The sequence below is a fragment of the Micromonospora sp. NPDC049171 genome (assembly GCF_040648275.1).
GTDB lineage: Bacteria > Actinomycetota > Actinomycetes > Mycobacteriales > Micromonosporaceae > Micromonospora.
This window is the reverse complement of the sequence record NZ_JBEZDJ010000021.1, coordinates 115344-167763: the sequence shown is the minus strand read 5'-3', so window position 1 is coordinate 167763 and position 52420 is coordinate 115344. Positions and strand designations below refer to the sequence as shown.

Below are 52420 nucleotides of genomic sequence, written 5' to 3'. Positions count from 1 at the left end.
CTTGGCGATCATGGAGTTGTGGTGCCGACTTTGGGGGTTTTACGGGCGTTCTGTTACCCACCACAACTCCATGATCGGCGAGGCAGTGCTGGTTGACGAACAGCCGTTCCACCTAACGCAACGGCGTTGAAATCCACGATCTAGCGTGATCATGTCCCGGCGTCCCGGGTTTGCCTTGCCGGGCTTGGTGGCGGGCGTCGGCGGTCAGGTGGTGGGGAACAGGCGGGCGTGCAGGGCCGCCGGGTCGGTGACCTCGGGTAGGTCGCGGGCGGCGAGCCAGGCCGCGGCGGCGGCACCGTCGCCGGCGGTGCGCAGGGGCGCGTCCGGCCAGTGGCGGGCGACCTCGGCCCGGACGGCGGTGGCCAGCGGGGTGTCCGCGGTGAGGAGTCCGCCGCCGAGCACGAGGGGTGTCGCCGCGTCGGCGGGGCGGATTCGGCCCACGCTCTCGGCGAGGTGGGTCGCGGCCTCGCCGATCAGGGCGACGGCGACGGGTTCGCCCTGGCCGGCGGCGGTGACGACGAGTGGTGCGAGTTGGGCCAGCTCGATGGGTGCTCGCCGGGTGACGGTCTGGATGACGGCGTCCACGGTGTCTCGGGGGCGGGTGGCGATCTCGGCGCTGCCCAGCAGGTTGGTGAGCACCGCCGTGGCCAGTGCCCCGGGCGGGCGTCCGATGTCCAGGTCGGCGAGTAGTCGGCGTACCGCCTCGCGACCGAGCCAGAAGCCTGAGCCGGTGTCGCCGAGGAGCCAGCCGTGGCCGTCGGCGATCCGGTCGAGTCGCAGGTCGTGGACCTGTGCGGTGATCGCGCCGGTGCCGGCGATGAGCACGGTGCCGTCCGGTGCGGCGCTGCCGGAGGCGTACGCGACCAGGGCGTCGCCGTGCACCGCGTACGGGCAGCGTAGGCCGGCGTCGTGCCAGGCCCGGTCGAAGGCGGCGCGGCCGGCGGGGTCGGCGAGCAGTCGGCCGGCTCCGGCCAGCCCGATGGTGCCGGCGACGACGCGTGCCGGGTCGAGGTCGGCGAGCGTCTCGCGGAGCGCGGTCAACAGTTCGGCGGCGGCCCGTTCGGCGCCGTGGCTCGTGGGGTTGCCACCGCCGGCGCGGCCGCTGCCGACACGGTCCCCGGTGAGGGTCAGGGCGGTCGCCCGGGTGGACGTGCCGCCCACATCGAGACCGATCACGAGGGTGTCGGGCATCGGCACGGGGCCTCCTTGGTTGGTGTGGCGATCGGGCCTGTTCATGCTGGTGGGCGGCGTGTTGGAGGGCAAGTTTCGGCGGCTGCGGCGGGTTGTGCGCCAGGTAACAGTTTGAAAACTTCGCCCACAGTCTTGACACGGAGGGCCGTTCAGTAAGAACTTTTACCACTAACAGTTAACAAGCTTTTCGGAAAGGTGAGCCGACACATGGTTGATCACGAGGTGGACACCGCCGCGGGGACCGCGGTGGTCGACGCCGACGCGATCGATCGACGGATCTCCGCCTCCGACGGGGTGCTGGCCCGGGTCCGCAACGGGCTCGGCGAGTTGACCGGCGCCCTGCGGCGGGTCGCCGAGCACGTGCTGAGCGACCCGGAGGCCGCTGCCCGATCCACAATCGTCGAGCTGGCCGAGCGCAGCGGCACCTCACCGGCGACCATCACCCGCTTCTGTCGGGCGATGGGCTTCGAGGGGTACGCCGACCTGCGGCTGGGCATCGCCTCCGAGACCGGTCGGGCCCGCTCCGCCGGGTGGACCGTCGACATCGGACGCGAAATCCAGCCGAGCGACCCGCTCGCCCGGGTGCTCGACCAGATCATGGCCGCCGACACCCGGGCCATGCACGACACCGCAACCCTGCTCGACCTCGGCGAGGTGGAGCGCGCGGCCGTGGCGATCGCCGGGGCCAGCCGGGTGAACATCTTCGGCGCCAGCGGCAGCGCGCTCGTCGGCGAGGAGATGCAGTTCAGCCTGCACCGCATCGGCGTGGCCGCGTGGGCGTGGAACGACGTGCACGAGGGGCTGGCCAGCGCCGCGTTGCTGCGCGCCGGGGACGTGGCGCTCGGCATCTCGCACACCGGGCAGACCCGGGAGACGATCGAGATGCTCGCCGAGGCGGGCAGCCGGGGCGCGACCACGCTCGCGCTCACCGGTTTCCCGCGCTCGCCGCTGGCCGAGCTGGCCGACATCGTGCTGCTCACGGCCAGTCAGGCGACCACCTTCCGGCCGGACGCGCTCTCCGCCCGACACCCCCAGTTGGTGGTGCTCGACCTGCTCTACATCGCCGTCGCCCAACGTACGCACGACCGCGCCCACGCGGCCTTCCGGCGCACCGCGCAGGCCGTCGACGGGCACAAGGCCGCGAAGGGGGTCCTGTCATGATCAGTGCCCAGGGGTACGCGGACGCCGTCCGCCCGGTGCTCGACCGACTGCTCGACTCGGAGGCCGACGGGATCACCCGCGCCGCCGACCTGATCGCCGACAGCCTGCGCGACGGCGGCGTGCTCCAGGCGTTCGGCGCCGGGCACTCCGAGGCGTTCGCCGCCGAGCTGGTGGCCCGGGCCGGCGGGCTGGTCCCCACCAACCGGCTCTCGGTACGGGACCTGGTGCTGCACGGTGACGCCCCGCGTGACGTGCTCGCCGACCCGAAGCTGGAACGCGACCCCTCCATCGCCCACCAGATCTACGCGCTCGCGGCGCCCCAGCCGCGCGACGTGTTCGTGGTGGCGTCCCAGTCCGGCATCAACGGCTCGGTGGTCGAGCTGGCGGCGCTGGTCACCGAGCGCGGTCATCCGTTGATCGCGGTCACCTCGGTCGAGCACACGGCACGGGTCGTTCCTCGGCACCCGTCCGGTCAGCGGCTCGCCGACCTCGCCGACGTCGTGCTGGACAACGGCGCGCCGTACGGCGATGCACTGCTGCCGCTCGAGGGCGGCGGCGCGGTCTGTGCGGTCTCCTCGGTCACCACGGCGCTGCTGGCGCAGTTGCTGACCGCGGAGGTCGTACGACGGTTCCACCAGGCCGGAGAGGTGCCCCCTATCTACCTCTCCGCCAACGTCCCCGGCGGGGACGAGCACAACATCGCCCTCGAGTCGCGGTACGCCGGGCGTCTCCGGCGTACCGCCTGACCCGAATTTCCCAAGGAGAGACGACGATGTCGATTACCCCCGAACACCCGGCCGCACTCGACCGTCGCACGGTGCTGCGTCGCGCCGCCGCCGTGGGCGTGCTCGCCACTCCGGCCATCGGCCTGCTCAGCGCCTGCGCGACGAGCAGCGGCGACAAGGAGACCGAGCAGGTCGCCGGTGGCACCAAGAGCGAGAAGAACCCGCTCGGCGTCAAGGAGGACGCCGCGATCGAGGTGATCATCTTCAACGGTGGTTACGGCGAGAAGTACGCCACCGACGTGCACGAGCCGCTCTACAAGACCGCGTTCCCCAAGGCGGAGGTCAAGCACCAGGCCACGCAGGCCGTCTCCACCGTGCTCCAGCCGCGGTTCGCGTCCGGCAACCCGCCGGAGTTCGTGAACAACTCGGGCGAGAAGCTGATGGACTTCGGTGCGCTCGTCGCCGACGGCCAGCTCCAGGACCTCACCGAGTTGTGGGACGCCCCGTCGGTCGACGACCCGGCCAAGAGGGTCCGCGACACCGTCGTGCCGGGCACCATCGAGGCGGGCTCGTTCAACGGCAAGCCGTACGTCCTGTACTACGTCTCCACCGTCTTCGGCATCTGGTACTCGGGCAAGCTGTTCAAGGACAACGGCTGGGCGCCGGCGAAGACCTGGGACGAGTTCATCGCCCTGCTCACCAAGATCAAGGCCAAGGGCATCACCCCGTACGGCTACGCCGGGGCGAACGCGGCCTACTACCAGTGGAACGTCATCCTCACCCAGGCTGCCAAGATCGGCGGCACCGATGTGCTGAAGAACATCGACAACCTGGAGGACGGCGCCTGGAAGCAGGACGCGATCAAGCAGGCCGCCACGGCGTGGGCCGAGGTCGGGGCGAAGTTCAGCGACAAGAGCTTCGAGGGCCTCAAGCACACCGACGTGCAGCTGCGCCAGAACCAGAACAAGGTCGCCCTGTACCCCAGCGGTGACTGGCTGGAGGGCGAGCAGAAGCAGGACACCCCGGCCGGCTTCGAGTACCAGCTCATGCCGGTGCCGAGCCTGACCGCGTCGGACAAGCTGCCGGCCACCGCGCTGCGGGCCACCGCGGGTGAGGGCTACTTCGTCTCGGCGAAGAGCAAGAACCCCAAGGGCGGCCTGGAGTACATGCGTCAGATGCTGTCCAAGGCGGGCGCGAAGGGCTTCACCGAGGTGGTCAAGGCCCCGACCGTGGTCACCGCCGGCTCGGAGGGCTTCGCCTTCCCGCCCGGTGTGGCCAGCTCGCAGGCCGCGCTCAAGGCCGCCGGCCAGGACGTGTTCAACCTGTACTTCGACGGCTGGTACAAGGAGCTCGACACGGAGGCGCGGTCCGCCACCAACGAGCTGATGTTCGGCCGGATCAACGCGGACGCCTTCGTGGAGCGGATCCAGAAGCGCGCCGACGCCATCAAGAAGGATTCCTCCGTCACCAAGTTCAAGCGCTGATCGGAGCGTAGGGGTCATGCGGCACGGCAAGTATCCATTCGTGATCGGGTTCCTCTTCCTCCCGGTCACGCTGTACGTGACCTTCGTGATCTGGCCGTACGCGCAGGCGTTCCAGATCTCGATGACCAACTGGCGGGGGCTGTCGACCCCGCAGTGGGTGGGCTTCGACAACTACCGGAGGTTGCTCGACGACGGCACCTTCTGGAAGGCGGTCCAGCACCACGGCGTACTGCTGCTTGCCCTGCCGCTGATCACCATCGCGATCGCGCTGTTCTTCGCCTTCCTGCTCAACGTGGGCGGCAAGAGCAGTGGCGGCCAACGTCAGGGGGTCTGGGGGGCGAAGTTCTACCGGGTGGTGTTCTTCTTCCCCCAGGTCCTGGCGGTGGCCATCATCGCGGTGCTGTTCCAGATGGTGTACCGGCCGAACGAGTCCGGCCTGATCAACGGCGTGTTGATGAAGTTCGGCCTGGACCCGGTGTTCTTCCTGGTCAAGCCGAGCCTGGCCCTCTGGTCGATCATCGCGGTGCTGGTCTGGCAGGCGGTCGGCTTCTACGTGGTGCTGTTCTCGGCCGGGATGGCCTCCATCCCGGGTGAGATCTACGAGGCCGCCGAGATGGACGGGGCGAGCAGGGTGACGCTGTTCTTCCGGGTCACCCTGCCGCTGCTCTGGGACACCCTCCAGGTGGCCTGGGTGTACCTCGGTATCGCGGCGTTCGACGCGTTCGCCATCGTGGCGGTGCTCTCGGTGGACGGTGGCGGCCCGGACGGCGCCACCACCGTCCTGGCGATGGAGATCTACCGCAACGCGTTCGTCTACTCGAAGTACGGTTACGCCTCGGCGATGGGCGTGGCGCTGTTCTTCCTCACCCTCACGTTCGCGGCGCTGACGCTGCGGCTCACCAAGCGGGAAAGCGTGGAGTACTGATGAACCCGCAGTCGACGCTGCCGCCGACACCGGCGGCGCTACCGCCGAAGACCGGCGACCCGAAGACCACCGGTGGGCGAGGAGGCCGCAGCCCCCGCTCGGAGGTGCGGCTCTTCGCGGGCCTGGGGCACATCGCGCTCGCCGTGTGGGCGGTGATCGTCATCGTGCCGATCCTGTGGACCTTCCTCGCCGCGTTCAAGAACACCAGCGAGATCTTCAGCAGTCCGTGGACGCTCCCGGCGGAGCTGCGCTGGGAGAACTTCGGCCGGGCCTGGACCAAGGCGAACGTCGGCCGGTACTTCCTCAACAGCGTCATCGTGGTTGGGGGTGGCACGTTCCTCACCATGCTGCTCGGCTCGATGGCCGCGTACGTGCTGGCCCGCTACCGGTTCTGGGGCAACCGGGCGGTCTACTACCTGTTCGTCTCCGGGCTGGCCTTCCCGGTCTTCCTGGCCCTGGTGCCGCTCTTCTTCGTGGTGAAACAGCTGCACCTGTTGGACAGCCACCTCGGGGTGGTGCTGGTCTACACCGCGTACTCGTTGCCGTTCACGGTGTTCTTCCTGGCCGCGTTCTTCAAGACGCTGCCGACGTCGGTCGCCGAGGCGGGCATGATCGACGGCTGTGGGCACACCCGGCTGTTCTTCCAGGTGATGATGCCGATGGCGAAGCCGGGCCTGATCAGCGTGGCGATCTTCAACATCATCGGTCAGTGGGCGCAGTACCAGCTGCCCCTGGTGCTGCTCTCCAACAAGGACAAGTGGGTGCTCACCCAGGGCATCGCGGAGATCTCGGTGAACGCCGGCTATGAGGCGGACTGGTCCGGATTGTTCGCCGCGCTGACCCTCGCCATCCTCCCGATGATCATCGTGTACGCGGTCTTCCAACGCCAGATCCAGGCCGGCCTCACCTCCGGCGCCGTCAAGTAGCAGATCACCTCGGGCGCTCGTCGGCCTGGCTGTGCCACGAGTGCCAGAGCGCGGCGTACGCCCCGTCGGCGGCCACCAGGTCGTCGTGGCTGCCGATCTCGGTGATCCGGCCGTCGGCCAGCACGGCGACCCGGTCGGCGTCGTGCGCGGTGTTGAGCCGGTGCGCGATCGCGATGACCGTCCGCCCGACCAGCACGGCGGCCAGCGCCCGTTCGGTACGACGGGCGGTGCTCGGGTCGAGCGCGGCGGTCGCCTCGTCGAGGATCAGCGTGTGCGGGTCGGCGAGCACCAGCCGGGCCAGCGCGAGCTGCTGTGCCTCGGCCGCGCCGAGCTGCCGGGCCCCGTCGCCGAGCTGGGTGTCCAGACCGTCGGGCAGCCCCACATACCAGTCGGCGCCCACGGTGACCAGCGCGGCGTGCATCTGCTCGTCCGACGCGTCCGGCGCGGCGAAGGAGAGGTTGTCGCGCACCGAGCCGATGAAGACGTGGTGCTCCTGCGTGACCAGGGCGATCCGCCGCCGACGTTCCGCGGGGTCGAGGTCGGTGACTGGGCAGCCACCGATGCTGACCACGCCGTGGCGTGGCGCGTCGATCCCGGCCAGCAACCGGGCCAGGGTGGACTTGCCGGCACCCGACGGACCGACGACGGCCAGCCGCTCACCCGGCTGCACCTCCAGGTCGATGCCGTGCAGCACGTCCGGCCCTCCGGAGTAGGAGAACCGCGCCCCGCGGACGACGACCCGCTCGCCCCGCGAGGTGGCCGCCCGACCGGGCGCCTCCGGCGGGACCATGCCGACGCCGAGCACCCGGGCGTACGACGCGAAGCCGCGCTGCGCCTGCTCGGTCCACTGCAACAGCCGGTCCATCGGGTCGATCGCCTGTTGCAGGTAGAGCGCGGCGGCGACCACCGCGCCGAGCGAGACCACCTCCCGGGAGAGCAGGTAACCGCCGACGAGCAGGACCACGGCGATCGGCAGCGGATAGCTGGCCTCGACGACCGAGAAGTACACCGTACGCAGCGCCAGGGTCACCCGTCGGGCCTGCCACAGCCGCGCGATCCGGCTGGTGCCGTGCCGGACCCGGTCGTCGGTCAGCCGCAGCGCCTCCACCGTGCGGGCGCCCTCGGCGGTGGTGGTGAGCGTCTCGGTCAACTCGGCGGCCGCCGCGCCCTCGGTGAGGTACGCGGGGCTGGCCCGCCGCAGATACCACCTGGTGGTCGCCACGATCGACGGGAGCCCGGCCAGCGCCGCCAGGCCGAGCAGCGGATGCAGCAGGAAGATCGCCCCGAACAGCAACGTCAACTGCACGGACGCGATGACGATGGTGGGCACCACGTTGCGCACGGTGGTCCCGACCGTCGCCACGTCGACCGAGCTGCGGGTGGCCAGGTCGCCGGAGCCGGCGCGCTCGACGACCGACACCGGCAGGCCGAGGGTGCGGGAGACGAACTCCTCGCGCAGCTCGGCGACGGCCCGCTCACCGAAGCGGTGGCCGGCGTACTGGGCGTAGCGGGAGAGCAGCGCGCTGACCAGGACACAGCCGGTGATGGCCAGCGCCAGCCGGTCCACGGTGGCCACACCCGTGCCGGCGGTGACCCGGTCGACGATGGTGCCCAGCAGCCACGGCGGGGCGAGGCCGGCGACCGCGGCGGCGCAGTGCAGCGCCAGCACGACGCCGACCGCCCGGCGATGCCGACCGATCATGTCGCGCAGGGCGCGACGTACGGTGCGGCGGTCGGCCACCGGCAGCCGGTTCACCGGTAGACCTCGGTGTCGGTGGGCTGGTCGAGGTCGGCACTGCCCCGGGCCACCAGGTGCCGGTAGGCGGCGTCGGCGTCGAGCAGGTCGGCGTGGCTGCCGGTGGCGGTGATCCGGCCGGCGCTCAGGAACGCGACCACGTCGGCGCGGCCGAGCAGCAGCGGCGACGTGGCGATCACCACGGTCGTCCGCCCGGCCCGCGCGGCACGCAGCCGTTCGGCGATCCGCGCCTCGGTGTGCGCGTCCACCGCCGAGGTCGGGTCGACGAGGATCAGCACCTCCGGCTCGGCGAGGAGAGCCCGGGCCAGGCGGACCCGTTGGCGTTGACCGCCGGAGAGCGTCCGGGCGCGCGCGTCCAGCGGGGTGTCCAGCCCGGCGGGCAGGGCGTCGACGATGTCGTCCGCCGAGGCGGTCCGCAGAGCCGCCCGGATCCGGTCGTCGTCGGCCCCGGGGCGCAGCACGTCGCGCAGTGTCCCGGCGAAGAGGTACGAGTCGTGGTCGGCGACCACGATCCGGGAACGGACCTCGTCCAGGGCGACAGCGGTCAACGGCACACCGCCCCAGGTGGTGTCGCTGACGACGTACCGGCCGAGCCGGTCGGCCAGCGCCACGGCCACCGCCGGGTCGTCGGCGGCCACCCCGGTCAGCCGGCCGGCGGGCACGGTCAGGCCGCTCTGGGGGTCGTGCAGGTCGGCGGGGCCGGCCGGTGCGGCCAGGGCACCCGGCCGGCGTGCGTCGGGCACCGCGCCCGACCACCGGCGACCCGGGCCACCGACCTCGTCCGGGGCCACGTTGAGCAGGTCGGCGATCCGCCGGGCCGCGACCCGCCCCCGGATCAGCTGGTGACTGCCCTCCAGCAGGAACCACACCGGCACGATCAGGGTCGCCACGTAGCCGTAGACGGCCACCAACTCGCCGATCGTGACGGCACCGGTCACCGCCATCCGAGCCGTCAGCCACACCACCGCCGCCAGGAACAACCCGGGGATGGCGACAGTCGCCGCGTCGATCCAGCTGTAGACCGCGCCGACCCGGTAGCCCTCCGCGCGTAGCTCCTGGGACCTGGCCGCGTACCGCCGGGCGAACAGGTCCCGGCCGCCCACCCCGGCGAGCACCCGCAGCCCCGCCACGATGTCGCCGGAGCGGGCGGTGAGCGCGCCCTGCTGCCGGCGGTAGACCGACTCGACCCGCTCCAGGCGGCGCAGCAGCGGCCCGACGACCAGGCCGACCGCCGGCACTCCCACCAGCACGCAGAGCGCCAGCAGCGGGGAGATCGACCAGAGCACCACGGCGATGATCGCGTACGCGACGACCGCGCCGACGCCCGGCCCGGTCAGCGTCAGCACCTGCGCGGTCCAGTCGATGTCGGAGCCGCCGATGGTGGACACCTCACCCGCGCCGACCCGGCGGGGCAGCACCGCGCCGATGCGGGACAGGTGGCGCAGCAGCACCTCCGCCGAGCGGGCCTTGGCGTCCTCCCGGATGAAGGTCATCGTGCGGTGCCGCATGATGCCGAGGTAGGACAGGGCCACCCCCGCGACGACGATCGCCGCGACCCAGAACACCAGGGCGCGCGTGTCTCCCGGGCGCAGCCCGTCGTCGACGGCGCGGTAGATCAGGTAGGGCCGGGCGGAGAGCCCGACCATCCAGGCCGTGCCGATCAGGCTGCCGCGCAGCACCCGCCAGGGTTGGCAGCGGACCAGCCACCACAGGTATCGCATCGGACCCCGGGTGTCGGGAGTGCCGGGATCGGAATGCGGGATCTCTGGGGGCACCCGACCACGCTACCGACCGTCCCCGACACCGCAGGGACCCGACGCCGGTGAGGTCCGCCTCCGGTTCTGTCGCACGGGAGAGGCAGAATCACGTTCGTGCTGGTGGCGGTGGTGTCCGACGAGCGAGGTGGGGGAGTGCTCTGCCCACTGGACTCGGCCGGCCGGCCGCTCGGTCCGACCGAGCCCGTCGTCGACCTGGTCGCCGCGGTCGCCGCCCGCGAGGCCGCCGAGCATCCGCGTTGGGTCTGGTCCGCCGCCACCTCCGTCTACCCGCCGCTGCTGCGTGCCGGCGTCCGGGTCGACAGGTGCCACGACGTGGAGTTGACCGAGGCGTTGCTGCTCGGGCAGGCGGGCCGCTGGGGCGAGCCCCGCGCGCTGGCCGCGGCCTGGGCCCGCCTGACCGGTGCGCCGGTGCCGCCCGACCCACCACCGCGCGCCGCCGCGCCTCCCGGGCACGGCCAGGGCGCGCTCTTCGACACGCTGCCCGGCCCGTCGGGGCCGGGCATCGACGCACTGATCCAGGTGTACGCCGACCAGCTCGCCCGCGTCGCCGCGACCGAGCACCCGGGCCGGTTCCGGTTGCTGGTGGCCGCCGAGTCGGCTGGCGCGCTGATCGCGGTGGAGATGGGTGCCGCCGGGTTGCCGTGGCGTGCCGACGTGCACGACGAGATCCTGCACGAGCTGCTCGGCGAGGCGTCCCCGGTCGGTGGCCCACCACGCCGACTCGCCGAGCTGGCCGCACGGATGGCCGACGCGTTCGGCGTACGCCGCCTGCACGCCGACTCCCCGGCGGAGCTGCTGAAGGCGTTCGCCCGGGTCGGGGTGGAGCTGCCCAACACCCGGGCCTGGGTGCTGCGCGGGGTCGACCATCCGGCGGTGCCGCTGCTGTTGGAATACAAGGAGCTCTACCGGATCTGGACGGCGCACGGCTGGTCCTGGCTTGAGCAGTGGGTGCGCGACGGGCGGTTCCGACCGGAGTACGTGCCCGCCGGGGTCGTCTCCGGCCGCTGGGCGACCCGGGGCGGTGGCGCGTTGCAGATCCCGAAGGTGATCCGCCGGGCGGTGGTGGCCGATCCGGGCTGGCGGTTGGTGGTCGCCGACGCCGGCCAGTTGGAGCCACGGGTGCTGGCGGCGGTCTCCGGCGACGCCCGGCTGGCGGCGGCGGGCGGGGCCGGCGACCTCTACGCCGCGCTGGCCCGCGACTCGTTCGGCGGCGACCGGGCCAAGGCCAAGGTGGCGCTGCTCGGCGCGATGTACGGGCAGACCGGCGGCGCGGCGGTGCCCGCGTTGGCGGTGCTGAAGCGTAGTTACCCGACGGCGTTCGCCTTCGTCGAGGCGGCGGCGCGCACCGGCGAGGCGGGTGGGCTGGTGCGGTCCTGGCTGGGGCGGACGTGCCCGCCCGGCTCGGTGGGGTTCGGCGATCCGGACGACGCGCCCTCCGACCCGGACGCGGCGGCCGATCCGCAGGGTCCCCGGGCGCGGGCCGCGCGGTCGAGGGGTCGTTTCACACGTAACTTCGTCATCCAGGCCACCGCTGCCGAGTGGGCCTCCACGTTGCTTGCCACGCTGCGCACGGAGTTGGCCGACACCGACGCGGAGTTGGTCTTCTTCCAGCACGACGAGGTGGTCGTGCACGCGCCGGCCGCGCAGGCGGATGCGGTCGCCGCGGCCGTCACCCGGTGCGGCGAGCGGGCCTCCACGCTGCTCTTCGGTGCCACGCCGGTCCGGTTTCCGCTCGACCTGTCCATCGTGGACTGCTACGCCGACGCGGCCTGACCTGGGTGGCCCGCCCGGCGGCCGATCGGGTCAGGAGACGGCTGACCCCGGGTTCGCCGCGTCCCACGCCTGGCGGGATTCGGCAATCGCGTCCTTGTGCGCCAGTGACCAGTCGGTCAACTGCCGAACCAGGTGGGTAAGGCTTCGGCCGCGGTCGGTCAGCTCGTAGGTCACCGTCGCCGGGACGGTCGGGAAGACCGTCCGCAGCACCAGGCCGTCCCGTTCCAGGCGGCGCAGGGTGAGGGTGAGCATCCGCTGCGAGATGCCGTGGATGGCGCGTTGCAGCTCGCGGAAACGCCTGGTGCCGACGGACAGCTCGACGATCGCCAGCACCGACCACTTGTCGCCGATGCGGTCGAGCACGTCGCGGATCCCGCAGTCCGGGTGCTCGGGCAGCCCGCAGGGTTCGAGGGCGGCGGTTACCGCGGTGTGGCCTACTGACACGGAAGTGCCTCCTTGTGCCCGGTCCGGTGGTTCCCAACGATGAGGTTAGTTCCTGATCAGTACCACTGGAAGGATCGCCATGCTGCTGGTCACCGGTGCCTCCGGGCACCTGGGTTCACTCATCCACGCCGGGCTGTTCGCCCGGGGAATGTCGCCGTTGGCTGGCTCCCGGAGTCCCGCCCCGTACGGCGACTCTGGTCGCGCCATGGACTTCGACGACCCGGCGGGCCCGGACCTGGCGGGGGTTCGCGTGCTGGTGCTGGTCTCCGCCGGCTACGGCGAGGACGACGTCGTCATCGCCCGCCACGGCCGGGTCATCGCGGCCGCCGAGCGGTACGGGGTGGAACATGTCGTCTACACGAGCCTGGCCGGCGGTGGTGACCACCTGGCGTTCGCGCTGGCGCACCGGTGGACCGAGCGCCGCCTTCAGGAGAGCGCCCTGGGGTGGACCATCTTGCGCAACGGGATCTACGCCGAGTTGTTCGGTCAGTTGGCGGCGCCGGTCGGCGGTGTGGTGGCGGCTCCGTTCGGGACGGGAGGGTTGGCTGCGGTGACCCGGCAGGATCTCGCCGACGCCGCCGTGCGGGTGGCCCACGACCCGACCGTGCACCGTGGCCGGGTGTACGAGCTGACCGGCCCGGTCGCGCTGACGGCGGCCGCACTTGCCGGGGCGCTGGAGGTGCCCTATCGCCCGGTGTCGCTGGGTGCGCAGCGGCGCGCCCTGGACGATCTGAACCTGCTGCCCTTCCAGCCAGCCATGCTGATGTCGATCTACTCGGCGACGGCGGCCGGTTTCCTCGCTGGCGGGCACGCGGACCTCGCCGGGTTGCTGGGTCGGCCGCCGCGGGACGCGATGCCGGTCGCGCTCGCCGCCGCACGTTTGTCGTCCTGATCGTCGAATCAGCGGAGTGGTGTATAACGATTGCACTATTTCTCCTTTTCGCCCCGCTACTCTCGGCTGGCCGTCCTCGTTGCAGTGTCCGTAGGAGGGGCGGACCGGTCACGGTCGGTCCCACGCTGGAGGGGGCGCAGCTGAACGGGATCGCAGGAATGATCATCGCCGCGGGCGGGGGACGACGGATCGGTGGTCCCGAGGCGCTGCTGCACCAGGGCGAGAAGCCACTGGTCAACCAGATGATCGACACGATGACCGAGGCGGGCTGCGAACGCATCGTGGTCGTGCTGGGTGCCGCCGCCGAGCAGGTCCGGGAAACCGCCGACCTGGGCCGGGCCACAGTCGTCATCAACAAGGCGTGGGGCACCGGGGTCGGCTCGTCCATCCGGGCCGGTCTGGCCGCCCTGGACGACGAGGGGATCGAGGCGGTGGTGGTGGTCCCCGTCGACATGCCGGGGTTGACCGCCGTCGCGGTTCGCCGGGTGGCCGCACTGCCGTACCCCGATGTGTTGGTCTGCGCCACCTACGACGGGCTGCGCGGCTACCCGATGCTGTTCGGCCGCCGGCACTGGCCCGGCATCGCCACCCTGGCCAGCGCCGACGTGGGCGCCCGACCGTACCTGCTGGCGCACAAGGACCAGATCGTCGACATCGCCTGCGACTCGGTGGCCGACGGCAGCCGCGTCGACACCCCGGAGCTGATGGCGCTCTACGGCCTGACCGTCCCGCCGCAGCGGGTCGGGGTCTGAGGTGGCCTGAGTATCCGTGCTGATGTGCCGGGCCGCCCAGCGGCGATACTCGGTGCCATGCGTCGACTCGCCACCCCCCTGCTGTGCCTGGCCGCGCTCGTCAGCTGCGCCAGGCCGGGCGAAACGCCGGTGCGGGACGGCCCGACCGCAGACGCCGGTTGGGCCACCTACCAGGCTGACGTCACGGCCGTCCGGGTCGGCACGGACCTGCGCTCGCTCGTGCTGACCGTGGCGCTGCCGGGTGACGCGGACGGTTGCTCCCGGAACCCGCGAATCACCAACCTCGTCGAGGAGAACAACCGCGTCCACGCCGACGTGGTGCAGGAATCGCGCCTGTCCGCGGTGGTCGGGGCCTGCCCCACCCACACACCGGCCGAGGTGACGTTGACAGCGTCGGGGCCGATCGCCGGCCGGACCGTCGTGCTCAACCAGGAGCCGTGGAAGGTCGACGGCGCGGCGTACCACCGCTGCGACCCGACGTTCGGGTGCGGTCCGATGCCGAAGGACCACTGTGACCAGGCGTGGGTCGGCGTCGTGGTCCGCGGCATGGACGTGTCCCGGCACTCCACCGGATCGGTCGAGGGCTGCGACGGCATCTGGTTGGTGATGACGGTGCCGTTCGATCCGGTGCCGTGCGGTGTCGAGGCGCGGCCCGGCTGCGACTCGTCGGTCAACGTGCGTCGCTACTTCCTGCGGTGGGCCGGCCAGGGCGGCTGGAAGAGGATCGCCAGCTCGACGGAGGCCGGCTGCGGACGCGTCCGCGCCACCGAGCCGGCCTTCCCGAGCAAGCTCTGCGCCGACCTGCCCACCCCCTGATCGGGGCCAGCCCCTCTCCGGTGACTCCGGGCCGAGCCGTTGATGGGGTGGTTTGGGCGATGCATCACCTTTTGGGTGATTTCCTGGACCGGGCACCCCTTGCCGCGAGGGGGCTCGTTACCGGTTCGTGACCTTTGCTGAGACAGTGCAGATGAGAGCGACTACCAGGGTGGGCACTCGACGCCTGCTTCTGCCCCTGGTGGGCGGGGCGACCGCCGTCCTGCTGGCGATGCTGGCGACCACCTCCGAGGCCCAGCCCCGGCTAGCCGTCGATCCGGTGGCCGGCACGCAGGGCTTCCTGGTCATGACCGCCGGAGACGCGCGGCTGATCGGTGCCGAGAACGAGGGGACCATCGCGGTCGGGGGCAACCTCAGCTTCGGCAACTATCAGGTCGCCGGGAGCAGCGCCGGGTCTTTTGTGGTGCCGCCGGACAGTAATCCGACGGCCCTGCTGGTGGGCGGCCGGGTCGACTTCGCCGCCAGTGTCCCCGGGTCGCGGTTGCAGGTGTTGGGGAGCGGCTACGTGAAGGTCGGCGACCTGACCGGCACCTTCGTCCGCGACACCGACAACAACGGTGCCCTGGTCAACACCCGGGTCCTGCCGGTGGACGACTACGAGGCAGCACCCCGGGTCGAGCTCGTGACCCGGCAACCCGTGGCGAGTGTCGGCCCCTCCTCGCCGCTGGATTTCGGCAGCGCGTTCGAGGGTTTCCGCGCGACCGCCACCAGCCTGGCCACCTGTCAGCAGAACGTCGTGCTGACCACTCCGGAGGGTGCCCCGTTGCCCCGGCCCGTTCCGCCGGGCAGCAACGCGGTGGTCAACCTCGCCCCCGGTGTCACGAACGTGCTCAACCTGTCCGCCAGCGATCTTGCCAACATCTCGGTGCTCACCTTCGCCGACCAGCCCACCGCCGAAACGCCACTGCTGGTCAACGTGGACACCAGCGACGTCGGTGACGCGTTCGTCTGGCGGGTGCCGAACTTCGCCGGGATCGGTGGAGACCAGGCCAGATACATCCTGTTCAACCTCCCGACCGCCACCTCGATCACCCTCACCGACGACAGCGCGACGCTGGAGGGCACGATCTACGCGCCCAACGCCGCCCTGAATGCCGCGACGAACGGCAACATCGAGGGAAGCATCATCAGCCGGACGCTGACGCACGACGGCGGGGAGATCCACGACTTCCCGTTCTCGACGCTGCTGAACTGCTCCCAACCGACGCCGACGCCAACAGCGTCGACGCCGACCCCCACACCGACGACGCCGACCCCCACACCGACGACACCGACCCCCACACCGACGGGGCCGACGCCCACACCGACCGGGCCGACGCCCACACCGACCGGGCCGACACCCACACCGACGCTGCCCACGCCGACACCGACCGGGCCGACCTCCGCACCGACGACCCAGCCGCCGGTGAACCCGACGGGCTACCCGACCAAGCACCCGTTGCCGGTCACCGGCACCTCGACCTGGCCGATGCTGGGGATAGGGAGCGCCGGAGTCGGCCTCGGTGTGGCCCTGCTACTGCTGGCCCGACTGAGACTGCGACGTAACGAGAACTAAGACCGGTGATGGTGGGTCCAGGACAGGGTCCTGGACCCACCGACGCCAGGTCAGGCACCTGAGAGGCAGTGGCGCACGTCGTCAATCGCGAGCCGCGGGAGGCGTCGCGTCGCGCATCCCAGAACGTGTGATGCCGGTGAGTCATCAAGATGACTCACCGGCATCACGCTCGTCAGGGCATGGCCGCCCGACCGGTGGTGATCGGAGCGGGCGTGGCAGACCTCAGTCCTGCGCCGAGTCCAGCTCGCCGGTGGCGGCCAGCCGCTGGTACCAGTGCGCGCTGTCCTTCCAGGTGCGGACCTGCGTGTCGTAGTCGACGCGGATGATCCCGAAGCGGCGGTCGTAGCCGTAGCCCCACTCGAAGTTGTCCAGCAGCGACCAGACGAAGTAGCCACGGACGTCGGCACCCTGCGCGCGGGCGTCGGCCATCGCACCGATGTGCCGGCGCAGGTAGTCGATCCGCCGGTCGTCGTGGATCCGGCCGTCGGCCGACACCACGTCGTCGAACGCCGCGCCGTTCTCGGTGATCATCATCGGCTGGCTGGGGTATTCCCGGTGCAGGCGCAGCAGCAGCTCGGTCAGGGCCGGCGGGTCGATGTTCCACCCCATCGCCGTGTACGGGCCGGGCTGCGGCAGGAAGTCGACGTTGTCGGCGGCGACCCACGGCGTCGACGTCGACGCACCGTGCCCGTCGGCGTCGGAGCGGGCCGACACCCCGTCCCAGGCCCGGACCAGGGTGCTGGAGTAGTAGTTGACCCCCAGCACGTCCAACGGCACCGCGATCAGCTTCTCGTCGCCCGCACGGACGAACGACCAGTCGGTGACCGACGCCGTGTCGGCCAGCAGGTCGGCCGGGTATTCACCGTCCAGCATCGGCCCGAGGAACGCCCGGTTGGCCAGGGCGTCGATCCGCCGCACCGCGTCGGAGTCGGCTGCCGAGTCGGAGGCGCCCCGGATGACGTGCAGGTTGAGCGTCACCGACAACTCGGCGGCCGGCGCCAGCTCCCGGACCACCCGACCGGCCAGGCCGTGCGCGAGGTTGAGGTGGTGCACCGCGGCCAGCGCCGCCGCCGGCTCGGTCCGACCCGGGGCGTGCACGCCGGAGGCGTAGCCCAGGTACGCCGAGCACCACGGCTCGTTGAGCGTCGTCCAGGTGTGCACCCGGTCGCCCAGCGCACCGACGATGCCGGCCGCGTACTCCTGGAAGCGCAACGCGGTCTCCCGTGCCGCCCAGCCGCCGGCGTCCTCCAACTCCTGCGGCAGGTCCCAGTGGTACATGGTGGCCACCGGATGGATGCCCCGCTCCAGCAGACCGTCCACCAGCCGCGAGTAGAAGTCGACGCCGGCCTGGTTGAAGCGGCCCGAGCCGCCCGGCTGCACCCGCGGCCAGGCGATGGAGAACCGGTACGCGCTGAGCCCGAGATCGGCGATGTGCCCCAGGTCGTCGGCCCACCGGTGGTAGTGGTCAGCGGCCACGTCGCCGGTGTCGCCGTTGAGCGTCCGACCAGGCGTGTGGCTGTAGGTGTCCCAGATGGACGGTCCGCGGCCGTCCTCGGTGGCCGCACCCTCGATCTGGTACGAGGCTGTCGCCGACCCCCAGACGAAGCTCTCCGGGAAGTGGTGTCGCGTCATCGTTCCGTCCCCTGGATCTCGCAGCTGTAGCCCGTCGAGGCACCGGCGACCAGTTCCGCACTGGCCGTCCCGCCCTCGTAGCGCACGTCGAACTCGGCGCCCGGCCCGTCCCCGGGTGACGGTACCCGGACCCGGGTCCGCTGCCCCTCGGCCGGTGCGTACAGCCGCAGCCGCACATCGTCGGCCCACTCGTAGTCCGGTCGGTCGGTGCGGGAGCCGAACGGGATGACCGCGCCGGGCCGGGCCAGCACCGGCAGGCTGTCGAACGCGTGCTTCTCGGTGACCCACGCCGGGCCGGTGACCTGCGCGCCGCTGACCAGGTGCGTCCAGGTGCCGGCGGGCACGTAGTAGGTGACGTCGCCGTCGGCGCTGAACACCGGCGCGACAAGCACGTCCGGGCCGAGCATGTACTGGCGGTCCAGGTGCGCCGTGGCCGGGTCGTCCGGGAACTCCAGGAACATCGGGCGCATCACTGGCGTACCGTCGCGGTGCGCCTCCTGGGCGGCGGCCGCGAGGTACGGCATCAGGCCGAGCTTGAGCCGGGTGAAGTGCCGCAGCACGTCCACGGCCTCGTCGTCGAACGCCCACGGCACCCGGTACGAGCCGGAGCCGTGCAGCCGCGAGTGTGAGGAGAGCAGCCCGAACGCGACCCACCGCTTGAACACGGCCGGATCGGGGGTGCCCTCGAAGCCGCCGATGTCGTGGCTCCAGTAGCCGAAGCCGGACGCGGCCAGCGACAACCCGCCGCGCAGCGACTCGGCCATCGCGACGAACGTCGACTCGCAGTCGCCGCCCCAGTGCACCGGGAACTGCTGCCCCCCGGCGGTGGCCGAACGGGCGAACAGCACCGCCTCGCCCTTGCCGCGCTCGGTCTCCAACAGCTCGAAGACCGCCTTGTTGTAGAGGTAGGAGTAGTAGTTGTGCATCCGCTGCGGGTCCGAGCCGTCGTGCCACACCACGTCGGTCGGGATGCGCTCACCGAAGTCGGTCTTGAAGCAGTCGACGCCCATGTCCAGCAGGGCTTTGAGCTTGCCGGTGAACCAGCGCACCGCGTCCGGGTTGGTGAAGTCCACGAGCGCCATGCCGGCCTGCCACTTGTCCCACTGCCAGACCGACCCGTCCGGGTTGCGGACCAGGTAGCCGGCCTCGCGGCCCTCCTCGAACAGGTACGAGCGCTGCGCGATGTACGGGTTGATCCAGACGCACACCTTCAGGTCCCGCTCGTGCAGCCGGCGCAGCATCCCCTCCGGGTCGGGGAAGGTCGCCGGATCCCAGACGAAGTCGACCCAGTGGAACTGGCGCATCCAGAAGCAGTCGAAGTGGAACACCGACAGCGGCAGCCCGCGCTCGGCCATCCCGTCGACGAACTCGGTCACCGTCTTCTCGTCGTACGAGGTGGTGAACGAGGTGGACAGCCACAGCCCGTACGACCAGGCGGGGATGCGGGCCGGTCGGCCGGTGAGGGCGGTGTAGCGGCGCAGCACGTCCTTCGGGTCGGGCCCGTCGATGACGTGGTAGGTGAGCGACTGCCCCTCGACGCTGAACTGGTTCTGCGCGACGACCTCGGAGCCGACCTCGAACGACACGTGCTCCGGGTGGTCGACGAACACCCCGTAGCCGGCGCTGCTGAGGTAGAACGGCACGTTCTTGTACGCCTGCTCGCTGGCGGTGCCACCGTCGGCGTTCCAGATGTCGACGGTCTGCCCGTTCTTGACGAACGGGCCGAAGCGCTCGCCCAACCCGTACACCGTCTCGCCGACACCGAGCGCGAGCCGCTCGTGCACGTGCCGGCGGCCCTCGGCGTCGGTGACGACGCCGATGCTGCGCCCGGTGGACGCGGTGACCAGCCGGTCGCCGTGCCGGAACTCGACCCGCCACCCGTCGACGAGCGCGACCCGCGCGGTCAGCTCACCGGTGGTCAGCGTCGCGCTGATCCCGGTGACGTCGACGGTGACCGGGTGCGTCTCGTCGGTGCTCAGCCCGAAGTGCGGCTCGCGGGGCAGCCCGCCGGTGTGGTGGGCGATGGTCACCCCGATGACGCCGGGGGCGGGGGAGAAGAACCGGACGGTGACCAGGGCACGGTTCAGGGTGTCGCCGCGACCGGTGATCGGGGCCGTCGGCGCGAAGACGGTGAAGCCGCGCTCGTCCGGCTCGACCGACTCCACCACGCCGGGGCGTAGGACGCTGACACCGGGGCGTAGTTGCCAGTACCCGTCGGTGAACTTCACTTCTCGGCTCCTGCCGTGATGCCGCGCGCCAGGGTGCGCTGGAAGATGAGGAAGAAGAGGATCGCCGGCACCAGGCTGATCAGGGCGCCGGCGTTCGTGGTCGGAGCGTCCATCAGCCGGTCACCCTGCAGCGACGCGAGCGCGACCGGGATCGTCTGCGTCTGGTTGTCGATCAGCATGACCAGCGGGATGAGGAACTCGTTCCACGTCCAGATGAAGAAGAAGATGAGCAGCACCGAGAGGGTGGGCCGCAGGTTGGGGAAGACCACCCGCCACAGCACCGTCCACTTGCCGGCGCCGTCGAGCGCGGCGGCCTCCAGCAGCGAACGCGGGAACGTCCCCAGCACCGAGGCGAGCAGGTAGGTGCCGAACGCGCTCTGGATGACGGTGAAGATGATGATCACCGAAAGCTGGGTGTTGTAGAGGCCGATCTGCTTCGCCACGTAGTACAGCGGGTAGATCAGTGCCTCCTGCGGCAGCATGTTGGCCAGCAGGAACAGCCCGACGATCCAGAGCCGACCACGGACCCGGCCGATGCCCAGGGCGTACGCGTTGAGCAGTGACACGGCGACGCCGAGCACGGCCACGGAGCCGGCGATGAACGCCGAGTTCCAGAGCTTGAGCGGGAAGTTCACCTCGGTCCAGTACGTGCGCAGACCCTTGGTGTAGAACTCGCTCGGCCAGCTCAACGGGCCACTCGACGAGTAGTCACCTGGCGACTTGAACGCGTTGAGCAGCATGAACGCGAACGGCACGAGCATGACCAGCGCGCCGAGGACGACCAGGGCGAGCACGATCCAGCGGCTGACGCCGCGGTGGTGCCGATCGGGTACGGGGCCCCGGACGGGCAGCGGAGTGATGACGGCCATTTCAGTTCCCCCGGTCCCGGCGCTCGCTGCGCGCCTGCATCCAGATGAAGACCACGGCCACCAGAACGATGATCAGGGTAAGCACGGTGGAGATCGCGGAGCCGTAGCCGACCTGCAACTTCTTGAAGAACGTGTAGTACGCGAAGTAGCTCGGCACGTTCGTGGCGTTGTCCGGGCCGCCCCGGGTCAGGGCGAAGATCGGCCCGAACACCTTCAGCGCGGCGATGGTGCAGGTCAGGGCCACCACGAAGGTTTCCGGCCGGATCTGCGGGAGGGTGATCGCGCGGAACCGGTGGACCCAGTTCGCGCCGTCGACCTCGGCCGCCTCGTACAGCTCCGGATCGACCCGCTGCAGCGCCGCCATGAAGACGACCACGGGGTAGCCGATCTGCACCCAGATCATCACCGCCATCACGGCCGGCAGGGCGGTGCCCGGGTCGCCGAGCCAGTCGTGGCGCAGCGCGCCCAGACCGATCGCGTCGAGCAGGCTGTTGAACGCGCCGTCGGGGCGCAGGATCCAGCCCCAGACGATGCCCGCCACCACGACGGGCAGCACCTGCGGGAGGTAGAACGCGGCCCGCAGCGCGGCGGCGGTGCGAGGCTTGAACCGCCGGCCGATCACGTCGAAGAGCACCGCGGCGAGCAACAGCCCGAGCAGGGTGGGCACCACCACCATCGCGACGATCATCCAGACGGTGTTGCGGAACGACGCCCAGAACACGTCGTCCTGCATCAACTGCTGGTAGTTGTCCAGGCCGACCCACCTGGGGTCACCGATGCCGGACCACTTGGTCAACGACAGGTAGAGGGTGCCGACCAGGGGTGCGCCGATCACCAGGAGGAAGAGCACCGCTCCGGGGAGCAGGTAGAGCCAGTACGCCGCGTCGCGGCCGCGGCGTCTGCGGCTGGGCGCGGGCGGGGTGGGCGTCGCGGCTGATGGTGTGGCGGCGACGGTCTCGGAGACTGCCATGGAAGATCCTTCCCGGCGGGGCGGGCGGGCGCGCCGGTCGTACCGGTCGCGCCCGCCGCTCGCCGTGTCACTTGCCGGTGATCTCCTTGACGCCGTCGGCGTACGGCTTGGCGATCGCGTCGAGAACCTGGTCGGGGGACTTGGAGCCGTTGATCAGGCCCTGGAAGCCGGAGACCAGCACGTCGTAGTAGCCGGGGACCGGCCAGTCCGGGTAGAAGGCGAGCCCGTCGGACTTGCTGACCGTGTTGAAGTCCTCGATCAGCTTGCGGTCCTTCGGGTCGCTGATCTTCGACGCGTCGGCGGCGATCGGCACACCACCGTTGTTGCCGATCAGGTCCTGGATCTCCGGACGCAGGGTGATGTCGATGAAGTCGTACGCCAGGCTCTTGGCCTTGCTGTTCTCCGGGACGACCCAGAGGTTGCCGGAGGAGCCGGCCTGCAGGGTGTTGCCGGGGAAGAGGAAGGTGTCCCAGTTGGCCTTCATCTCGGTCTTGAACCGGCCGAACCACCAGCTACCCGAGACGATCATCGGAACCTTGCCACCGATGAAGGCGGTGCCCATGTCCTCGGCCTTGAGGCTTGCCGAGTTCTTGGCGACGTAGCCCTTGCGCACCCACTCGGCGAAGGTGTCCGCGCCGTACTTGAGGGGGTCGGCCTTGAAGTCGACCGGGTTCTTGTAGAGCTGGTAGTTGTCGACGAACTGCCGGTCACCCTTGGACAGGGCGAGCTGGTAGAAGAGCTGCCCGGCCGGGTACTCGGCGCCGGCCATGCCCAGTGGGGTGACGCCCTTGCCGACGAAGGTGTCCATCGCGGCGGTCATCTCGGCCATGCTGGTCGGCACCTTGACGCCGTTGCGCTGGAACAGGTCCTTGTTGTAGTAGACCGTGACGTACTCGCCGTAGTTCGGCACGCCGAACCACTTGCCCGAGCCCATCACACCCTTGTCGCTGTAGCGGGCGGTGGTCTGCAGGCTGGGGCTGAGCTTGCCGGCCCAGCCGCGCTTGTCGGCCTCGGCGCTCAGGTCGGAGAGCAGGCCCTGGGTGGAGAGCAGACCGGCGGTCGCGTTGCCCTTGTTGTACTCCATGATGTCCGGGCCCTCGGACGAGTTGATGATCATGCCGGCGTTCTGCTGGATCTGCTCGAACGCCTTGCGCTCGAAGCGCACCTCGACGCCCGGGTGCTCGGTCTTGAAGATCTCGATGGCCTTGTTCCAGCCGACCCCCATGGCGCTGTTCTCGCTCTCGTAGTGCCAGAGCTTGAGAACCTTGGCGTCGCTGTCGTCCCCGTTGTCGCCACCGCCGCAGGCGGCCACGGTGGTCGTCGCGGTCGCCGCCAGGGCGATCGCGGCGACGATCCGGCGGAGTCGCTGCATTACAATCCTCCTCGTTGAGTATCTAGCGGTACTGCACGGGGCCCGTCGTCGCGTTGCAGCGCGGCGGCGGGCCGTTCCTACTGGTCAGCCCCCATGAGGTGGCGGCTTCGTGGTGCGGCTGTCGATCCCCGGATCTCTAATGCGCAGGGCAGCAACTGCTGGTGGCGTTGATCGCCGGGGCCGTCCAGGTGGCGCACCAGCGCCTCGATCGCGATCCGACCCAGCGCCGACCCGGGTGACGTCATCGCGGTCAGCGCCGGGGTCGCCAACTCGGCCACCTGCGTCGAGGTGACCATCGAGACGACGGAGACGTCCTCGGGCACCGACAACCCGCGCCCGGTCAGCTCGCCGAGGATGCCGAAGATCGCGGTCTCGTTCATGGCCAGCACGGCGGTCAGCTCCGGGGCCTGCGCGAACGCGGCGGCCAGGGCCGCGCGACCGCCGGCGGCGCTGTCCTCGGCCGTGATCATCAGCGGGTCGAGGCCGTGCCCGGTCATCGCCGCGACAAAGGCGTCCCGGGTACGCAGCGCGGGCCCGTAACCGCTGGCCACCGTCGCGGCCGAGTGGTTGACGTAGACGATCCGCCGGTGCCCGAGACCGACCAGGTGCGCGACGGCCTCCCGGACGGTCTGGTCGAAGTCGATGTCGACGTAGGAGAGCGCGCTGGTGTCGCCGGTGCGGCCGATCAGGACCAGCGGTACGCCGGCCTCCTGGAGCACGGTGACCCGCTCGTCGGCGAGCTGGACCTCCATCAGCACGACACCGTCGAGCATCCGCTGGGTGGCCAGCCGACGCAGGTCGTCGAGGTCACCACCACCGACCGGCGAGAGCACCAGGTGGTAGCCGGCCGCGCTGGCCGCCGCCGCGGCGCCGGTGACGAAGGCGGTTTCGGTGGCACCGAGGCCGCGCTCGTCCATCGGCATCAGCAGGCCGAGGATCCGACTGCGGCGACTGGCCAGGCCACGGGCCATCGCGTTGGGCTGGTAGTCGAGCTCGGCCATCGCGGCGAGCACCTTGCCCCGGGTGGCCTGCGAGATCGGTCGGGCGCCGGTGAGCACGTACGAGACGGTGCTGACCGAGACGCCCGCGAGGCGGGCGACGTCGTGCATGGTGGCCACCGCGCACCTCCTCTGGCCAGGCGTGGGATCGCTCCCGCATGATCGTCGAAACGCTTCGACGAAGCGGTTCGACAGACGCTAGGCCACCTGTTACGGCGACGTCAATAGCCGATGTCGAAGAGAATTCGGAGCAGCGCGATCCCGTCCTGCCCGCCCGTCCTGCCCGCCCGTCCTGCCCGCCCGTCGTGCCCGCAGCGTGCCGAGCGCTTCCGCGTGCGTCCCGGAGGAGCCCTACTCAAGATCGCGCTCGATCCTGGTTGTCAACGCCGTTGCGTTAGGTGGAATGGCTGTTCGTCAACCAGCACTTGCCTCGCCGATCATGGAGTTGTGGTGGGTAACAGAACGCCCGTAAAACCCCCAAAGTCGGCACCACAACTCCATGATCGCCAAGCCGGGGCCAACCCGCTCCCCGATCGGGCACTTCCTGTCCCGGGTTGACCCGCCGGCTACAGCCCTAACGCAACGGTGTTGACAACGAGGATCGAGCACGATCTTGAGGGCTGGGCTGGGCTGGGCTGGGCTGGGCTGGGGCAGCAACATCCCTGTTGCGCGGATCTTGCGCGCTGGGCCCGCCACGCTGGGCTTGCGCTCGTCCTGCCGTGCGCGGGGGTGCGAGGGCGCGGCGGAGTGGGGCGGGATGCCCCGGTCAGGTCAGATCGAACAGCCTGGCGGCGTTGTCCCAGCAGACCGCGCGCAGCCAGTCGTCGCCGAGGTCCAGTCGGGCCAACCCGGTCAGTTGGTCGGCGTACGGGTGGGGGATGTTCGGGAAGTCGCTGCCGAGCAGCACTTTGCCGGCCAACCCCAACTCGCGCAGCCGGGGCAACTCGTCGCGGGGGAAGGGGACGAACTGGTCCAGGAACGGGGTGAACGCCATCGTGGTGTCCAGGCGGACCCGCTCGTACGCAACGGCGAGGTCCATGAACTCCCGATAGTCCGGTGCGCCGAGGTGCGCCACCACCGCGGGCAGGCGAGGGTGCCGGGCGAGCAGGGCGGCGAACGAGTCGGGGCCGGTGTGTGCCGTTCCCACCGGGGCGTGCCCGGCGTGTACGACCACCGGCACATCCGCGTCGGACAGCATCCCCCACACCTGGTCCAACGCCGGGTCGGTCGGCGCGAAACCACCGACCTGCACGTGCACCTTGAACACCCGGGCCCCGCCGGCCAGTGCCGCCGCGACGTATCCGGGGGCGTCCGGTTCGGGGAAGAACGTGGCCGAGGGCAGGCAACCCGGGGTGTCGCGGGCGAACTCCAGCGTCCAGCGGTTGAGGTCGGCCGCCATGCCCGGCCGGTGCGCGTACGCGAGGGCGCTGAACGCCCGCACCCCGAGGCGGCGCAGGTGCGCGACCCGGTCGGCATCGCTCCACCGGTACCGGATCGGCCACTCGGTGCCGACCAGCGGCCCGGGCGCGTCGAAGTACGCCCACACCCGGCGCATCAGCCGTGGTGGTAGGAAGTGCACGTGTACGTCGGCCAGGCCGGGCAGCCCCAGCGCGTGCCAGAACGCCGGCACCCGGTCGTCGGCCGTCGGCGGTGACCCGAGCGCCGGACCAGTCACATCTCGATGTCGAACCGGCTCAGCACCGAGGGCGCGATCAGGCCGACGGTGGCCAGCGCCGAGACGACGGTCAGCGCGATGCGCATGCCGACCACCTCGGCCTTGCTGCCGACCCGCAGGGCGATGCGGTTCGGCAGGCCGATCATCATCCACATGCGTCGTTTGATCGGGATCGGCCAGAGGATCGGCACACCGGCTCGGGTGATCATGTCGCCGAGGATGTGCACGAAGCAGCCCACCCCCAGGGCGGTGCCGATCAGCGGATAGCCGCGCCCACCCGGAAGGTTGGCGAAGGTGAACCAGGCGGCCCCGGCCGACGCCAGCGTGATGATCACCCAGCCGGCCCGCTCGGCCCACTCGTCGAACAGCCCGCGCAGGGCGAGGCCGAACATGAAGAACAGGATGGTGATCACCGCCCACTTGCCGTACGCGGCACAGAGCGCGGTGGTGCCCCAGCCGACCAGCACGGTGAACGGCAGGGTGTGGGTCAGTGTCCGGTGCCCGTTGTTGCGGCGCGGGTCCCTGCTGAGCTTCGTGGCGTAGTAGACCCCGAGTGAGATCTTCTCCATCACCTCGGCGGCGAAGAGCGAGAAGACGCCGAAGGTGCGGGCCACCGTGGCCCCACCCTGGTTCTTGGTCACCTTGCCCGACATGTCGAGGTCGGGAAAGAGGGCGCCGCCGGCGCACACCGCGGTGCCCACCGCCAACGCGAGCGGCGACTGGTGGTAGTCGGCGAACTGGTCCAGTGCCCAGGACCCGGCCAACCACGCCGCCGCGCCGGACAGCGCGTGTTGCGGTCCCATCATCTCGGCTCACCCTCCCCAGGGATCTTGAGCGCCAAAACTACGCCACTGTAGTCAGCGTCGGCGCCGCAGGGGCATCACCCGGAAGGTCCACATCGGACGGGATCACGCCGCGGGGCTGAAGCTCTGCCGGATCATCGGCAAGTATGCCGCGTTGACCTGCCAGTCGAACTCTTTTGTCAACCACGAGACGGTGTAGGAACGGTCGGCCGAGGTGTTGGCCAGCAACCGGAAGCTGTGCAGCTCGTCACCGGCGGCGTTCACCCAGCCGCACTCCCAGACCGCGCCGCCCTCGAAGATGTCCATCGCGGAGATGTCCACCCTGCGGTAGCCGGTCAGCAGCGCCTCGCCGGTGGTGAGCCGCGTCTCCTCGGCCTTCCAGTACGCCACCGGGTCGGCCCGCACGGGCCCCGCCTCGACACTGAGCACCCGGGCGCCGTCGTGCTCCCGGAAACAGGTCACCGCCCCCTCGGTCCAGCGTGTCCAGCCCACCGGCACGGCGATCCGGAACCCGGTCGGGTCGACGTGCCAGGTCCAGCCGTCGCGCAGCCGGTAGGGCGCGTCGGCCGGGCGCGACACCGAGGCCACCGGCGTGGCCGTCGACGGCGGTGGCGGTGGTGCCGCGCAGGAGAACGCGGCCGGCCGGGAGGTCGGCGTGCCGCCTCCGGAGCCGGACGGTGGTGTCCGCTCGACGTGGCGGCCGGCAAGTGTCAACGTCACACCCGCGGCGACGAGGAGGGCGGTTGTCGCTCCGCCCAGAACGATCAGACGACGCCGTCTGCCGGGCCGGTTGCCCGTCGGGCGAGCCGGCGTCGGCGGTTCGTCGGGCGGGGCCTGCGGCTCGACCGGGTCGGGCTGGACGGCTCGGCTCGCGCTGCGTACCGCGGCCACCGCCGAGGACCGCTCCGGCGCGACGGGCTGGTCGGGGTCCGCCGCGACAGCGCGTAACAGTGGCTCCACCTCGGTGGCGGTCAACCGCCGCCAGGGGTCGCGTTGCAGCAGGCCGGTGAGCGCGGGGCGCATCGGGCCGGCGCGGCGCATCGGGTCCGGTGGGTCGGTGGCCAGTGCGCTGAGCGTGGCCATGGCACTCGACCGGGCGTACGGGGACTGCCCCTCGACCGTCGCGTAGAGCGTCGCGCCCAGCGACCACAGGTCGGTACGCGGATCCGACACCCCTTCGCGGGCCCGCTCCGGCGCGACGAACTGCGGCGAACCGAGCACGGTGCCCGGGCCGGTCATCGCACCCTCACCACCGTCGAAGGTGGCCAGCCCGAAGTCGGTGAGCACCACCCGCCCGTCGTCGGCGACCAGCACGTTGTGCGGCTTCACGTCGCGGTGCAGCACCCCGGCGGCGTGCGCGGCCCGCAGCGCGGCGAGCACCGCCAGCCCGATCCGGGCGGTGCGCTGCGGGCTCAGCGGCCCGTCGGCACTGATGATCTGCTGCACCGACCGGGACGGCACGTACTCCATCACGATCCACGGGCTCTCCCGGTCGTGCACCACGTCGTAGATGCGGACCACATTGGGGTGATTGAGCCGGGCGGCGGTGCGTGCCTCGCGCAGGGTCCGCAGCCGCAACTCCTCGCGTTCGGCCTCGGCCAGCCAGGACGGCGGCACGACCTCCTTCACCGCGACGTCGCGGTGCAGCATCTCGTCGCGAGCAAGCCACACCCGACCCATCCCGCCGGTGCCGACCAGGTCGAGCAGCCGGTACCGACCCGCGATCAGCAACTGATGCACGGTCGCTCCCCCTTGGTCACCCCGGGTTACACGATAGCCACCGATCTCGGTGTTCTCATCCGCTGAGCGGCCTCGATCCACGCCGGACGGTGGTCCGGATCATGGCCGTACGGTGCAGGTCAGCGGGGTGGTCGGAAACTCTTTCGCACCACCGCCCAGTCGGCGTCGGCCGCCGCCCAGTCTTCCTCGGCGGTGATCCAACCCAGTGTCCAGGGTGCGGCGCCGACGACGAGTTGTCGGGCGTGCAGCAGTGGCCCGTCCGGTGCCCGCCAGCGGCACTCCCACTCCGCACCGCCGTCGCGCGCGGCGAGTCGGATCTCGTCGTACTCGGGTAGTGCCCCGGCTCCGGCCGCCGCGTCGCGGACCTGCCGCAGCCCGACCAGCGGATCGGTGGCGCCGCCCGCGGCGACGCTGAACGCCCGGCCGGTCGCCGGGTCCTGGAAACAGGCCGTCACCCCGTCGCGCGAGTAGTACCAGGTTGCCGGCACGGAGACCCGGAAGCCGGCGGTGTCGGCGTGCCAGATCCAGCCGGACGGCGGCCGGAACCGTTCGCCGGGGGCCGGCGCGCGGGCCGGCACCGGGGCACCGCCGATGTCCGGGCGGACGCAGTCGAACGGTGGCGGGGGCACGCCGGGCCCGCCCGGTGGCGGTCGGCGCCGCTCGGGGCCAGGGCCGGGGCCGTCCGGGCCGCCGCCGCCCGGCGGTGCGTACGGCGGTGGGTCGGAGGTCCGGGCAGTGTCGGCGGGTCGGTCGGCGGTCACGGCCAGGGTGGTGCCGACGCCGGCGGCCGCGGCCACGAGTAGTGACACGGCGACCAGCGCGGCCCGCCGTGTCGTGCGCCGCCCCTTCGGTTCGTCGGGCACCGGAACCGCATCGCCCGGTCCGTTGTCCTGACCGGGCGGGGGAAGCGGGATGGTCGGCTCCTGACCGGCCAGTTCGTCGGCCCCGGCGGGCGGGTCGCCCGGCGCCGGATCGAGCCGACCCGCCGACCCCGCCCCGGACGCCGACGCCGACGATGACCCGGACGCTGACGCTGGCCGCGAGGACGACCCCGGCGACGACCGGGACACTGACGCGGACCCGGACGCGGACGGTGACCCCGAGGACGAGCCGGGCGACGACCTCGGCGGCGACGCTGCCCCCGATGTCGGGGACGGGTCGGTGTGGCCGGCCGCGGCCCGGAGCAGCAACCGGCGGGCCGCGGCGTGGTCGAGGCGGTGGCGCGGGTCGCGGCGCAGCAGCCCGGCGAGCACCGGCGCGAGCGACCCGGCGTGCGGGGCCGGGTCCGGCGGGCCGGCGGCCAGTGCGCTCAGGGTGGCCATCGCGGTGCTGCGGGCGTACGGGGAACGGCCCTCCACGGCGGCGTGCAGGGTCGCCCCGAGGGACCACAGGTCGGCGGCGACAGTGGACGCCCCCTCGGCGGCCCGCTCCGGTGCCACGTACTGCGGGGAGCCGAGGACCATGCCGGGGCGGGTCGTCACCCCGTCGCCGCCGTCGAAGGTGGCCAGCCCGAAGTCGGTGAGCATCACCCGACCGTCGTGCGCCACGAGCACGTTCTGTGGCTTGATGTCGCGGTGCAGCACCCCGGCGGTGTGCGCGGCGTGCAGCGCGTCGAGGATGGCGAGGCCGATCCGGGCGGCGTGGGCCGGCTCAAGTGGCCCCTCGGCGTCCACCAGGTCCTGGAGTGTGCGGGACGGGACGTACTCCATCACGAGCCACGGGTTGTCGTCGACCGAGATGACGTCGTAGAGCCGGACCACGGCGGGGTGGTTGAGCCGGGCCGCGGCGCGGGCCTCCCGCAGGGTGCGCGAGCGTGCCTCGGCGCGCTCGTGGTCGGCCAGCCACGTCGGCGGCACGATCTCCTTGACGGCGACCTCGCGGTGCAGCATCTCGTCGCGGGCCAGCCACACCCGACCCATGCCCCCGCGACCCACCAGGTCGAGCAGCCGGTACCGACCGGCGATCAGCACCTGCGCACGCTCCTCCTCAGCCGCTGTCCGGGCTACACCCTAACCAGCGGATCGGGAGTCACCTATCGGTAGTCCGACTTGGCTCAGCACGCGGCGTGGTCCACGCGCGCCAGCAGATTTCCCTCCGGGATGGCGATCCGGGCACGTCCACCTGCCAGTCGGGCCGTGGCGCGGCGGGCCTGTAGCGGGCCGTGCTCCCGACGGGCCGCGGTGTAGCTGGCGGCGGTGCGGGCCGCGATCGTGGTCCACCCGTACTGTTCGCCGACCATGGTGCGGGCCCGGCGCGCCACCCTCCGGGCGAAGATCTCGTCGTCGAGCAGTTGACCGACCGCGCCGGCGAGCGCGTCCGGGTCGCTGTGGGGGAACGTCACTCCGGTCACGCCGGACTCCACGATCTCGGCGAGGCCGCCGGTGCGGGCCACGGCGAGCGGCGCCCCGGCGGCTGCCGCCTCCAACGCCACCATGCCGAACGGCTCGTAGAGGCTGGGCACCACTGTCGCGTCGGTGGCGCCGAGCATCGCCGGCAGCTGGGTGGCATCGAGGAAGCCGGTGAACCGGACGGTCGAGGACAGCGCCAGCCGGCGGGCCTGGGCCTCCAACTCGGCGCGGTACGGGCCGTCGCCAGCGATCACCACGCGCAGCCCCGGGTGCCGCTCGCGCAGTCGGGGCACCGCGTGCACCAGGTGCTGGACGCCCTTCTCGTAGACCAGCCGCCCGGCGTACCCCACCAACGGGCCGTCCCCGGCGAACCGTGCCCGGGCCGACGCGACCGCGCGTGGACGGGCCCGCCAGGCCCGGCCGTCGACCCCGTTGGGCACCACGTCGACCTGGGTGGCCGGGATGTCGAACAGGGCCTTCACCTGCTCACGCATGTAGCCGGAGCAGACGATCACCCGGCTGGACTCGCTGCTGAGCCACTGCTCGACGCCGTGGATGGTGCGGTTCATCTCCTCCGGCAGCCAGCCCTGGTGCCGCCCCGCCTCGGTGGCGTGCATGGTGGTGACCAGGGGCAGGTCCAGGTGGTCGCGCAACGTCATCGCGGTGTGGGCGACGAGCCAGTCGTGGGCGTGGATGACGTCGTAGGCGCCGGCCTGGGTGGCGCGTAGGGCGGTGCGGGTGAGGGTGTGGTTGAAGGCCATGGTCCAGGCCAGCAGGGAGTCGGTGGCGAGGGGGAAGGTGACCGGGTCTTCGGGGGCGCGCAGGATGCGGACGCCGTCTGCGTACTCCTCCATGGGTGCGCCGACGGTGTGGCGGGTGACGACGGTGACCTCGTGGCCGGCGGCGGCGAGGGCGACGGAGAGGGCGTGCACGTGGCGGCCGAGGCCGCCGACGAGCACCGGCGGGTACTCCCAGGACAGCATCAGGATGCGCAGCTGCCGGGCGGGGTGGATGTCGATCACGTGGGCGTCGGGTGACATGCGGCCCCCTTTGAGTTGTCCCCGGGCGCGCGCCGACCGACACCGGATTGATGTCGCCGTCGCGTCTGGATCGGGGCCAATCCTGCCGGGACCGAGATAACCGGCGGCGACACCACCGTTGCGGTCGTGTAAAGCGCTACTGGCCCTTCCGGCGCACCCGCAGCAGCTCGGCCACCGACCACGCCTGGAATGGGCAGCCGGTCGCGGCGTGCGGCGCGAGGCCGTCGGCCGTCTCGCTTACCGAGCCTAATCCATATTCGGTCAGATGAGACTCAATCCCAACGAATGTGTCATCGACTGACATCTTCCCCCGGCGGGCGGCGTCGATGTACGGGCCGAGCAGCCACGGCCACACCGTGCCCTGGTGGTAGCCCCCGTCCCGCTCGGCCGGGCCACCCCGGTGCCGGCCCACGAACTCGGGCGAATCCTCCGCGAGGCTGCGCGGCCCGAGCGGGGTGAGCAACCCGTCCGCGACGCGGCGCAGCGTCGCCTCGTCCGGCTCCAGCGGCGCGAACGGCAGAGACCAGGCCAGCAACTGGTTGGGACGCAGCGCGTCGTCGTCGTGCAGGGCGGCCCCACCCAGGGGGTACGCCGGAGCGGGCGCGTCCAGCACGTCGTGCAGCCAGCCGGTCGGTGCCGGGAACCGCTCCCGGAACGAGGCGGTCGCCTGCCCGTGCCGTCGCCACAGCTCGTCCGCGTCCTGCCCGGCCAACTCGGTCAACTCCGCGAGCCCGGCCAGCCCGTTGATCCACAACGCGTTGACCTCGACCGGCTTGCCGGTACGCGGGGTGACCGGCACCCCGTACACGCGGGCATCCATCCAGGTCAGCGCGGTGCCGGCGGCACCCTGGCCGAGCAGCCCGTCGGCCGGGTCGACGGCGATCCCGTAGCGGGTGCCGGCCACGTGGGCGTCGATCACCGCACGCAGCGCGGGCAGCAACTCGTCGCCGAGATCGGTGTCACCGGTGACCGTGACGTGCCGGCTCACCGCGTGCAGGAACCACAAGGTGCCGTCGACGGTGTTGTACTCCACCCGGCCGGTGTCGGCCGTGTTGGCCAGCATCCCCTCGGACAGCGTCGCCGCGTACGACCGCAGCAGCGCCCGGCCCAGGTCGGCCCGACCGGTGCAGAGGAACAACCCCTCGTACGAGATCATCGTGTCCCGGGACCAGGCCCCGAACCAGGGGTAACCGGCGACCACGTCCACCGCCGCGTCGCCGGTGCGCACCACGAACGCGTCGGCGGCCAGCGCCAGGGTGGCCTCCACGTCGTCGGCCGGCTTCGCCGTCGCCACCACCTGCCGGTTGCGCCGCCGGGCCGTCGCCACGATCTCCTCCGCCGACGGTGGCTCCAGGTCGAGCGGATCGGCCCAGGCCCGCACCGACACCGTGTCGCCGGGGCGGTCCAACTCGCCGACGAAACGCCCCGCGTACCAGAGATCCTCGTCCGGGTGCAGGCCCCGGTTGGCCTCCTCGCGGTGGTGCACGCCCAGCCACCACTGCCCCTCCGGCGTCCAGCCCGGCCCGGCCAGCCGGTACGCGCCCTCGACCACCGCACCGCCGGCCACCGACTCGACCTGCGGGGTCGGGCCGTCGGCCCGCCGCTCGCCGTGCGCGTCGCGCCACGTGCAGGCGGCGGACAACTCCAGCCGGACGGGACCGCCGGCGACCAGCCGGTGCACCACCGCCACACAGGAGCGGCCGGGCAGCATGGCCACCTCCCGTTCGATCACCACCGACCCGATCCGCCACCGCCACCGGGGCAGGCCGTCGACCAGGTCGAAGCGTTCCAACAGCTCGAAGCCGCGCGGATCCACGTCGCCGGAGGACCACTCGTGCGCGCCGAGCCGGACCCGCGCACCGGACGGCAGGGTGACCGCCGGATCGAGACTCACCAGTCCCACCTGGCGAGACGCCGGGGTTTCGCCGGGAACCACCAGCAGACCGTGGTAGCGGCGGGTCCGCAGCCCGGCGACGGTGCCCATCGCGTAGCCGCCGAGACCGTCCGGAACCAGCCACTCCCGGCTGGCCGCGCTGGTCAGATCGCCGCAGACCTGCGGGCCGAAGTGAATGTCAATCAACTTTCCTCCACCGGCGGCGGGGTGTAACACGCCACGACGAGAATGGCCGCTGTGGTCAAGTACCGCGGCGACGTCAAAGATATGCACGTGATCACTGACCGATCGTCCTCCGACGCCTCGCCACCCGACGCCGAGCGGCTCCGGCTCGCCCAGGCGGACTCGGGGGAGCAGGACTGGCGCGCATGGGGTCCCTATCTGTCCGAACGGGCGTGGGGGACGGTACGGGAGGACTACAGCGAGCACGGTACGGCCTGGGACTACTTCCCACATGACCACGCGCGGTCCAGAGCTTACCGGTGGAACGAAGACGGGATGGCGGGCGTCTGCGACGAACGACAGACCTTCGCGTTCGCCCTCGCACTGTGGAACGGCAAGGACCCGATCCTCAAGGAACGGATGTTCGGCCTCGGCGGCGACACCGGCAACCACGGCGAGGACGCGAAAGAGTACTGGTGGTATCTCGACTCGACTCCAACGCACTCCTGGATGCGCTGGCGCTACCACTACCCGCAGGCCGCCTTCCCGTACGACGAACTCGTCGCGGTGAACGCGTTGCGCGGCCGCGACGACACCGAGTACGAGCTTGTCGACACCGGCATCTTCGACGACGACAGGTACTGGGCGGTGACCGTCGACTACGCCAAGGCGTCCCCGACCGACCTGTGCATGGTCGTCACCGTGGCCAACCGGGGCGACCGGGCGGCGACCCTGCACGTGCTGCCCACCCTGTGGTTCCGCAACACGTGGGCGTGGGGCCTGCCCGGTGGTGACCGCATCCCGAAACTGACCGGCCAGGGCACCCGGCTCGTCGGCGAGCACCGGGTGCTCGGCCAACTGCTGCTGGAGGGTGACGGCGGCCCGGTGCCGCTGCTCTGCGACAACGACACCAACGCCGAACGGCTCTGGGGTCTGCCCGGCCGCTCGCCGTACCCCAAGGACGGCATCAACGACCACGTCGTCAACGGCGCGGCCACCGTCAACCCCGCGCGGGAGGGCACCAAGGGCGCGCTGCACTACGTGCTGGACGTGCCGGCCGGTGGGCAACGCCAGATCCGGCTGCGGCTGACCCGCACCGCGTCGCCGCCGGCCGCCGCGCCGCCACCCCCGGCCGACCTCAGCGAGGGCTTCGAGGCCGTGGTGTGGGCGCGGCGGGCCGAGGCGAACCGCTTCTTCGCCGGTGTCATCCCATCGGCCGCCACCGCCGACGAGGCGCTGGTGGCCCGGCAGGCCATCGCCGGGCTGATGTGGGGCAAGCAGTTCTACCACTTCGACGTCAAACGCTGGCTCGAGGGCGACCCGGGTTCGACACCGCCGGCCGGTCGTCGACACGGGCGCAACAGCGCCTGGTGGCACATGACCAGTTTCGACGTCATCTCCATGCCCGACCCGTGGGAATATCCCTGGTACGCGGCCTGGGACCTGGCCTTCCACTGCGTCAGCATCGCCCGGGTCGACCCGGGCTTCGCCAAGGAACAACTGCTGCTCCTGCTGCGCGAGTGGTACCTGCATCCCAACGGACAGATTCCGGCGTACGAGTGGGCGTTCGGCGACGTGAACCCGCCGGTGCACGCGTGGGCGGCGCTGAAGGTGTTCGAGATCGACGGGGGTCGGGACTACGAGTTCCTGGGCCGGGTGATGCACAAGCTGCTGCTCAACTTCACCTGGTGGGTCAACCGCAAGGACACCGGCGGCAACAACGTCTTCGAGGGCGGTTTCCTCGGGCTGGACAACGTCGGGCCGTTCGACAGGTCGGCGGCGCTGCCGGTGGCCGGTGTGCTGGAGCAGTCCGACGGCACCGGCTGGATGGCCATGTACGCGCTCAACCTGCTGGACATGGCCATCGTGCTCGCCGAGCATGACCGGACCTGGGTGGACACCGCCACCAAGTTCTTCGAGCACTTCCTCTACATCGCCGCCGCCGCGTACGAACAGGGGTTGTGGGACGACGAGGACGCGTTCTTCTACGACGTGCTGCGCCTCGTCGACGGCACGAAGGTGCCGTTGAAGGTCCGTTCCGTCGTCGGCCTGCTGCCGTTGGCCGCGACCACCCGGCTCACCGCGAAGACCCTGCACCGCCTACCGGAGTTGGGCGCGCGGTTGCGCTGGTTCCTCACCAACCGCCCGGAGTACGCGCAGGTGATCGGCACCCGCCGGCTGGGCCCGGACGGCCGGCAGCAGCGACTGCTGTCCATGGTCGGTCAGGAGCAGGTGGTCCGACTGCTCGCCCGGATGCTCGACCCCGACGAGTTTCTGTCCGACTTCGGCCTGCGTACGCTGTCTCGTGCGCACCTGGACAAGCCGTTCTCGGTCACCCTCGGCGGCCAGGAGTTCTCCGTCGGCTACGAGCCGGCCGAGTCGACGAGCGGCCTGTTCGGCGGCAACTCCAACTGGCGTGGTCCAATCTGGATGCCGACGAACTTCCTGCTGGTCAGCGCGCTGCGCGACTACGCGGCGTTCTTCGGCGACGACCTCCAGGTGGAGTACCCGACCCGCTCCGGGGTGAAGCGCTCGCTCGACGAGATCGCCGACGACCTCTCCGCCCGGCTGATCTCGCTCTTCACCCAGGACGACTGGGGTCGACGGCCGATCTACGGTGCCGCCCAAATGTTCCAGACCCACCCGGACTGGCGGGACCTGATCTCCTTCCCCGAGTACTTCCACGGTGACAACGGGGCCGGCCTGGGAGCCTGGCACCAGACCGGCTGGACAGCCCTGGTAGCCGACCTGATCCTCACCCTCCGCCGCTGACCACCATCCCCACGTCCGCCCGGCCCGCAAGATCTGCTCGCGCCGCGCACTCCCTTGGGGTGCGATCGGGGGAGAAATGTACCTAATGCCATAACTTGTCCTGTTTTTCATCGTTCAGTCGTTGACGGGTATCGACCGCCGAGCACGCCCGTCAGTCGATCTGAACGGGGGAAATTGGTGAGCTCTGTCCTGCGAAGAATCACTACCGCATCCACAGCGATGCTTGTCGTCGGCCTGGCGACCCTGGGGCTGGGGACGCCGGCCTGGGCGGCGCCGGGTGACGCGAGCGCGCGAGGCGTGGTCGTCGACCTGTCCGCGGTGGTGCTCGGCACGCCGGTGATCAGCGCCGACGCGACAGTAGGCACGGCCGCCGCCCCGCCCGCCGGTGGCACCGACACCGACAACCAGGCCATCTCGCTGCCCGGGTCGATCGGCGTGACCGCCAGCGGCAACGTCGAGGTGACCGCCACCCGGGCGGTGGCCTCCTCGTCGGCGTCCGCCCGCGTCACCGACTTCAACCTGGCCGCGCTCGGCGTCGAGGTGCTGGGCCTGACCGAGGCCACCGCTACCGCGACCTGCCCGCAGGTCGGTGCGACAGGCGCCGGCACCACGCTTGTCGGGCTGGAGCTCTTCGGCTCGGCGGTGACGCCGGAGCCGAACGGCCCTCCGGTCGTGGCAAGCGTGCCCGTGGTGGTGCCGGGGCTGGTGGGTGCGATCCTGAGCGCCTCGTTGACCCGGGTCGAGACGACGACCGCCGACGGTGCCGCCGCGGTCGCCGTGCGGGCCGCCCTCACCCTGTCGGGCCTGCTTCTCGGCGAACAGACGACCATCCCGATCGGGACCGTGATCGTGGCCGAGGCCACCTGCGCGCGTCCGCCGGCGGCGCCCACCGCCGCGACGATCACTCCGGACGAGGGCCCGCAGGCGGGCGGCCAGACCGTGACGATCACCGGTACGGGCTTCGTCCAGGGTGGCACCACCGTCACCATCGACGGCGTGCCGGCGACCGGCGTCACGGTCGCGCCGAACGGCACCTCCCTCACGGCGGTCACCCCGGCCGGCGCGATCGGCCCGGCATCGGTGGTGATCAGCACGGTGAACGGCACGGCACCGCCGCTGGGCTACACGTACCTGGCCGGTGGGGGTGTGGTCACCGGTCTCTCGCCCACCTCCGGGCCGACCATCGGTGGCACGACGGTGACGATCACCGGGACCGGCCTCACCGGCGCGACCGCCGTGACCTTCGGTGGCACACCGGGCACCAACCTCGTCGTCGGCCTGGGCGGCACGTCGCTGACCGTGGTCACACCGCCGGGGCCGGCCGGCCCGGTGGACGTCACAGTGCTCCTCCCGGGTGGGAACGCGGACGCGCCGGACGGCTTCACCTACGTGGCCGTCGCGCCGACCGCCGGGGCGATAGCGCCGAACCAGGGGCCGCAGGCGGGCGGCCAGACCGTGACGATCACCGGTACGGGCTTCGTCCCGGGGAGCACGACTGTCACGTTCGACGGTGCTCCGGCCACCGACGTCACTGTCGACCCGCAGGGCACGTCGTTGACGGCGGTCACGCCGCCCGGCGCCGTCGGCCCGGCGGTCGTGGTGGTGAGCACCGGCGGTGGTGCGTCCGCGCCGCTGGACTACTCGTACCTGGCCGCCGGCGGTAACCACACCGTGACGGGGCTGACCCCGACGACCGGGCCGACCGCGGGTGGCACCACGGTGACGATCACCGGGACCGGCCTCACCGGCGCAACGGGCGTGACCTTCGACGGGGTGCCCGGCACCGGGTTCACCGTCAACCCGGCCGGCACCACGATCACCGTGGTCACCCCGCCCGGCCTGCCCGGCCCGGTGGACGTGACAGTGCAGGTGCCCGGTGACGACGTCGTCAGGGCGGACGGCTTCACGTACCGGATCGCCCCACCGGTCGTCGACGCGCTGAGCCCGGCCGAGGGGCCGGCAGCCGGCGGTAGCACCGTGACGGTCCGTGGTTCCGGCTTCGTTCCCGGTCGGACCGTGGTCACCGTCTGCGGTCAGACCATCCCGGCGAGCGGGGTCACCGTGGCGTCGGGCGGGCGTTCGTTGACCTTCCGTACGCCGGCCTGCGCGGCCGGGAACACCACGGTCACGGTACGCACCGATGGTGGGGTCTCCAGTGGGCTCGTCTTCCGCTACCTGCCGCGGAGCCTGCCGGTGACCGGTGACGCGATCGCCGTACCGTTGGCGGTCGGCGCGCTGTTGGCTCTTGCCGGCATGGTCCTCGTGCTGGTGACCCGGCGCGGGCGGCCCGCCGACCGGATCGGCTGACCGGCGGTCCCGGTCGGGGCCCAGTTCGGGCCCCGACCGGGACGCGCAGCGCGAAGAGGCCGACCACCAGGTGTGCCGGCGGCGCGAGAGCGTGTGGATCGACGCGAATGTGTGTCTCGTTCACTATCGTGGACGTCCATGGGGGAGCCGATCGAGCCAGTAGGTGAGGTCCTTGTCCTCGGGCAGTCCCGGGCCTGGCCCACCATCGCGATTCCGGGTGCTTTCGTGGGCACCCTGGTCCTGGTCGGGGTGCTGTTCGATCGGGTCAGTTGGGCCGGGTTGTTGCTCGGCACCGCCTCGATCGTCCTCGCGTTCACCCGTTGGCGGAACGCCGTCCTCGCGGACGACATCGGGCTGCTGGTGCGCGGGCGCGCCGGCCTGCGGCGCTCGTACGCCTGGGCTGACATCGAGCGCATGGGCTGGGTGGACGCGGGGATGTGGAGGGGCATGTGGGGGAGCACGCTGACGGTCTATCCCCGAGGCGGTCCGTACGACGTGCCGGGGCCCAACTCGTCGGTCAACGTGGGAGGCATCTGGCGACCGGCGCACCGGCACCTCGCCGACCCGATGCCCGCGCTGCTCGAGACCCATGGCATCAAGACGCTGTCCGACGACTGAGGCTCTGGTCTCGCCCGGGTCAGCCGGTGAAGGGCTCGGGGCCGAGCCGGCCCCAGGCCACGAAGGCGGCCAGGGCGAGATAGGCAAGGTTCAGCACGACGAACCTCGCCTCGTCGTGCCGCAGGTGGGTGATGATCGCGCCGACCATCAGCAGGACCCAGCAGGCGGCGGTCACCGCCACCAGCACCGGTGCGATGTCGAGCACGGCGGGCAGGATCAGGCCGACCGCGGCCAGGAGTTCGAGGACCCCGAGGGTCTTGACGAAGCCTACGCTGGCATCGTCGGTCCACCCACCGCCGTTGGCGGCGGCCAACTTCTCCTTGGGTACGAATGTCTTGGTGCTGCCGGCGGTCAGGGCGACTGCGGCCAGCAGTCCGGCCGCGATCCACAGAGCCAGGTTCATGAGGTTCCTCCGTCCGTTGCGGGTCGAACAGGAGACACCACCGGCCGACGCGCTGTGACAGGTCGGCGGGTGATCCGGCACACAGACGCCAGGTGTCACAGGGGGCGGGGGACCGGTGTCTGGTGGGCGACGCGGTCGAGAACGAGAAGACTGGAGCTGAGCACAGTGCTGAGTGGGCATGGCACCGCCGTCGACGCGTTCGTCACCTACCGAAACCTGCTCTTCACCGTCGCCTACGAGTTGCTCGGCTCGGCCGCTGACGCCGAGGACGTACTCCAGGAGACCTGGCTGCGGTGGGCGGACGCGGATCTCGCGACGGTGCGGGATCCGCGGGCGTACCTGGTCCGGATCACCACCCGCCAGGCGCTCAACCGGCTGCGCGCGGTCGGCCGGCGCAGGGAGTCCTACGTGGGCTCCTGGTTGCCCGAGCCGCTGCTGACCGCACCGGACGTCGCCGACGACGTGGAGTTCGCCGAGAGCGTCTCGATGGCGATGCTGCTGGTGCTGGAGACGCTCGCGCCGACCGAGCGGGCGGTGTTCGTGCTGCGCGAGGTCTTCGCGCTGGACTACGACGAGATCGCCGGAGCCGTGGACAAGAGTCCGGCGGCGGTCCGCCAGATCGCGCACCGGGCACGAGCGCATGTCGCCGCGCGCCGACCCCGCGGGGCGATCTCCCCGGCCGACTCCCGACGTGCGCTCGACGCGTTCCGGCGGGCCGTCGAGACGGGCGACGTGCAGGGGTTGCTCGACGTCCTCGCACCGGACGTGGTGTTCCTCGGCGATGGCGGCGGAATCAGACAGGCGGTGCTGCGGCCCGTCGCGGGGGCCGACCGGGTGGCCCGCCTGCTGGCCAGCACACCGGCCAGGGCCGCGGCCATGTCGCTGCGACCGGCCCAGGTCAACGGGCACCCGGCGCTGCTCTTCCATCTCGACGGCGGGATCGACACGGTCATCGCGCTGCGCTTCGACGAGGGCCTGATCACCGCGATCTACGCCGTGCGTAACCCCGAGAAGTTGTCGCACATGCGGCGCGAGGCCGGCCTGCGTCGTTGAGCCGGCAGCGTCGAAGGGGGCAACATGCCTGGCCGGCGGGCATCGCTGCCCCGCAGGGGCACTACAGCGGCATCGATGCCCCGCGGTGGCACTACAGCGGCATCGCTGCCCCGCGGGGCACTACAGCGGAGGGGTGGGTGTCTCCGGTGGGCGCTGCCGTGAGCGGCGCGAGTCCGCGACCGCCACGCCGAGCAACACCACGGCGGTGACGGCCCCCGCGCTCAGCGGATCGAGTCGCAGCGTCACCGGCACCAGCAGGCCGAGGGCCAGCAGGCCAGCGATCCGGGATCGGGACACCCGGGCGAACACCTGGTATTCGAGCGTCGCCCGACCGACGAGGAAGAGCACCGGGCCGCCGAGGATGGCGATCAGCCACGCCGCCGGGAGATGCCCGCGGGGTTCGGTGATGAACAGTTCGAGGCCGACGCCGGTCAGGACGATTCCCGCGATCATGATGAGGTGGGCGGATGCCATGTCGGTGGTGAGCCGCGCGGCGTTGCGGGAGCGGCCGATGGCGGCGTCGAGCAGCCCTCCCGCGACGTGGAAGTAGATCCGCCAGAGCAGGACGGTGGTCGCCAGTGCCAGGACGAAGCCGGCCGTCTGGTCGGCGTGGAATTCGCTGCCGCTGAACGCCAGCCCGATGACGAAGATCGCCTCACCGATCGCGATGAGGAGGAACTGCTGGTATCGCTCGGCCAGGTGCCCGGCCGCGATTGCCTGGCCGCCGATCCGTTGCGCGCCGACGCGGGGGGTCGGCCAGCCGAGGAAGAGCCCGGTGTAGTCGATCAGCACGGCGGCGGTCCACAGTGGCCCACGGATCGTACCCTCGGCGGCCAGGCCACCGATGACCCAGAGCGGTGCGCTCAGACCGAACCAGAACAGGACCCGGAAGGTCTGCCGGGGATCGGGCCGGCCGTGCCCGGCGAGGTGGAAGTAGACCACCCGGCCGATCTGGAGGCTCACATAGGTGATGGCGAACAGGGAGGCACGCGCGCCGAAGCCGTCGGGCACCGCGACCGCCATCGTCATGGCGCCGACCGCCGTCAGCACGATGACGGTCTGGACGATCGACGCCTCCGGGTCCAGCCAACTTGTCGACCAGACCGTCAACGACCAGACCGCCCACAGTGCCAGGAACAGCAGCAGGGCCTGACCGAGGCCCGCGTACACGCCCCGCTGACCGTCGGTGAAGTCGCTGATCACCCGCGCCGAGATCCGGGTGAGGGCGAAGACGAAGACCAGGTCGAGGAAGAGTTCCAGAAACGTCGCCCGCTGCCGACTGGTCTCGCCACGCACCAGCCGTACGCCGCGCGGCTCGCTCATCCGTGCGCCACGGGTCGGTGCCGTCGAGCGACCACGTGCCCTCCCGTCGTGGTGATCCCCTCACCCAACGAGCGACGGTCCGCTCTGGCACCTGGGGGCGAGGGACCTGGTCCGCTGGCCTTACGGGTGTAAGCTTACGCGGTGACCACACCGAGAACGCGGGCTCGCAACAAGCGCGGCGAAGGCGCGCAGCTGCGCGAGGAGATCGTCAGCGCCGCCGGCAAGCTGCTCGACGGTGGTGATCCGCAGAGCGTGACGCTGCGGGCGGTGGCCCGGGAGGCCGGCATCTCGGCACCGTCGATCTACGCGCACTTCCCCGACCTGGACTCGATCCTGCTCGTGGTCTCCCAGCGCGCGTTCGCCGCCCTGGAGCAGGAGCTGACCCGGCCGGACGACGCGGATCCCGCCGCGCGTCTACGGGCGATCAGCGCGGCCTACCTGGCCTTCGCCGAGCGGCAGCCCCACCGGTACGCCCTGATGTTCGGGGCGGTCTGGGACGCCAGCCAGGCCCGCGATCGTGCCCCGGCGCTGGCGGACGACCTCGCCGTGCTCGGCATGGGAGCCTTCGACGTCTTCCACCGCACGCTCACCGAGTGCGTCGCGAAGGGACTCTCGACAAGTGCGGATCCCTTCGCCGACGCGACGGCCCTCTGGGTCGGTCTGCACGGGTACGCGCAGCTCCAGGTGGCGACGCCGCTGTTCCCCTGGCCGCCGCACCTGTGGGATTCCCTCGTCGACCGGTTGGCGTTGCTGGCCTGAGTCGGCCCGCACAGTCGCCAATCCGTCACCAGGCGACTACGACAGGTGTCCGCCCTTACGCTCGACTGCGTGCCCGGACCTGCCGAGAAGGCCACCGAACAGGACCGGCGTGACCTCATCGTCACGGTCGCGCGAGAGCTGGCCGAGGCGGAGGGCTGGGCGGGGGTGAGCACCCGACGGCTCGCCGAGCGGGCCGAGATCGACGTCGGTGACCTCTACCGGCACTTCGCAGATCTTGAGGCACTCCTCGCCGCCGTCGCCGTCTGCGCCTTCGCCGACCTGGCCGCCGATCTGGCGGAGGCGCACGCGGAGGCCGCCGGCAGCCCCGAAGGGGCCTGGCCGGCGGTCGCGAGTGCGTACCTCGACTTCGCGTACACCAATCCGGAGGTCTATGACGCGATGCTCGCGCTGACCCCCGACCTGGCCCTCGGCGTCGATGGTGTGCCGGCCGCGCCGCGGGCGGTCTTCGCCGAGTTGCGCGCGGCCCTGACCCCGTTGGCCGAGGGCCGCGACCCGGACACCCTCGCCGAGGTGGGTTGGAGCCTGCTGCACGGCGTGGTGATGCTCACCCGGGGCGGTCGGCTCCGACCCGAGGGGCAGGAGGAGCGGGAGGCGTTGATCGCCCAACGGCTGCTGCGCTGGCCGTGACGAGCGGCGTGGTCAGTTGAGGGGCTCGCGGTCGTGGGGCCCCTTGTCGACGAACCGGAACGTGGTGCCCAGCGGCCTGTTGCCCAACTCCTTGAGGATCAGACCGTTGCCGGCGAGGTGCTGAAGGAACCGGTTCTCACTGCGGATCGCGTACGTGCCGTTGCCCTGGGCGAGGATGGTGAACCGCTGGATCGGGTCGTCCACGTCGCAGATGGCGGCGTCGATGGTCAGCTCGGGCTCGATGTCCAGCGCGTTCACCGCCCAGCAGGACGGGTCGTCGTTGGCCGGGTGGTCGTCCTTCGTGCCGAAAGCCTTGATCACGTACCTGTCGTCCCCGATCGGCACCGGAACGAACAGGACGCGTCCGCCGGTGTCGCCGCCCTCCTCGAGTCGACCGCTGAGCTCCAGTGCGTTGCCGGACCCCTGCACCCGCAGCATCGTGATCTCGCGCTTGCCGGACAGCAGGGGATCTGTCGCGACCGTGGGTGACGGCTTCCCCGCCGGGGGCGTCGGCGTGCCCGCCACGGCGCCCGACGGTGTCGGCGTGCCCGCCCCGGTGGTCGGCGCCTTGTCGGCGTCGGCCCCGCAGGCCACCAGCGCACCGGTGCACGCCAGCAGCGCCGCGCTGGCAACCCACTTCATCGTGATCACGTCGTGCTCCTCATGACCTGTCCCGAACCTCGCGGCCGCCAAGAATCCATTCCGCACTCCAGACGAACGCCGGGCCGAGACGGTTCACGGAAAAGTCCGGAACCCAGCGTCGATCTCCCGCCTATCCTGTCCCTTCGACTGGGCGGCGACAGCACGGGGAGGGGACGGTATGACGGACGGCGAGGCGGCGCGACGGCAGGCGCAGGCGTTGATCTTCGATGCGGACGACACGTTGTGGGAGAACAACGTCGTCTTCGAGCAGGTGATCAACGATTTTCTGGAGTGGCTCGACCACCCCACACTGGACCGCACGGAGATCCGGCTGATCCTCGACGACATCGAGCGGGCCAACACGGTGGCCCACGGCTACGGCAGCAAGGTCTTCCTGCGCAGTCTGGCGGAGTGCCTGGAACGGCTGCGCGAACGGCCGGCCACCGACTCCGAGCGGCAGGAGATCGAACGCCTGGCGGTCGCCCTGGTCGAGCATCAGGTGGAGCTGATGCCCGGGGTGGCCGACGCGCTCGACGAGCTGGCCGGCCGGCACGAGTTGCTGCTGCTCACCAAGGGCGACCAGGCGGACCAGCAGCGCAAACTGGACGCCTGCGGGCTGCTGCACCACTTCCGGGCCGCGCACATCGTCGCCGAGAAGGACGTCGAGACGTACCGGTGGTTGATCCGGGAACACCGCCTCGACCCGTCGCGCGCCTGGATGATCGGCAACTCCCCGAAGTCGGACATCCTGCCGGCACGCGCGGCCGGGCTGAACGCGGTCTTCATCCCGAACGAGAACACGTGGGTCCTGGAGAACGACGAACTGGACCCCACCGACGGCGGTGTGTTGCGCCTCGCCGCGTTCCGCGACCTGCTGCGGCACTTCTGAGCGTACCGACAGCGAACAGCGTCCGCGATCATGGTCGCGTTACGCCGACTTGCCTGATTTTTACCCTGAGGTCAGTCGCGCCGTCGCTCGCCCCGCGCGGCTTGTCCGCCCGGTTCGGACCGGCCTAGCCTGGGCCGGCGCTCGCGGCTCGGCGGGGTACGTGCCGTAAGCGCCGGCGTTCGGCGGTTGGCACCGTGGAGCTGAGTGCCGGAGCTGTCCGCTCCCATCATCCGGACGGCCGAGGGTCAGGGCAGGGTAGTTGCGGACCCGGCCCTGACCCGGCCACGGATCGACCGGACCCGGTGAGCGGGGCAGACCGTACGTCGGTTCGACTGTCAGGATGACCGGATGAAGCGCAGATCCCTCCTGCTCGGCACCGCCGCTGGTCTGGCGGCGCCGACCCTGCTCGCGTCGACGGCTCCCGCGCTCGGCGCGACCCGGCCGCCGCCGCCCGGGGGCACCACCCCACCGGTGCGCCGCAGCCCCCGGCCGACCACGCCGCGCCCCAACCTGGCCGCCCGGTTGACCACCCTGCCGCCGCAGACCCAACAGGTGATCGTGGTCGGCGCGACCAGCTACACCACCACCTACGCCACCCTTGAGGCGTACGCGCGGATCCGGGGTCGCTGGCGGCCGGCCTCGGCGGCGTTGCCCGCCCGCATCGGCTCCAAGGGGTTCACCGACAACCACGTGGAGGGCGTGCCGACCACCCCCACCGGGGTCTACTCGATCGGCCCCACCATGTACGGCATCGCCGCCAACCCGGGTGTGCGATACCCCTACCACCGGTTGGTCAGCGGTGACTGGTGGAACGAGAACCCGTCGTCCCCGCGCTACAACACCTTCCAGCAGAGCGCGACCGACCCGGGTGGGGCCAGCGAGGCGCTGTGGCAGGAGATCCCGTCGTACACGCACTTCGCGGTGATCACCTACAACATGCCACCGAACGTGCCGACCCCGATCCCCAACGCGGGCAGCGGCATCTTCCTGCACGAGTTCCGGCTCAGCGCCGGCAACGCCACGGCCGGCTGCGTCTCGCTCGCCCACGACCACCTGGTCGGCGTGCTCAACTGGCTGGACCCGGCCCTCTCGCCGCGCATCGTGCTCAGCCCGTACGCCCAGCTCGACCGGTACTGATCAGGGGTCTGCCCTCAGGAGGCCCCGCCGCGGACGATCGACACCGCCACCCGGCAGAACTCGTCCATGTCCGGGTTGAACCCGGCCGCGATGTCGGGATGCAACCCAGAGCGGGTCTCCTCCAACAGCCGCTGGCAGACCTGCTCGACCGGTTCGCCACCGTAGTGGGCGCGGACCCGGTCGGTGGCAGCCTGAAGCGCCGAGGTCAGTTGCTCCTCCAGCGGGCCGCGCAGCTTCTGCTGCACAGGGTCGAGCCCGCGTGGGTCGAGCGTGACATGTGGCTCCGACATCGGTGCTCCCTTCGTCGGCGTCCGCGATACCCCACCGCGGCCGTCGGTCAAACCCCGTCCGGTACGGCGGCGACCCGTACCTGGTAAGAAAATTCCTCCGCCGGCTCCTCGTGGTACGACAGGCGGCGGATCTGCCGGTCGTCGTCGTAGAGGGCGACGTCCACCAGCACCCCGAGGTGGCTGAGGCCGATCGACGTCACCCGCCTCTTGTCCTGCAACACGGCGCAGACGCCGCCGAGCAGGGTGCTGGCGTCGGCCGTCCGGTGCCCGGGCGGGCACCGCAGGACCAGATCCACCTCGATCGGCCCGCGCAACGGCGTCCAGCCGGTGTGCTGAGCCGCCGTGAGAGCGGACTGGAGCAGGGCGCGGACCCTCGTCGCCTGCCGGTGCCCGGCCGCGAAGATGGACAACGCTTCGGTCTTGACCGGTGGCAGGCCGCTCACCTCGAACGTCAGGGCGAGAGCGCGGGTGTCCTGCACGACGGCACCTCCTCGTTGGGACGATCCTGCCGAACCGGGGGAGCGGCGGTGGGACGTTCCCGCGATTACCAACCGATCGGGCAGGCATGGGGTCGGCCGGAGGCGTGTCGACGGCGGCGGCGAGCGCGCTGGCTGCGGCGTTACGAAAACGCTAGTCGATGCCGCCCGCGCCCGGTAGTCGGCCGGTCATCCGATGGGGCGCGGCGGAAAGGCGCAGAACTCGTTGCCCTCCGGGTCGGCCAGCACCCACCAGCGGGCCTGTGCGTGGGGCTCGCGCAGCAGTGTCGCGCCCGCGTCGACAAGCGCCGTGGGCTCCGGGTCGGCCAGGTCGACGTCCCAGTGCAGCCGGTTCTTGACCGTCTTGGGCTCGGGCACCCCGACGAAGACCCAGTAGTCCCAGGGGAACCCGGTCGCGCCGGTGATCCACGCGTGGTTCGGCTCGTCCTCGACGGTGCCGCCGACCACACCGGCCCACCAGGTCGCCTGCGCGACCGGGTCGGCCGAGTCGACGACCAGCTCGAACGGGCCCGGCGCGGTGCCCTCGCGAGCCGGGAAGGCGCAGAACTCGTTGCCCTCCGGGTCGACGAGCACCCACCAGGTGGCCTCGCCGGCCGGCTCGCGAACCAGCCGTGCGCCGGCCGCGAGCAACGCCGCCGGGTCCGCGTCGGCCAACCGCAGATCCAGGTGTACGCGGGTCTTGCCCAGCCGTGGTTCGGGAACTTTGTTCACCCAGATCGACTCGGCGTCCGAGCGTGCCGAGCGGGGGTCCACCCGGGTGTCGTCCTCGCCGGCGTCGGCCACGTCACCGTCGAGCAGCCGGGCCCAGAACCCGCCCAGGGTGACTGCGTCGGTGGCGTCCAGACAGAGATCCTTGAAGCGCGCGATCGTCATCCCAGCATTCTTGGCCCGCACCGGCGCTGGGTCAGGTGGATTTTGGACAGCTCCCGTCCGGACAGGACGGCAACTGTCCAAAATCCCAGGCCCGGGTGACCGAGCCTACGTTCAGTGCTGCTTGGCGTACGCGACGAACGCCTTCCAGGCCGTCGGGTGGACGTGCAGGGTGCCGCCGTCGCGGTCCTTGGTGTCGCGCACCAGCACCACGCTCGGCAGGTTGTCGGCGACCTCCACGCAGGACCCGCCGTTGCCGCCGGACCTGGTCGACGTGCGCCACTGTGGGGTCAGCATGTCCATGACTTCGCCACTTCCTTGATCAGCTCGGTTGACTGCCGGCGGGGGAGCGCCTCGTTTCGCACGATCTCCCACGTCTTCGCCAGCTTAGCGACCTCGGTCGGCGCATCGACGAACTGCGCGGTGAGTTGGTTGTCGGCGTGAGCCACCCGCTCACCGTCGGGCATCTCGGCGATGATGAACTGCCCGGCCAGCCCCAGATACATCCCCGCATCTACCGGCACGATGTGCACCTGGATGTGCTCCGCCGTCGCCAACTGCACCAGGTGCTCGCACTGCTCGACCATGAGCCCCGGCTGGTCGAGCACCGGCCGGCGCAGCACCGCCTCGTCCAGGACGGCGATGAGCTGCGGCGGGCGTGACCGTTGCAGGATCGCCTGCCGCTCCAGCCGGGAGGCGACGATCCGGTCCACGTCCTCGGCGTCGAACCGGCCACCGGCCAGCGTGGCCCGCGCGTACCGCTCGGTCTGGAGCAGACCCGGCACGTACGCCAACTCGAACCAGCGCAGCGTGGTCGCCTCCCGCTCGAACTCGATCCACTCGCGCAGCCAGGCCGGCTCGGCGTCGAGCCGGGCCAACCTCTCCAGCATCCGTTGGAAGCGTTCGGCGGTCGGGTGGTGGGCGTCGATGGCCCGCATGTACTCCTTCGTGGGCGCTCGTCCGCCGGTCTCCACCGAGCTGACGTGCGAGCCGGAATAGCCGATGCCCCTGCCGAAGTCGTCCTGACTGAGCCCGAGCCCCGTGCGGAACAGGCGCAGCTCCTCCAACACGTAATCGGTGACGTTGCCCATCGAATCCCCAATCCCTGCCCAACCTGAACCGGCGTGTCCTTCGTGGCTGCTCGACCGGGCCCTTGACCTGCACGGATGCCGCGAGCACGTATCGACCGTAGTCGGGTCATCGCAAACTGTCACCAGTGGCGGGCTCGCTGGTGGCCGGGGATGGCGGCGGCGGGCTCTGCCCGGGCCGCTCCCGTCACCCCCTTGCGGGAGCGGCCCCTTCCCGCCGCCGAGGAGGTCGATGTGCTGAGCCCGACAGATCACCACCACATCGCGGGGTGGCGGTGATGGTGGTCCGGCCGCCCGTCCCGCACGTCGCCATGCGTCCGCTGTGGCGGTGCCGTAGCTGCGGCAGCGAATGGCCCTGTCAGCCGGCGAAGCTCACCCTGCTGTCGGAGTACCGGACCAACAGGATCGCGCTGCTCATCTACCTCGGCACTCTCATGAGCGAGGCGACGGCCCAGCTCACCCAACTCCACCCGGACCACCCGCCGGCCCGGATGACCGAGCGCTTCCTCTCCTGGGCGAGAGCCCGGGGCTGACGTCGCTCTGGGCTGGCCGTGGGTCATCCCGGGAAGTTGCCGCCGGACCTGGTCGACTTCCGCCATTGAGAGGTCAGCATGTCCATGACGTCGCCACTTCCTTGATCAGCTCGGTCGGCTGCCGGCGGGCGCAGGACCTCTTCGGGTAGATCTTGGACATTTTCCGTTTTGCCCGAACGGAAAATGTCCAAGATCTCCGTTTTCGAGGTTGATCGTCTTTGGTCAGCACTGCTCACCCAGCTCCACCCGCTGCCCAGGATGGCTGAGCGGGTTCTCTCCCGGCCGAGAGCCCGGGGCTGATGCTCGGCCCGCCGTCGGTCATCCCGGGAAATGGATCAGCGGCACCCCGTCGGTGTAGCCGGGGCCCTCACTTGTCAGCACCGCGGAGTCATGGGTCAGGCGTGGCACCCGCGAGCGCGGCCAGGACCATGGCGATCTCCGCGACCACCACTGCCGGTGCCGTGCTGTAGTCGGTGGCCCAGGCGAAGCCGACGGTGATCGGCGTGACGACGATGCCGGCCGCCGGCACGAGGACGTATCCCGGCGCTTGATCGACTCGGCTTTCTGAAGGCGCGGTTTCCCTGGCGCGGTGACAGCGCGACTTTCAGGAAGCCGAGTCGATCACGATCGGGGCATCGACGTGCGGCGTCGCACGTCCTGCACCTCGGCCTGCCTGGCGTGGGTGACGGCGGCGGCGCACGGCGCAGACCTCGGTTGTGACAGCCAGGTTTCGCGACTTCGCGGGTGGGGCAGAGTAGCCGCACAGAGCATCCGGACCGTGGCGTTTTCGCAGCTCGTCGGCTCGGAGATGACTCGCCGTGCGCCGGGGCACGGATGCCCTCCCCGGTTTTCCGCCGAAGAGAGGGGGAGGGCGATGACGGACCCCGAAACGGCACGACACCGACGCCGACCGATTGTGCGGCTGGGCGCGGCGGCCGCCGCGTTGGCGCTTGTCGCACCGCTCGCCGCGTGCGGCGCGGGCGACGATGGCGGCCCACCGACGATCAACCTGTACTACCCGCCCGAGCAGAACCTCAAGAAGGTCGTCGACGACTGCAACGCGCAGGCCCAGGGGCGGTACGAGATCGCCTACCAGGTGCTGCCCCGGCAGGCCGACGACCAGCGGGTGCAGATGGTGCGCCGGCTGGCCGCCGAGGACAGCGGAATGGACCTGCTGGGGCTGGACGTGACCTGGACCCAGGAGTTCGCCAGCGCCGACTGGATCCGCGAGTGGACCGGCCAGGACAAGGCCGAGGTCGAGCAGGGCACCCTCGCCGGGCCGCTGGACACCGCCCGCTATCAGGGCAAGTTGTACGCCGCACCGAAGAACACGAACGTCCAACTGCTCTGGTACCGCAAGGATCTGGTGCCGCAGCCGCCGACCACCTGGGACCAGATGATCAGCGCGGCCCAGCAACTCAAGGACCAGGGCAAGCCGTACCAGGTGCTCACCATGGGCGCCCAGTACGAGGGTCTGGTCGTCCTCTACAACACCCTGGCCGAGAGCGCCGGCGGAAAGATCCTCAACGACGACGGCACGAAGGCCGTGATGGACGACGGCACGGTCCGGGCGCTGGAGCAACTGAAGAAGTTCGCCACGTCGGGCGTGACCTCGCCGTCGTTCAGCAACGCCACCGAGGACCCGGTCCGGCTGGAGTTCCAGTCCGGCTCGGGCGCGTTCCAGGTGAACTGGCCGTTCGTCTACCCGGCCCTGCAGGAAGCCAACCCGGAGCTGGCCAAGCAGGTCGGCTGGGCCCGGATCCCCGGCATCGACGAGGGCACCCCGAGCAAGGTCACCATCGGCGGGGTCAACCTCGCGATCAGCTCCTACTCCAAGCACCCGGAGCTGTCCTTCGAGGCGGCCCGGTGCATCCGCAGCGCCGAACACCAGAAGTTCTCCGCCATCAACGACGGCGTGCCACCCACCATCGAGGCGGTCTTCGAGGACCCGGAGATGACCGAGGCGTACCCGATGAAGGACACCATCCTGGAAGAGCTGAAGGAGCCGGTGACCCGTCCCCTGACGCCGGCGTACCAGAGCATCTCCACCGTGATGTCGGCGATCCTGTCGCCGCCGGCGGCGATCCGTCCCCAGCAGACCGCCGACGAGCTGCGCGGCGCCATCGCCGACGCCCTCCAGTCGAAGGGGGTGCTGCCGTGAGCGCGAGGAGTGAGCCGGTTTTGCGAGCCCCGCAGCCGCGAGAAGAGGTGACACCGTGACTCGGCCCGCCACCACCGAGACCCCGGAGAAGACCGACGACCAGCGCGCCGCCGTGCCCACCCAACGTGGTGGTCGCCGTAAGCCGCCACTGAGCGCGAACAAGAAATCCGAACGCAGGTTGGGCTGGCTGCTCTGCGCACCCGCCGCGCTGGTCATGATCCTGGTGACCGCGTACCCGATCATCTATTCGGTCTGGTTGTCGTTGCAGCGCTACGACCTGCGCTTTCCCGACCAGCGCGAGTTCATCGGGCTGGACAACTACGTCACCGTGCTCAGCAACGAGTTCTGGTGGACCGCGTTCGGGGTCACCGCGCTGATCACGGTGGTCACCGTGGCCGTCGAGTTGGTGCTCGGCATGGGCCTGGCGATCATCATGCACCGCACGCTTGTCGGGCGGGGCATCGTGCGCACCTCGGCGCTCATCCCGTACGGGATCGTCACCG

At 71.1% G+C, this 52420-nt stretch carries 46 protein-coding genes (1 of these 46 running past the window's edge); 21 read left to right on the top strand and 25 right to left on the bottom strand.

Features of this window, described 5'->3' with window-relative positions; genetic code table 11:
- Positions 1 to 204 precede the first annotated feature (204 nt).
- Entirely contained in the window at positions 205 to 1191 is a 987-nt protein-coding gene (locus tag AB0B14_RS25390; protein WP_357524577.1) for a BadF/BadG/BcrA/BcrD ATPase family protein, read from the bottom strand.
- Positions 1192 to 1398: 207 nt separating this feature from the next.
- On the opposite strand from AB0B14_RS25390, the gene AB0B14_RS25385 reads away from it, so the two are divergent.
- From AB0B14_RS25385 to AB0B14_RS25365, 5 genes are read left to right on the top strand one after another with little or no spacing between them, the layout of a single operon-like run.
- Entirely contained in the window at positions 1399 to 2352 is a 954-nt protein-coding gene (locus tag AB0B14_RS25385) for a MurR/RpiR family transcriptional regulator (protein WP_357078080.1), read from the top strand.
- Entirely contained in the window at positions 2349 to 3098 is a 750-nt protein-coding gene (locus tag AB0B14_RS25380) for an SIS domain-containing protein (protein WP_357078084.1), read from the top strand. Before AB0B14_RS25385 ends, AB0B14_RS25380 begins: the two co-directional genes overlap by 4 nt.
- 26 nt (positions 3099 to 3124) lie before the next feature.
- On the top strand, positions 3125 to 4561 hold the full coding sequence (gene ngcE / locus AB0B14_RS25375; RefSeq protein WP_357524575.1) for an N-acetylglucosamine/diacetylchitobiose ABC transporter substrate-binding protein: 1437 nt from the start codon (positions 3125 to 3127) through the stop codon (positions 4559 to 4561).
- A 16-nt stretch (positions 4562 to 4577) separates the two neighbouring features.
- Positions 4578 to 5486, top strand: a complete 909-nt coding sequence (locus AB0B14_RS25370) for a sugar ABC transporter permease (RefSeq protein WP_357524573.1) — start codon at positions 4578 to 4580, stop codon at positions 5484 to 5486.
- Entirely contained in the window at positions 5486 to 6412 is a 927-nt protein-coding gene (locus AB0B14_RS25365; RefSeq protein ID WP_357078094.1) for a carbohydrate ABC transporter permease, read from the top strand. Before AB0B14_RS25370 ends, AB0B14_RS25365 begins: the two co-directional genes overlap by 1 nt.
- A 4-nt stretch (positions 6413 to 6416) precedes the next feature.
- Here the strand turns inward: AB0B14_RS25365 and AB0B14_RS25360 are convergent, their stop codons facing one another.
- Both AB0B14_RS25360 and AB0B14_RS25355 read right to left on the bottom strand, forming a co-directional pair.
- Entirely contained in the window at positions 6417 to 8114 is a 1698-nt protein-coding gene (locus AB0B14_RS25360) for an ABC transporter ATP-binding protein (protein ID WP_357078159.1), read from the bottom strand.
- A gap of 50 nt (positions 8115 to 8164) precedes the next feature.
- Entirely contained in the window at positions 8165 to 9889 is a 1725-nt protein-coding gene (locus AB0B14_RS25355; protein ID WP_357524589.1) for an ABC transporter ATP-binding protein, read from the bottom strand.
- Between the two features lie 120 nt (positions 9890 to 10009).
- Here AB0B14_RS25355 and AB0B14_RS25350 point away from each other — a divergent pair, with 120 nt between their 5' ends.
- Entirely contained in the window at positions 10010 to 11719 is a 1710-nt protein-coding gene (locus AB0B14_RS25350) for a bifunctional 3'-5' exonuclease/DNA polymerase (protein WP_357524587.1), read from the top strand.
- A gap of 30 nt (positions 11720 to 11749) precedes the next feature.
- On the opposite strand, the gene AB0B14_RS25345 is transcribed toward AB0B14_RS25350, so the two are convergent.
- A complete protein-coding gene (locus AB0B14_RS25345; RefSeq protein ID WP_357078100.1) occupies positions 11750 to 12163 on the bottom strand; it encodes a helix-turn-helix domain-containing protein in 414 nt (137 codons plus the stop codon).
- A 79-nt stretch (positions 12164 to 12242) separates the two neighbouring features.
- On the opposite strand from AB0B14_RS25345, the gene AB0B14_RS25340 reads away from it, so the two are divergent.
- The 4 genes from AB0B14_RS25340 to AB0B14_RS25325 all read left to right on the top strand — a co-directional run bounded on the left by AB0B14_RS25340 (position 12243) and on the right by AB0B14_RS25325 (position 16196).
- A complete protein-coding gene (locus AB0B14_RS25340; RefSeq protein WP_357524571.1) occupies positions 12243 to 13055 on the top strand; it encodes an NAD(P)H-binding protein in 813 nt (270 codons plus the stop codon).
- Positions 13056 to 13213: 158 nt separating this feature from the next.
- Complete coding sequence (locus AB0B14_RS25335) at positions 13214 to 13807, top strand: nucleotidyltransferase family protein (RefSeq protein ID WP_357078107.1); 594 nt, start codon at positions 13214 to 13216, stop codon at positions 13805 to 13807.
- Positions 13808 to 13864: 57 nt separating this feature from the next.
- Positions 13865 to 14623 (top strand): hypothetical protein, encoded by a 759-nt coding sequence (locus tag AB0B14_RS25330; RefSeq protein ID WP_357524569.1) that lies wholly within the window; start codon positions 13865 to 13867, stop codon positions 14621 to 14623.
- Between the two features lie 229 nt (positions 14624 to 14852).
- Complete coding sequence (locus AB0B14_RS25325; protein ID WP_357524585.1) at positions 14853 to 16196, top strand: choice-of-anchor A family protein; 1344 nt, start codon at positions 14853 to 14855, stop codon at positions 16194 to 16196.
- A 222-nt stretch (positions 16197 to 16418) separates the two neighbouring features.
- Here the strand turns inward: AB0B14_RS25325 and AB0B14_RS25320 are convergent, their stop codons facing one another.
- The 12 genes from AB0B14_RS25320 to AB0B14_RS25265 all read right to left on the bottom strand — a co-directional run bounded on the left by AB0B14_RS25320 (position 16419) and on the right by AB0B14_RS25265 (position 33951).
- The gene (locus AB0B14_RS25320) at positions 16419 to 17828 is read right to left on the bottom strand and encodes a GH1 family beta-glucosidase (protein WP_357524568.1); all 1410 of its coding nucleotides are present in this window, start codon (positions 17826 to 17828) and stop codon (positions 16419 to 16421) included.
- Complete coding sequence (gene yicI / locus AB0B14_RS25315) at positions 17825 to 20056, bottom strand: alpha-xylosidase (protein WP_357078116.1); 2232 nt, start codon at positions 20054 to 20056, stop codon at positions 17825 to 17827. The genes AB0B14_RS25320 and yicI overlap by 4 nt, the downstream gene beginning before the upstream one ends.
- Complete coding sequence (locus tag AB0B14_RS25310; protein WP_357078119.1) at positions 20053 to 20925, bottom strand: carbohydrate ABC transporter permease; 873 nt, start codon at positions 20923 to 20925, stop codon at positions 20053 to 20055. The genes yicI and AB0B14_RS25310 overlap by 4 nt, the downstream gene beginning before the upstream one ends.
- 1 nt (position 20926) lies before the next feature.
- Entirely contained in the window at positions 20927 to 21895 is a 969-nt protein-coding gene (locus AB0B14_RS25305; protein ID WP_357524566.1) for a sugar ABC transporter permease, read from the bottom strand.
- Positions 21896 to 21962: 67 nt separating this feature from the next.
- Positions 21963 to 23267 (bottom strand): extracellular solute-binding protein, encoded by a 1305-nt coding sequence (locus AB0B14_RS25300; protein WP_357078125.1) that lies wholly within the window; start codon positions 23265 to 23267, stop codon positions 21963 to 21965.
- 77 nt (positions 23268 to 23344) lie between these two features.
- Positions 23345 to 24376, bottom strand: coding sequence for a LacI family DNA-binding transcriptional regulator (locus AB0B14_RS25295; RefSeq protein ID WP_357078169.1), 1032 nt, complete (start codon positions 24374 to 24376; stop codon positions 23345 to 23347).
- A gap of 655 nt (positions 24377 to 25031) precedes the next feature.
- Positions 25032 to 25940: an amidohydrolase family protein gene (locus AB0B14_RS25290; RefSeq protein WP_357524564.1), complete on the bottom strand. Its 909-nt coding sequence runs from the start codon at positions 25938 to 25940 to the stop codon at positions 25032 to 25034.
- Complete coding sequence (locus tag AB0B14_RS25285; RefSeq protein WP_357078131.1) at positions 25937 to 26746, bottom strand: metal-dependent hydrolase; 810 nt, start codon at positions 26744 to 26746, stop codon at positions 25937 to 25939. The genes AB0B14_RS25290 and AB0B14_RS25285 overlap by 4 nt, the downstream gene beginning before the upstream one ends.
- 102 nt (positions 26747 to 26848) lie before the next feature.
- Positions 26849 to 28483 (bottom strand): protein kinase, encoded by a 1635-nt coding sequence (locus AB0B14_RS25280; protein ID WP_357524562.1) that lies wholly within the window; start codon positions 28481 to 28483, stop codon positions 26849 to 26851.
- 119 nt (positions 28484 to 28602) lie between these two features.
- Positions 28603 to 30453 carry a serine/threonine-protein kinase gene (locus AB0B14_RS25275; protein ID WP_357524560.1) on the bottom strand — a complete coding sequence of 617 codons (1851 nt, stop codon included), beginning with the start codon at positions 30451 to 30453 and terminating at the stop codon, positions 28603 to 28605.
- An 83-nt stretch (positions 30454 to 30536) separates the two neighbouring features.
- Positions 30537 to 31871: a glycosyltransferase family 4 protein gene (locus tag AB0B14_RS25270; RefSeq protein ID WP_357524558.1), complete on the bottom strand. Its 1335-nt coding sequence runs from the start codon at positions 31869 to 31871 to the stop codon at positions 30537 to 30539.
- 136 nt (positions 31872 to 32007) lie between these two features.
- On the bottom strand, positions 32008 to 33951 hold the full coding sequence (locus AB0B14_RS25265) for an amylo-alpha-1,6-glucosidase (protein ID WP_357524556.1): 1944 nt from the start codon (positions 33949 to 33951) through the stop codon (positions 32008 to 32010).
- Between the two features lie 81 nt (positions 33952 to 34032).
- Here AB0B14_RS25265 and AB0B14_RS25260 point away from each other — a divergent pair, with 81 nt between their 5' ends.
- The 3 genes from AB0B14_RS25260 (at position 34033) to AB0B14_RS25250 (ending at position 39624) form a co-directional block, all read left to right on the top strand.
- The gene (locus tag AB0B14_RS25260; protein WP_357074701.1) at positions 34033 to 36699 is read left to right on the top strand and encodes a glucosidase; all 2667 of its coding nucleotides are present in this window, start codon (positions 34033 to 34035) and stop codon (positions 36697 to 36699) included.
- A 219-nt stretch (positions 36700 to 36918) separates the two neighbouring features.
- A complete protein-coding gene (locus AB0B14_RS25255) occupies positions 36919 to 39006 on the top strand; it encodes an IPT/TIG domain-containing protein (protein ID WP_357524554.1) in 2088 nt (695 codons plus the stop codon).
- A gap of 138 nt (positions 39007 to 39144) precedes the next feature.
- Positions 39145 to 39624: a hypothetical protein gene (locus AB0B14_RS25250; RefSeq protein ID WP_357524552.1), complete on the top strand. Its 480-nt coding sequence runs from the start codon at positions 39145 to 39147 to the stop codon at positions 39622 to 39624.
- Between the two features lie 19 nt (positions 39625 to 39643).
- Here AB0B14_RS25250 and AB0B14_RS25245 read toward each other — a convergent pair whose 3' ends face one another.
- Positions 39644 to 40027 carry a DoxX family protein gene (locus tag AB0B14_RS25245; RefSeq protein WP_357524550.1) on the bottom strand — a complete coding sequence of 128 codons (384 nt, stop codon included), beginning with the start codon at positions 40025 to 40027 and terminating at the stop codon, positions 39644 to 39646.
- A 165-nt stretch (positions 40028 to 40192) separates the two neighbouring features.
- Between AB0B14_RS25245 and AB0B14_RS25240 the strand changes: the two genes are divergently transcribed.
- Positions 40193 to 41080: an RNA polymerase sigma-70 factor gene (locus AB0B14_RS25240; RefSeq protein ID WP_357524548.1), complete on the top strand. Its 888-nt coding sequence runs from the start codon at positions 40193 to 40195 to the stop codon at positions 41078 to 41080.
- Positions 41081 to 41200: 120 nt separating this feature from the next.
- Here the strand turns inward: AB0B14_RS25240 and AB0B14_RS25235 are convergent, their stop codons facing one another.
- Positions 41201 to 42403, bottom strand: a complete 1203-nt coding sequence (locus AB0B14_RS25235) for a low temperature requirement protein A (protein WP_357524546.1) — start codon at positions 42401 to 42403, stop codon at positions 41201 to 41203.
- Positions 42404 to 42544: 141 nt separating this feature from the next.
- Between AB0B14_RS25235 and AB0B14_RS25230 the strand changes: the two genes are divergently transcribed.
- Positions 42545 to 43162: a TetR/AcrR family transcriptional regulator gene (locus AB0B14_RS25230; RefSeq protein WP_357524544.1), complete on the top strand. Its 618-nt coding sequence runs from the start codon at positions 42545 to 42547 to the stop codon at positions 43160 to 43162.
- A 69-nt stretch (positions 43163 to 43231) separates the two neighbouring features.
- Positions 43232 to 43810 carry a TetR/AcrR family transcriptional regulator gene (locus AB0B14_RS25225; RefSeq protein WP_357074424.1) on the top strand — a complete coding sequence of 193 codons (579 nt, stop codon included), beginning with the start codon at positions 43232 to 43234 and terminating at the stop codon, positions 43808 to 43810.
- A 12-nt stretch (positions 43811 to 43822) separates the two neighbouring features.
- Here the strand turns inward: AB0B14_RS25225 and AB0B14_RS25220 are convergent, their stop codons facing one another.
- Positions 43823 to 44461 (bottom strand): hypothetical protein, encoded by a 639-nt coding sequence (locus AB0B14_RS25220; protein WP_357524542.1) that lies wholly within the window; start codon positions 44459 to 44461, stop codon positions 43823 to 43825.
- Positions 44462 to 44630: 169 nt separating this feature from the next.
- On the opposite strand from AB0B14_RS25220, the gene AB0B14_RS25215 reads away from it, so the two are divergent.
- The gene (locus AB0B14_RS25215; protein ID WP_357524540.1) at positions 44631 to 45341 is read left to right on the top strand and encodes an HAD family hydrolase; all 711 of its coding nucleotides are present in this window, start codon (positions 44631 to 44633) and stop codon (positions 45339 to 45341) included.
- A 348-nt stretch (positions 45342 to 45689) separates the two neighbouring features.
- Positions 45690 to 46478 carry a L,D-transpeptidase family protein gene (locus tag AB0B14_RS25210; protein ID WP_357524539.1) on the top strand — a complete coding sequence of 263 codons (789 nt, stop codon included), beginning with the start codon at positions 45690 to 45692 and terminating at the stop codon, positions 46476 to 46478.
- A gap of 14 nt (positions 46479 to 46492) precedes the next feature.
- Here AB0B14_RS25210 and AB0B14_RS25205 read toward each other — a convergent pair whose 3' ends face one another.
- The 5 genes from AB0B14_RS25205 to AB0B14_RS25185 form a co-directional block, all read right to left on the bottom strand.
- Positions 46493 to 46768, bottom strand: a complete 276-nt coding sequence (locus AB0B14_RS25205; protein WP_357074436.1) for a hypothetical protein — start codon at positions 46766 to 46768, stop codon at positions 46493 to 46495.
- Between the two features lie 47 nt (positions 46769 to 46815).
- Positions 46816 to 47247 carry a hypothetical protein gene (locus tag AB0B14_RS25200; protein WP_357074439.1) on the bottom strand — a complete coding sequence of 144 codons (432 nt, stop codon included), beginning with the start codon at positions 47245 to 47247 and terminating at the stop codon, positions 46816 to 46818.
- 186 nt (positions 47248 to 47433) lie between these two features.
- Positions 47434 to 48138 (bottom strand): VOC family protein, encoded by a 705-nt coding sequence (locus tag AB0B14_RS25195; RefSeq protein WP_357524537.1) that lies wholly within the window; start codon positions 48136 to 48138, stop codon positions 47434 to 47436.
- Positions 48139 to 48249: 111 nt separating this feature from the next.
- Complete coding sequence (locus AB0B14_RS25190) at positions 48250 to 48432, bottom strand: DUF397 domain-containing protein (RefSeq protein ID WP_357524583.1); 183 nt, start codon at positions 48430 to 48432, stop codon at positions 48250 to 48252.
- Positions 48426 to 49226 (bottom strand): helix-turn-helix transcriptional regulator, encoded by an 801-nt coding sequence (locus AB0B14_RS25185; RefSeq protein WP_357524535.1) that lies wholly within the window; start codon positions 49224 to 49226, stop codon positions 48426 to 48428. Before AB0B14_RS25185 ends, AB0B14_RS25190 begins: the two co-directional genes overlap by 7 nt.
- A 275-nt stretch (positions 49227 to 49501) precedes the next feature.
- On the opposite strand from AB0B14_RS25185, the gene AB0B14_RS25180 reads away from it, so the two are divergent.
- Complete coding sequence (locus AB0B14_RS25180) at positions 49502 to 49756, top strand: flavin reductase (protein ID WP_357524533.1); 255 nt, start codon at positions 49502 to 49504, stop codon at positions 49754 to 49756.
- A 388-nt stretch (positions 49757 to 50144) separates the two neighbouring features.
- Here the strand turns inward: AB0B14_RS25180 and AB0B14_RS25175 are convergent, their stop codons facing one another.
- The gene (locus AB0B14_RS25175) at positions 50145 to 50285 is read right to left on the bottom strand and encodes a hypothetical protein (protein WP_357524532.1); all 141 of its coding nucleotides are present in this window, start codon (positions 50283 to 50285) and stop codon (positions 50145 to 50147) included.
- Positions 50286 to 50630: 345 nt separating this feature from the next.
- Here AB0B14_RS25175 and AB0B14_RS25170 point away from each other — a divergent pair, with 345 nt between their 5' ends.
- Both AB0B14_RS25170 and AB0B14_RS25165 read left to right on the top strand, forming a co-directional pair.
- Entirely contained in the window at positions 50631 to 51917 is a 1287-nt protein-coding gene (locus tag AB0B14_RS25170; protein ID WP_357524529.1) for an ABC transporter substrate-binding protein, read from the top strand.
- A 112-nt stretch (positions 51918 to 52029) separates the two neighbouring features.
- Positions 52030 to 52420 carry the 5' portion of a sugar ABC transporter permease gene (locus tag AB0B14_RS25165; protein WP_357074705.1) on the top strand. It continues 527 nt past the right edge of the window, so only the first 391 of its 918 coding nucleotides appear in the window; it begins with the start codon at positions 52030 to 52032; its stop codon lies beyond the right edge, outside the window.

What these genes read in the sequence shown, in the direction of transcription:
- AB0B14_RS25390 (WP_357524577.1), bottom strand. Translation starts at nt 1,191, where the DNA reads ATGCCCGACACCCTCGTGATCGGTCTCGATGTGGGCGGCACGTCCACC.
- AB0B14_RS25385 (WP_357078080.1), top strand. Translation starts at nt 1,399, where the DNA reads ATGGTTGATCACGAGGTGGACACCGCCGCGGGGACCGCGGTGGTCGAC.
- AB0B14_RS25380 (WP_357078084.1), top strand. Translation starts at nt 2,349, where the DNA reads ATGATCAGTGCCCAGGGGTACGCGGACGCCGTCCGCCCGGTGCTCGAC.
- ngcE (WP_357524575.1), top strand. Translation starts at nt 3,125, where the DNA reads ATGTCGATTACCCCCGAACACCCGGCCGCACTCGACCGTCGCACGGTG.
- AB0B14_RS25370 (WP_357524573.1), top strand. Translation starts at nt 4,578, where the DNA reads ATGCGGCACGGCAAGTATCCATTCGTGATCGGGTTCCTCTTCCTCCCG.
- AB0B14_RS25365 (WP_357078094.1), top strand. Translation starts at nt 5,486, where the DNA reads ATGAACCCGCAGTCGACGCTGCCGCCGACACCGGCGGCGCTACCGCCG.
- AB0B14_RS25360 (WP_357078159.1), bottom strand. Translation starts at nt 8,114, where the DNA reads ATGATCGGTCGGCATCGCCGGGCGGTCGGCGTCGTGCTGGCGCTGCAC.
- AB0B14_RS25355 (WP_357524589.1), bottom strand. Translation starts at nt 9,889, where the DNA reads ATGCGATACCTGTGGTGGCTGGTCCGCTGCCAACCCTGGCGGGTGCTG.
- AB0B14_RS25340 (WP_357524571.1), top strand. Translation starts at nt 12,243, where the DNA reads ATGCTGCTGGTCACCGGTGCCTCCGGGCACCTGGGTTCACTCATCCAC.
- AB0B14_RS25335 (WP_357078107.1), top strand. Translation starts at nt 13,214, where the DNA reads ATGATCATCGCCGCGGGCGGGGGACGACGGATCGGTGGTCCCGAGGCG.
- AB0B14_RS25330 (WP_357524569.1), top strand. Translation starts at nt 13,865, where the DNA reads ATGCGTCGACTCGCCACCCCCCTGCTGTGCCTGGCCGCGCTCGTCAGC.
- AB0B14_RS25325 (WP_357524585.1), top strand. Translation starts at nt 14,853, where the DNA reads ATGCTGGCGACCACCTCCGAGGCCCAGCCCCGGCTAGCCGTCGATCCG.
- AB0B14_RS25320 (WP_357524568.1), bottom strand. Translation starts at nt 17,828, where the DNA reads ATGACGCGACACCACTTCCCGGAGAGCTTCGTCTGGGGGTCGGCGACA.
- AB0B14_RS25310 (WP_357078119.1), bottom strand. Translation starts at nt 20,925, where the DNA reads ATGGCCGTCATCACTCCGCTGCCCGTCCGGGGCCCCGTACCCGATCGG.
- AB0B14_RS25305 (WP_357524566.1), bottom strand. Translation starts at nt 21,895, where the DNA reads ATGGCAGTCTCCGAGACCGTCGCCGCCACACCATCAGCCGCGACGCCC.
- AB0B14_RS25300 (WP_357078125.1), bottom strand. Translation starts at nt 23,267, where the DNA reads ATGCAGCGACTCCGCCGGATCGTCGCCGCGATCGCCCTGGCGGCGACC.
- AB0B14_RS25295 (WP_357078169.1), bottom strand. Translation starts at nt 24,376, where the DNA reads ATGCACGACGTCGCCCGCCTCGCGGGCGTCTCGGTCAGCACCGTCTCG.
- AB0B14_RS25285 (WP_357078131.1), bottom strand. Translation starts at nt 26,746, where the DNA reads ATGATGGGACCGCAACACGCGCTGTCCGGCGCGGCGGCGTGGTTGGCC.
- AB0B14_RS25270 (WP_357524558.1), bottom strand. Translation starts at nt 31,871, where the DNA reads ATGTCACCCGACGCCCACGTGATCGACATCCACCCCGCCCGGCAGCTG.
- AB0B14_RS25260 (WP_357074701.1), top strand. Translation starts at nt 34,033, where the DNA reads ATGCACGTGATCACTGACCGATCGTCCTCCGACGCCTCGCCACCCGAC.
- AB0B14_RS25255 (WP_357524554.1), top strand. Translation starts at nt 36,919, where the DNA reads ATGCTTGTCGTCGGCCTGGCGACCCTGGGGCTGGGGACGCCGGCCTGG.
- AB0B14_RS25250 (WP_357524552.1), top strand. Translation starts at nt 39,145, where the DNA reads ATGGGGGAGCCGATCGAGCCAGTAGGTGAGGTCCTTGTCCTCGGGCAG.
- AB0B14_RS25245 (WP_357524550.1), bottom strand. Translation starts at nt 40,027, where the DNA reads ATGAACCTGGCTCTGTGGATCGCGGCCGGACTGCTGGCCGCAGTCGCC.
- AB0B14_RS25235 (WP_357524546.1), bottom strand. Translation starts at nt 42,403, where the DNA reads ATGAGCGAGCCGCGCGGCGTACGGCTGGTGCGTGGCGAGACCAGTCGG.
- AB0B14_RS25215 (WP_357524540.1), top strand. Translation starts at nt 44,631, where the DNA reads ATGACGGACGGCGAGGCGGCGCGACGGCAGGCGCAGGCGTTGATCTTC.
- AB0B14_RS25210 (WP_357524539.1), top strand. Translation starts at nt 45,690, where the DNA reads ATGAAGCGCAGATCCCTCCTGCTCGGCACCGCCGCTGGTCTGGCGGCG.
- AB0B14_RS25205 (WP_357074436.1), bottom strand. Translation starts at nt 46,768, where the DNA reads ATGTCGGAGCCACATGTCACGCTCGACCCACGCGGGCTCGACCCTGTG.
- AB0B14_RS25195 (WP_357524537.1), bottom strand. Translation starts at nt 48,138, where the DNA reads ATGACGATCGCGCGCTTCAAGGATCTCTGTCTGGACGCCACCGACGCA.
- AB0B14_RS25190 (WP_357524583.1), bottom strand. Translation starts at nt 48,432, where the DNA reads ATGCTGACCCCACAGTGGCGCACGTCGACCAGGTCCGGCGGCAACGGC.
- AB0B14_RS25185 (WP_357524535.1), bottom strand. Translation starts at nt 49,226, where the DNA reads ATGGGCAACGTCACCGATTACGTGTTGGAGGAGCTGCGCCTGTTCCGC.
- AB0B14_RS25180 (WP_357524533.1), top strand. Translation starts at nt 49,502, where the DNA reads ATGGTGGTCCGGCCGCCCGTCCCGCACGTCGCCATGCGTCCGCTGTGG.
- AB0B14_RS25170 (WP_357524529.1), top strand. Translation starts at nt 50,631, where the DNA reads ATGACGGACCCCGAAACGGCACGACACCGACGCCGACCGATTGTGCGG.